Origin of the sequence: Pseudomonas sp. 11/12A (assembly GCF_000800055.1) — a bacterium.
Classification (GTDB): domain Bacteria; phylum Pseudomonadota; class Gammaproteobacteria; order Pseudomonadales; family Pseudomonadaceae; genus Aquipseudomonas; species Aquipseudomonas mohnii.
The window spans coordinates 2563973-2617844 of record NZ_JUGV01000001.1 but is presented as its reverse complement, the minus strand read 5'-3'; the positions used below and the strand labels follow the sequence as shown (position 1 = coordinate 2617844).

Here is a 53872-nt window from a genome sequence, read left to right as displayed (position 1 = left end):
CACGAACACTGGCCAGATTCGCAGGGCGCCGCCCAGGATGTACAGCACTGCCCCGAGCCAACGCACACCCTCGCCGCCGAACGTCCAGAAGTCGACCCGGTCGGTGTAAGCCGGTAGAAATCCGCTCAGTAAGCCAATGATGCCAAAGGCCGGCAGCACCCAGCGGTTGGCCCGGTCTTCACGTTCGCCGGAACTGAGGTTGACCTCGGTGAACAGCGAAGCGACGACCATCGCCAGGGTGGCAAGCGCCACCACGACCAGCGCGCCATGGGAGAAAAAGGCGGCGAATCCGCCCAGCCCCCAAATCGCGAGCCAGAGGTAGGCGAAGGTGGACACGAAGGCGACAAAAGCCAGTCTTACGGAAATTTTCATGATGCCTCGATCAGTGGGCACACCCTTGATTATAGGATCCGCCCCAGTCTGCGGTCGTCCCTGGCCCCGCGCCGCGTTATCACTGAAACGCCAGTATCGGGTCAGGGTGAACTACGCTTGAAAAAGGACCGTTCACCGCTGGCTCACAGAACATTCGACGAGTCGGCGGCGTGCACCAGGAGCCGCCATGCTTCACATCAGAACCCCGTTGATCCTGCACCCTGGACTCTCTTCCCCGGCCCGTCGCATCTGGCTCAAACTGGAAAATCTGCAACCCAGTGGCTCATTCAAACTGCGTGGCATGGGGCTTTTGTGCAGTCAGGCCGCAGCCCAGGGCAAAACCAGAGTCGTCTGTCCATCCGGGGGCAACGCCGGGTTCGCCACCGCCGTGGCGGCCGTCAGCCTGGGATTGCAGGCGTGCATCGTCGTGCCGCACACCACCCCTGAAAGCACCCGCGCCAGAATCCGCGAAACCGGCGCCGAGGTGATTGTCCACGGCAAGGTCTGGGACGAAGCCAACCAACGGGCCATGGAGCTGGCGCAGGGTGCGGACACCGAATATGTCCCGGCTTTCGATCACCCGGTGCTGTGGCAAGGGCACAGCACGATGGTCGATGAAATCCTCGAAGACTGCCCGCAAGTCGATGCGTTGGTCACGTCGGTGGGCGGCGGTGGTTTGCTGGCGGGCCTGCTCACCGGGCTGATCCGCCATCGGCGCATGGACTGCCGGATCGTTGCCTGTGAAACCCGAGGCGCGGCGTCGTTTGCGGCGGCCATGGCGGCCGGGCATCCCGTGCGCTTGCCACGGATCGATACGGTCGCGACTTCACTCGGCGCCTCTGAGGTGGCGGCGTGGCCGGTACAGCATATCCTCGATTTTCCCCACGAGTGCGTGGTGCTCGGGGACGAAGAGGCGATCATGGGCGTGGTGCGGTACGCCAATGATTGTCGCCAGTTAGTCGAGCCGGCGTGTGGAGTTTCACTGGCGATTGCGTACCTGGATCATCCGGCGATTGCCCAGGCCCATGACGTGGTGATTGTGGTCTGTGGCGGTGTCAGCATCACCCCGGCCCTGGTGGCCGGGTGGGCGCGACATGCTTGAAGCCACACCCGTCAAGCAAGGCAGGGCTGGAAACGCTGTCCAGGTTTCACCAGCCCCACCGCTGAGGTTGGCCGTCGTTATTGATCGGCTGGAACGCCTTCCTGGACGAGAATGGCGCGAGCCAGGTCTTCGTCGCTTGCGTTGTTGAGGTCGGGGTGCTCCTGCCGGAGCTGTTTGAGAACCGATTCCAGATAAGCGCCGCGAATCGTACCGCCACTGGCCACGAAGCTGGAGGCGTCATCACGGGCGGGAATCATGAGTTTGTGGTCCTTGAATGTTGAGTACAGCGATGCGGAAACCCCGGCTGAGGTGGCGACATCGCCTGCGTCCACCTTGGCCATTGCAGAGCCGAAGGGTAAACACAGCAACAGAGAAGAAACGATAATCAGACGGCGCATGACGGTGTCCTCTGCAAGCGTGAAGCAAAAAAGGAAGTACCTCATCATTTAGGATGCATGGCGGTCACCAGGAGTTCCCTGATGGTGAAGATTGACACGGGTGCAGTCGGATAATCATTTTTCCGGGACCGGGTTCACAAGGTCCGGACTGTTGGCGCTGGCTTGCCAGTGAAGGCGGTTATGGGAGCGGCGCGATATCCAGAGGCGACATGGGCGGCAGGCTCCCGATGCCTATCGTCTTCGTGGTCAGGGCCATGCTGTTGGCGATATTCTCCTGCCTGATCGATTACCGAGAGCGGGAGCTGGTTTGACATGAGGGCAGGGCGGGTGAGCGTCGATATCGACAGCGTGGTGGTTGGGGCCGGAGTGGTCGGGCTGGCGGTGGCCAGGGCGCTGGCCATGAGCGGGCGCGAAGTGATTCTGGTCGAGGCCGGCGAAGGCATAGGCGTGGGCATCAGTTCGCGCAATTCCGAAGTGATCCACGCCGGCATCTATTACCCCGGCGGTAGCCTCAAGGCGCAGTTGTGCGTGGAGGGCAAGCAACGCCTCTACGCCTTCTGCGACGAGCGTGGCGTCAGCCATCAGCGCCTGGGCAAGTTGATCGTGGCCACCGATGATGCCCAGCGCACGGCGTTGCAGGGTTTGCTGGAGCAGGGCCGGCGCAACGGTGTCGATGACCTGCAATGGCTGGAGGCGAGTGAGGCGCGGGAGCTGGAACCGGCGTTGTCCTGCGTCGCCGCGCTGTGGTCACCGTCCACCGGCATCGTCGACTCCCATGGCTTGATGCTGGCGTTGCAGGCCGATGCCGAAGCCGGGGGGGCGTCACTGGCGTTTCATACGCCGCTGTTGTCGGCGCGTTGCCTCGAACAGGGTTTCGAGTTGCACATGGGCGGTGCCGAACCCATGACCTTGAGCTGTCGCGAGCTGATCAACTGTGCAGGGTTGTCTGCGCCCGAGGTGGCAAGCCGCATCGCCGGCCTGCCTGCGCAATACATTCCAGAGGCGCGGTTGTGCAAGGGCAGCTATTTCAGTTTCAGTGGCCGGGCGCCGTTTCGCCATCTGGTGTATCCGGCACCGGAAAGTGCCGGGCTGGGTGTGCACATGACCCTCGACCTGGGCGGCCAAGCGCGATTCGGGCCTGATGTGGAATGGGTCGATCACCTCGACTACCGCGTCAATCCATCGCGGGGCGACGGCTTTTATCAGGCGATCCGGCGTTACTGGCCGGGGTTGCCCGATGGCAGTCTGCAACCGGCCTACAGCGGTATTCGCCCGAAAATCAGCGGCCCGAACGAACCGACCGCCGACTTTCTCATCAGCGGCCCGACTCAGCATGGCGTAGCGGGATTGGTGAACTTGTTCGGCATTGAATCCCCAGGCCTGACCAGTAGCCTGGCGCTGGCCGATCGGGTACTGGATACGCTCGCGCAGTAACCACCGTACCGATGATCAGCCACAGCACCGCGGCGTGGGGATAGCGCTATCCTTGAGAGATGCGCTCTTCGCCATCGGAGAAGTCTGATGATCAACGTACGCACTGCCCGCCTGCTTGCCGATTACAAACAATGGGCCAACCAGCGCCTCTTCGATAACCTGGCGCAGCTGCCGCCGGGCGAAGTCGAAAAACAGCGCGCTTCAGTGTTCAAAAACATGATCGGCACGCTGAACCACATCTATGTGGTGGACTGCATCTGGCAGGCTCACCTCGAAGGCCGAGGGCACGGCTTCAAGACCTCCCACGAATTGGTGCATCCGGCCCTGACCGACTTGCGTCTGGCGCAGCAGGACGTCGATCACTGGTACAGCGACTGGACCGCCCGGCAGGCCGATGCCTCACTGGACAAACCCGTCCGGTTTACCTTTCTCTCCGGTGAAAGCGGCACCATGAGCGCCGGCGCGATACTGATGCACGTGGTCAATCACGCCAGCTATCACCGTGGTTGGGTGATCCAGATGTATTTCGAGATTCCGGCCATGCCACCCATGACGGACCTGCCGATCTACTTGCGCGAGACAGATCCGCAATTCAATTCGCTCAATGTCCCGATGGTGGCGCCGACATGTGCTCCACAATTTTCGAGCGCAACCAACGTTCTGCCGGATCGTTATCGTTGACGCCGTTCCAGACCATGGACAGTTCGGACAGCTTGATCTCGAACGGCGCATCGTCGGCACGCAGTTGGGGACTGCCTTCGATCAGCGCGCTCGCCGCGTAATCCGGCACCGTTGCCAGCATGTCGGTGCCCGCCAGCAAGGCGCGCAGCCCGGCAAATTGCGGCACGGCCAGCACCACCCGGCGCGAGCGGCCGATGCGGGCGAGGTCGGTGTCGATCGCCCCGGTCAGATCCCCGGAAAACGACACCAGCGCATGGGGACGTTCGCAGAATTCATCGAGCGTCAGGGGCCCGGGGCGGTTGTCGCCGCGCAGGATCTTGACGCTCAAGTCCCGCAGTTTCTTGCGCTTGGCATTGGCCGGCAATTCCGTGGTGTAGCTGATCCCGACGGTAATCTCGCCGGTGGCGAGCATCGACGACATCAGCAGGAAATTCACCCGCCGCACGACGACCACAACGTTCTGCGCTTCTTCGCGTATCTGCTTGAGCAACGGTGGAAACAGACCGAATTCGGCGTCGTCGGACAGGCCGATGCGAAACACGTCACGGCTGGTGGAGGGGTCGAAATCTTTGGCCCGGCTGACCGCGCCGGAAATGGTGTCCATCGCCGGCTGCAGTTCCTTGAGAATCACCAGGGCGCGCGGCGTCGGCTCCAGGCTACGGCCGTTTCGCACCAATAGCGGATCGTCAAACAAATCCCGCAACCGCGCCAGCGCCGCGCTGACCGCAGGCTGGCCGAGGAACAGTTTCTCTGCGGCGCGGGTCAGGTTTTTTTCGAACATCAGGGTTTCGAAAATCACCAACAGGTTCATGTCCACGCGGCGCAGGTCGTTGCGGTTCATGGGAGGGGCTCGTGGGTTTGGGGTCTTTTCAGTAAAGCAGCAAACCCTGAGCCTGCTCTGTGGCCGGATGACTTGCGAGCTATTTGATCGAACGGCTGAACTTAATGTCGTCTCGTAACTTCTCTAAAAGATGCTTGTTGTTTAAGAAGCAAATTGGAAGTGTTGAGAGAAAATGTGGCGCCTCTGCTTATTAAGTATTTGCTTTTGGGATTCGCGAATTGCGAGCATCCTTTCATTGTATTGTTCAGCAACCTCCGATGATATTGTTATCGGCTCGCCGTTTTTGGTGTGTGTTACAGGTCTATGCCTCGCTATGAAAAGCCTATTCCCCCACGCCTGGTCGGCTCGCGGCTGATCTCCATGCACATAGTCCAGTAGATTGATCTGGGCGCTTAGTTTTTCTTGGTTGGGGTAATGCAGGGTGGGTGGGAATTCATCTATTGGCAAGCTGCTTAGTGAGACACCAGACAAGGCGAGTTTTTTTCTTGCGATCATTTCCAGGTTTATGGGCTCTGTGCCTAGCATTTGATAGGCTTTTCTTTGTTTGAAATCGTTCTCAACTATGTTTTTGAGTGGTAATTTCATTTGACTTGTTATTTTATTGAATTCTTTTTTTGCGGCTCTGGCTTGACTGAGGCTAACATTTTTTTGACGTGTCAAGACATGTCCTTCAAGTACGTAATTTACTACTCCAGCAGAGGTTTTTTTTAGAAGTATTGGCTGGGCTATATGTCCCGTTGTGTCGACTTTATTTACAGGGTCACCCGAGCAATACGCATACGCATTCAACCCACCCTTACCAAACGGACTCAAACTGTCCGGACTGTTAAACCGCATCAACACCGGATTAAACGCTCGATAGCCATTACCCAGCAAATAGTGCCCGGTCAGTGGGTCAGGCCGTTCTCCATTGAACCCCATCAAACTCATCCATCCATTTGTCGCTTGGCGGTGACCATAGGGCGCATAGGCGATGGGTTGTGCCTGGTGGTTGGCTTTGAGTGTGTTCAGCACCGACCGTTGCTGATCAATCGCCAGCAGCGTGGTGGCGTGTTCGACACCCTGTTGCTGTTGTTGCGCCAGTAGCCAGTCACCGTGCTGGAAGAGGGTTTGGCGCAACGCCCCCTGAATTTCAGTGGCCAGTCGGCTTTTGCAGTAGAAGCGCTGAAGGGGTGGCGCGTCGGTCAGCCCCTGGGCGGTCAAGCGGTCGAGGGCGTCGTAGCGGTATTGGCAGAGCGGTGTTGCGCGTGTTGCTGGCATGTTGGGCGCTCCCGAAAGGCTGGCGTGGTGGCGAACAGTATTGGGGGGTTCGGAACCTGCGGGAACTATCAGAACTGTTAGGTTTGCTGGGGGGGCAGAGTCGATGGTGAATGATCACCTGTGGGAAAGGTTTGTCGGAATGCAGGGTTTGGGGCCGCTGCGTGGCCCAGCGGGAGCGAGCTCCCTCGCCACAGGGTTGCGTGTTTATTCGGGAGGGTCGATGCGGTCCAGTGCGCGGTTCACGGCCAGTTCGCCGAGCATGATCACTTGTGCGATGCCCAGCAGGGTGTTGCGACTCGTTCCTTGCGTACGGTCCGCGAGGTCCAGGGTCATGACGTTGGCCGAGGCCAGGGATTCGCAGGCGTGGGCCAGCAGGGATTCGGTGTCGAGCTCGGGGTCGACGATGAACATGCTGCAGGGTTTGCGCGGGGTGGCGCGGATGTCGGCGGCGGAGGGGATGCGGTCGGTGGGTTCGTGGTGGTTTTCTGGATCGTGGTTTCTGGAATGTAAGGCGGGGTCGGTGTCTGGCGGGGTGGGTGTAGTTTTCAACATGGATGGAGCTCCTTGTGAATCTGAAGGAACCATCACCCTCGCTACCAAACGAAGGGTGGTGGCCATACGGAGGTTGGTAGACCGGCACACAAGAAAAACCGGCGCACCCGTAGGTGCCCTGCGCATGGCCACCATTAATGCAGGTGTGAAAAAACCTGCAAGAGGTGACGCTATGCGCCTTGTGTTAGGGCGGGCTACCAAACCCGATCACTGTTCTTTTCAGCGACCGGCAAACGATAGAACCCGCCCCCAAGGCGCACAAGCCGGCGGATTCTGGCGTACCCGTAGGCAACGACGCAAGGCGCTGTAGCTTTCACGAAGTAACGCTGACAGCCATTAAACAAATGCATACGGCTGACGCTTTCGCGACCCCGCGCTCACTCATATGCGGTGCTGACCCGCTTGCGCGAAGCCGGCGTGATTAAGGGCTGAAGCCTGTGAACAGGTCGAGCCGGGTAAATTGACCCTTGATCCGAGCGAAGCGCAACCAGAGGGTAATTTTCTGACGGGTCGCTACACTCTTTCCGTCCTTGACCGCGTGATTCCCGCAACCTTCTGGCAGGCGCTGCGTGACGCAAAACTCTTATCCGAGCGCGCACCGTTGCCGATCACTGGAGCTTGAGCATGAAAATCGATCTGAGTGGAAAACTGGCGATTGTCAGCGGCAGCACGGCCGGCATTGGCCTGGGCATCAGCCAGGCGTTGGCCGAGTCCGGCGCCACGGTGGTGGTGGTCGGTCGAGATACGGCCAAGGTCGAACAGGCCTTGGCGAGTATTCGCCAACAGGTGCCGGGTGCTCAACTGCGCGGGCTGGCTGCTGATCTCGGGACGGCCGAAGGTGCGGAAAAACTGTTCGCCGCCGAACCACGGGCCGACATCCTGGTGAACAACCTGGGGATCTACGAAGCGGTGGATTTCTTTGATACCCCCGACAGCGAGTGGACGCGCTTCTATGAGGTCAACGTGATCTCCGGTGTGCGCCTGTCCCGGCATTACGTGCCGGACATGGTGAAGCAGGGCTGGGGGCGGGTGATTTTCCTGTCTTCGGAATCCGGGATCGCGATCCCGGCCGACATGCTCAACTATGGCGTGACCAAAAGCGCCAACCTGGCGGTGTCCCATGGACTGGCCAAACGGCTGGCGGGCACCGGGGTGACGGTCAATGCGGTCCTGCCCGGCCCGACCTTGACCGATGGCGTGGAGCACATGCTCAAGGATGCCATTGCCCAATCCGGTCGCAGCCTGCAGGAGGAAGCCGACGATTTCGTGCGCAAGGCTCGGCCCACTTCGATCATCCAGCGCGTGGCCCATGTCGAGGAAGTCGCGAATCTGGTGGCTTACATCGCTTCGCCGTTATCCTCGGCTACCACGGGCGCCGCCCTGCGGGTCGACGGCGGTGTCGTCGACAGCCTGGCCATCTGAACCTTACTGATCAAGAGAGAACACGACATGGCATCTGCATCAGCCTTCATCGACATCCCGGCCTCGGCCGATCAGGTCTGGCAATTGATTGGGGGATTCAACTCGCTGCCGGACTGGCTGCCGCTGATTTCCAAGAGTGAACTCAGCGAAGGCGGGCGGGTGCGCCGCCTGCAAACGGTGGACGGCGCGGTTATTATCGAGCGCCTGCAAGGGTTCGATAACGCGGGCAAGACCTACAGCTACTCGATTGTGCAGGCGCCGTTTCCGGCCACTGAGTACCTGGCGACGATCAAGGTTGAAAGCCAGGGCGAGGGCGCCCGGGTAACCTGGTCTGGCCGGTTTGAACCGGTGGGGGTGAGTGACGAGGAAGTGGTGGCGTTGTTCGCCGGGATTTATCAGGGCGGACTGCAGGCGCTACGGGCCAATTACCCGGCCTAGCCTGGATCTGTGGGAGCCGGCTTGCCGGCGAAGAGTCCTTCCGGCCTTGCAGCGCTGCCACGGCCGCTTTCGCTGGCAAGCCAGCTCCCACAGGTTTTGTGTTTATCCTCAGGTCGGGGTAATCAAGCTCTGGCGGCAATCGATCACCAGCCGCGCGCCCCCGAGCTCACTGCGGTCTACCTCCAGCGTAAAGCCGTGCAGGCTGACAATCGCCGCGACGATCGACAGGCCCAGGCCGAAACCGCTTTTCTGATTGCCTGCCTCGGCGCGATAGAAGCGCTGGAACACCGCCTCGCGTTCGGCCTCCGGGATTCCGGGACCGGAATCGAGCACTTCGATGCGGGTATGCCCGCCCTGATTGACCCCTCGCAAAATCACCGCGCCGCCGGGCGGGGTGAACTTGATCGAGTTGCTCAACAGGTTCGCGATCGCCTCGAACAGCAACGCCCTGTCGCCCTTCAGGGGCGGCAATGACTCAGGCACGTGCAATTGAAAAACCAGGCCATCGTCTTCGGCCAGTGGCAGATAAAACTCATGCAGTTCCTGCAGCAACGACACCGGGTCGAGCTGCACAAAACCGGAACGGCGCTGGCGATCTTCCAGTTCGGAAATCCGCAGCAGGCCACGAAAACGCGCCATCAGGGTGTCGGCTTCGCTCAGTACCGAATCGAGTTGCGCCGCTTCGGCAGAGCCTTCACCGGCCTGCTGTTGCATGCGATAGAGCTGTGCGCGCAAGCGGGTCAGCGGCGTGCGCAGGTCGTGGGCGATGTTGTCGCACACGCCCTTGACCTCGTTCATCAAGCGTTCGATGCGTTCGAGCATGGCGTTGACGATGGCGGCGAGCATGTCCAGTTCATCGCGGCGATTGGACAGCGGCAGGCGCTTGGTCAGGTCACCGGCGACGATGGCCTCGGCACTGGCCTGAATCGCGCGAATTCGCCGCAGCGGACGGCGGCGCAACAAGTGCCAGCCGACGATGCCTGGCAGGATGGTCAGGGTCACGCCCCAGAACAATGCATGGAGAATGATGCGGGTGACGGCAAACAACGAGCCGTTGTCCCGCACCAGGACCAGCCAGCGACCATCTTCGGTTGGGGTCGCCACCGCGTCGCAGCTGTCGGCGGGCAAGGTCGGGTCGTCGGAGTCGGTGCAGTCACTGAGCATGTGGATCTGGCCGTCCAGCGGCAGGCCGTGGGGGATGTGGCGCAGGGCGCCGCTGAGGTAACGGTGCTGATCATCGAACAGGCCATAGGCGTCGATGCCGCGAATGTCGAAGGTCATGCTCACCGCGAGGGCGTCCACCAGTTGTTCGCCCTGAAAGCGCGAAAACAGGTGCTGACGTTGCATCAGCGAATGTTTGGCCAGGTTGTCCAGGTAAGCGGACACCTCGTAGTACATGACCCCCATGAGAATCCCGCTCCAGGTCACGAACAGCGCACTGTAGAGCGCCAGCAGACGACTGCTGGAAGAACGCCAGCCTTTAGACGGGTTCGGCAATGACATAACCCGAGCCTCGCACGGTTCGAATCAGTGGAACATTGCCCGGTGGGTCGATTTTTTTGCGCAGGCGGCCAATGTGTACGTCGATCAGGTTGGTGCCCGGATCGAAGTGATAGCCCCAGACCTCTTCGAAAATCATCATCCGCGACAGGATTTGCCCGGTGTTGCGCATCAGGAATTCCAGCAGCTTGTATTCGGTGGGCAGCAGCGTCAGTAACTCACCATTGCGGCTGGCTTCGTGGCTGATCAGGTTCAGTTCCAGATCCGCCACCCGCAACGTGGTGACGTGGGCGGTCACGGTGTTCTGGCGGCGCAACAGGACTTCGACGCGGGCGGCCATTTCATCGGTGGCGAAGGGTTTGGTCAGGTAATCGTCGCCACCGGCACGCAGGCCGCGCACGCGTTCGTCGACGTCGGAGAGGGCGCTGATCATCAGGATGGGGGTCGCCACGCCCATGGTCCGCAGCGTGGTGACGATGGCCAGGCCGTCCAGCTCGGGCAGCATGCGGTCGAGGGTGATCAGGTCATAGTGGCCGCTGACTGCGCGCTCCAGCCCTTCGCGGCCGTTGTCGACCCAGTCGACTTCGAGGCCGTGGCTGCTCAGTTCGGCGACAATTTCCCGGGCGGTCACGGCGTCGTCTTCGATGGTCAAGATACGGGTCATAGGCGGGCCTGATAAATCGGTTCAAGTCTGAGTTCGAAGCATTTTGCCAAGAATTGCCCGCGATTTAATAAATTAACTTTCATGTGGTCACAGTGCATTTAAGGAACATTGATATCATTGGGCCATAATTTCAACGGGAAGCTGCACCTTGCGTACTTTAAAGCCTGGCTGGATGCCGATGTCCCTGCTGTTGCTGAGTGTTGTCTGCTCATCGACATGGGCCGCCAATACACCGTGTTCTGGAAAGAAGGGCGGTGTCGCCCGTTGTGACGGTGAACTGTTCCTGTGTAGCGACGGCTCTGTCAGCGCTTCGAAAAAAAGTTGTTCATCTATATATGGCGGCCAAAGCCAGGCCCGCCCACAAGCACGTGTGCAGGAGGCCGATGGCTGCGCCTGCGGAACCGGTTCGTTCTGCACAGGGCCCAGAGGCGGCGTTTACTGCCTCACGCCCGCAGGCAATAAAAGCTACAGGCGCCGCTAGTTTTCGCAATGCAGAAAACCCGCCCGGGCTGGCCCTTTATTGCATCTTGCATGACCCCCGAAAGTTCAATCTTTGTAACCCGCTGAAGTTTAAAGACTTATCTGAAATTCGCGACTGGCATGGTCACTGCAATTGTTCATTCGAAGAGTTGTAACACCATCTTTCTGCCTGGAGCGATACAACGATGAATAGATCCTCTGATGGTTTCTATCCCGCCGCGGATGAATCGAGCACGCTCTCGGGTGTGTCCTGGGGGGCGATTTTCGCCGGGGCCGCGGCTGCGGCGGCGTTATCGCTAATCCTCGTGTTACTGGGTTTCGGCCTTGGGTTTTCGGCGGTTTCGCCCTGGGCCAATGAGGGGGTGAGCGCCAAAGGCCTGGGTATTTCAACAATCGTCTGGCTGGCCGCCACCCAGATCATCGCCTCCGGGGCCGGTGGCTATATCGCCGGCCGGCTGCGGGTGAAATGGGCGTATATGCACGGCGATGAAGTCTACTTCCGCGACACCGCCCATGGCTTCCTGGCGTGGTGCGTGGCGACACTCGTGACGGCGACGCTGGTGGCCGGTTCGGTCAGCAGCCTGATCAGCGGCGGGGTGCAGGCGGGGGCGAATGTCGCCGGTGGCGCGGCCAGTGCCATGACGCAAGTGGCCGGTACGGCTGCCGCCAATTCGGGCGGCGATCAATACGGTTACTTCGTCGACAGCCTGTTTCGCGATGATCGTCCGGCCGCCGTCAGCGATGACGCCGCCCGCGGCACCGTCACCCGCATCTTCGTCCGCTCCTTGAGTAACAACGGGCAACTGGCTGCCGAAGATCGTACTTATCTCGCGCAGTTGGTGGCGCAGCGGACCAACCTTACCCAGGCGGACGCTGAACGTCGTGTCGATGAAGTCTATGCCCGCACCCAACAAGCCGTGGCCGACGCCAAGCTGAAGGCACAACAAGCGGCAGACACGGCCGCTAAAGTCGCTGCCTGGACCACGTTATGGATGTTCGTTGCGCTGTTGGCCGGTGCGTTTTTCGCCAGCCTTGCCGCGACTTTCGGCGGTCGTCGCCGGGATGCCGTGGTGTATCTGGAAACCGATAGCTACGTCACCACCACCACAGCCATTCGTTAACTCAGGAGAAACACCATGCGCTCATTACTGTTGTTCTTTCTTGGTGTACCCATCCCGATCATCATTCTGATCGCGCTTTTCATGCACTGATCTTCCGGGGCTTGTGCCTCTGCCGCTTCTGCCTTTGGCAGAAGCGGCATTTTTGTTGGAGGCCAGATCAGGCGCCGCCTGTCTGTCAGTCAATCGGCGTACTGACAAACGCCTCAAGCCCTTCGGCATACTCGGTGAATGCAGCGATTCGTGGCCATTGCGCCCCGGCGACCTGATCCGGCACCACCAGGTTGGTAAAGCTCCAGGCCACGGCGAGGGTGAGTCCATCCTGATCAATCGAACCGTCGGTTTTCAGCGGGTATTTTTCCAGTTCCCGTTCCAGGGCTGAATAAGCCGCCGCCAGTTGTCCTTCGACCCGCTCAACCCAGGGTTCGTATTGAATCTCTGCCGGCCGTAAGTTGCGCTCGTAATAGAGCTGCACCGATTTTTCGCAGGCTGCCAACGCCAGCCCGATCAGGCGCAACGAGCGCGCACGTTGCTCGATACCCTTGGGCATCAGGCTGCGGCCAGGTTCGGCCAGTGCCTCCAGGTAATCGATGATCAGGGTCGAATCCATCAGGACTTCGCCATCATCCAGCACCAGCGTGGGGGCCTTGACCACCGGGTTGATCTGCTGGAACTGCTCGAAGTGCCTGAACACCGAAACCGATTCATGCTCCAGCGCAATGCCCAGGCGTTTGGCAGAAATGGCGACGCGTCGTACGTAGGGCGAATCCAGCATGCCGATCAGCTTCATTTAACCGCTCCTTGAAATAGCCACTTCGGGACGGACAACCTTAGCTGAGATGGCCTGGCGTGAAAATGGGAGCGTGCCGGTAGCCATTTGTCTTCTATATACCTCCGCTGGATTGAATTTCTTGCTATAAACGCACTCCGATGCCCGCCTTAGATCATTTTCGAGGCTTTGCCGGGAAAATTCGCTGTCTTTTCAGTTGCTGAGGCCTCAAGTCGGCCTTAGACTGCCGCCCCTCGTAAATTGAGTGCCGGGTGGCGCTTGGAACAAACGGCGCCTTTCCGATGGCCTGCCCAGGTCCGCCGGAAAGCTCCCTTATTCGCCTTAATGCACGTTTTTTTATAGAGATATCAATGACAAAGGACAAGTTGCTGGCCATGCCGGCGGATGACTACATGAATGCCGAGCAACATGCTTTTTTCGCCGAGCTGTTGCAGAACATGAAAGTCGAAACCCATGAGCGCATCGAACAGAACCGCATTGCCATCGAGAGCCTGGACACCCCGGCCGATCCGGCTGACGCGGCTTCCGTCGAAGAAGAGCGCACCTGGCTGGTGAACGCGATCGATCGCGATCAGCGCATGCTGCCTCAGTTGGAACAAGCCCTGGAGCGCATCAAGGAAGACAGCTTCGGCTGGTGCGATGACAGCGGTGAGCCCATCGGCCTGAAACGCCTGCTGATCAGCCCGACGACCAAGTACTGCATCGAAGCTCAAGAGCGTCACGAGCAGATCGACAAGCACCAGCGTCAAGCGTGATTCTGCAAGGCCACCCGTTTAACTCGGGTAGCCTGTGAAAAGATCGCAGCCTTCGTCAGCGCCTGCCTACCGTCCGGTCGGCGCTGCCGAAGGCTGCGATCTTTGCTTTTCGACGCCTGCGTAAAGCCCCGCACTTCTATTGATCTGCTGCAACGACCACGACTAAAGGCCCATGGATAATGGCTTTCTGCTGGCGTTTAATGCGATGACAACAATTAGAAGATGGCGGGGTGATAACGATGACGAGAGACGGATCTCTGGTTGCGGCAGTGCCTGCACCAGTACTTTTGCCGAAACACCGCTGGCTGACGCCGTCGCTGCAGAGCATCGCCCTGATGCTGTTGCTGTGTGGCATGACGGTGGGGGGCTGGTCGCTTTACCTGAGCCTGCCATTGGCGGTGCTCATTATCTGGCTGCCTCGTCTGCGTTCGCGTGCGGCCCCTGAAGCGGTTCCAGCGGATACGTCCAGCGCCATCTCCGCGTTAACCCGCGATCTTTCCTACACCACCAGTCATAACGCCTTGTCGGCCGCAGGCGTGGCCTTTTCGGTCAAGCAACTGGCGGACAAGCTGCAATCGCAACTCGGTGCGGCGGCGCAGATCGTCAGCAACGCCGAAGTGATGATTGCCACCGAACAAGCCACCTCGACCCTCAGTCGCGAAGCCCTGAGCGCTGCCAGCGAGGCGCATCAGAGTGGCGTGGCCGGGCGAACCGAACTGATCGAGTCGATTGCGCGCATGCATCAGCTCAGTCAGCGCGCCAGTAACAGCCGCGAGCTGATCGAGGCCCTGAGCCTGCGCAGCGATGACATTCAGCGGGTCACCTTGGTGATTCAGTCCATCGCCAGCCAGACCAACTTGCTGGCGTTGAACGCCGCCATCGAAGCGGCGCGCGCCGGGGAGCACGGGCGTGGTTTTGCGGTGGTGGCCGACGAGGTTCGTGGCCTCGCCGCGCGCACCGCCACGGCGACCGGTGAAGTCGGGGAGATGGTGGCCGATATCCAGCAACGCACCGCGCAAGTGGTGGAGCAGATCCGTCAACTGTCCAGCGACCTCGACACCGGCGTCCAGCAGGTCGAGCACACGGGGCAGCACCTGGATAACATCGCGCGGCTGGCGGCCAGTGTCGAACACCAGGTCGGGGAAATTGCCCGAGGCGCAGAGACCAATCGCGAACAGCTCGACAGCCTGTTTCATGCCATCGAACAGATGCGCAGCGACCTGGCCATCAGCGACCAGCAGACTCAGCGTCTGGCTCAGGCCGCGGTGCAGATGGAAGGTCAGGCCGAAACCATCAGTGAGCGCCTGGCGGAAGTCGGGCTGGATGACTATCACCAGCGGATCTACGACCTGGCCCGCGAAGGGGCGAGCCAGATTACCGCGCGATTCGAAGCGGACATCGATGCCGGACGTATCAGTCTCGATGACCTGTTCGACCGAAACTATCAGGCAATCCCCGACACCAGTCCGCCCAAGTACCAGACGCGCTTCGACCGCTACACCGATCAGGTCTTGCCAGCGATTCAGGAGCCGCTGTTGCCGCGCCATGAAGGCCTGGTGTTCGCCATTGCCTGCACCCCACAAGGCTACGTGCCGACCCACAACAAAGTCTTCAGCCAGCCGCTGACCGGCGATGTGCAGGTCGATACCTTGCAAAACCGCACCAAACGCAAATTCGCCGACCGCACCGGCGTCCGTTGCGGCAGCCACCAGCAGGCGGTGCTGCTGCAAACCTACACTCGCGATACCGGAGAACTCATGCACGACCTGTCGGTGCCGATCCTGCTCAAGGGTCGTCATTGGGGCGGTTTGCGCCTGGGCTACAAGCCGGAAAATCCGCGCTAGCGACTTGATGCTGTTCAGATAAGGACGACCACTTCTGCTATGACGAGCAAGCTCGCTCGCCACAGATACAGTGGTCGTCCTGAATGGCGTCTTTCGCAGGAGCCCGTCAAACCGGCTCCAGCAGGTGGGATGGGGTGCTTTATTGTTACGGTTTTGGCAACTCTGCTGTGCGGGGCCGCTGCTTTTTCCGCTCGTATCCGCTGATTAACATGCCGGCATAGTTAGGTTGCTAACTGAGCTCGAGAGGTCAGCATGCACGGTAAGGTTGATGTTGCGGTGATGATTGGCAGCGGTGTGCCCGCCAGTTTGCGGGCGTTGGGGCAGAGTGTCTGCTGGGTGGTGCTGCTCAACGGTGAGCGCCGGGGGACGGCGTTTTCCAGTCGCGATGAAGCGGAGGAGTGCAAGGCTGCCTGGTTGGCGCAATTGAATACTGCAACACCTGGCAGCCTGCGTTACGCCCGGGGTTAGTGAATTTGATGCATACGCAGGTTCAAGTCGTCGACCACCCGTGCCCAGTCGGCATCTTCACGCAATTGTTCTTTCAGGAAGCCTGCCTGTTGCGGCGTCCAGAACTCGGCGTCGATGAGTTTCTTGTCGTCGGGCAACGGTGAATGGCTGGCAATGAAATCGTCGATAGCTTTCTGGGTGGAGTCCAGGCCGAGCTGGTCGAACAAACCTTTCAAGTCGTGTGTCGGTGATTCCATCTTCATCTCCTTGCAGCGGGTCGGTCACGTCGAGTACGAGATCTGAGGCGCGGCTACATTGCATCTGAGGGGGCCGCGCGTCAGGAGTTCGAAAGCGATGTTCAAACGCAGCAGTGAGCATAGACCGCAAACTCGAACATCAGGCTTTCAATGCACCTGCATCGACGGCCGCCTTCAACTCCTTGGCGGATTCCTGGGCCGCGGTGGCGGCGACGTCAGAGGTTTTGAACCAGCGATCTTTTTCGACCTGATGGTAGCTCACGGTATTCAGCGGCGGCTTGGCGCGCATGACAATGACAGCCTGGAATTCGCCGTCGACCTCTCTGGCTTCGCCCCAAATAAAAAATTCGCCGATATCAAATTCCGTCACGTAGCTGCCTTCCCTTGGAAATAACTGTTTTGTTTAACGCCGCCCACCCAGAGAGGGGGGCGTATCGTTGGCCGGGCAGTATGGCAGTTGTTGCAGGCCGGCGGCTGAGTTAAGTCGCCGGCAGGACGAAACGTCTATCCAAAGGCAAGGCGCGATCCGGTCAGGTACGTGATTCAAGTGACCGGGCGAGCGCGCAGGCTTCGTTGTGATCACCGCGGAAACCTCTTACATGTCCTGTGGAAATTTCTTTGATATGGAAGAAGGCATTGCCGGCCAATATCACCTGGAACCTCGGTGGGCCGGGGATGTGGGTGACCCGTTCAGGGTGCTGTAACACCGCCGGATGCGGCGTCTGGGGATGAGCGAAGTGTGTCAGTGTGCACATATGAAGTCCTTTTCATTGTTTTACCGACGTATGTACGACGGTATGGGTAGTCTCGATGAGCGTCGCTGCTCTAGAATCACCCCCACTGGTGGGTGATCGATGTTTATCTAAAGCAATTTCTTTCTGGCGATATGTCAGAAAAGTGCTTTTTTTTGAGAGAATTTTCCTTGAAGTTGATAGTCCGCACTTATCTGGCCGTACGAAGGGCGTTTTCCTTCAACCTTTGACGAACGTCAGGCAAGACGATGTGAGCGACATCCAGTAGTCTGCTCAAGCGTCGTGATGGATGAGCCTCCTGCTCATCTCAGGATTTCAATTCGGGTTATCTGGCTTCACCTTCGGCATTGCCGCTTTTTTTGGCTGTGCGCTGTTTTCGCGTGCAGCGTCATTTTCAGATGTGGGGATGTTTCCTTGGCAGTAAGTAATCTCGATATGCATGCTTTGTTCGTGCTGGGTGATTTGCGCGCAAAGCTTGTTAAACAGTTTCAGTCACGTTTCGTTTACATCACCGAACAGAACGCTGAAGGCATTTACGTTGCCGAAATCGACACCGAGTCAGCGCTGGTGGTGGACGATAAACCCGGGCTCAAACTCAAGGTTGGCGATCATTTCAGTGCCTCGGTTTTGCCCAGTCGCGAAGGCGGCAAACTGGAAATCAAATTCCGCGATATCAAACTGACGGTCTACGGCCTGGGCGATTATGCCTTTGTCACCACCGCCGACGGTCATGCCATCGTGTTCAAGGAGGGTCACAACGTGGTGACGGTGTTCGCCGCCCACGAGCAGTTGCAGGAAGGCCTGACCAAAACCCTCAAGGCCGTGACCGCCAAGGCCGCCAAGTGGCGCAAGGGTGAACTGGTGACGTTCAAGGCCAGCGAGTAATGAGCCTGACCCGCGCCGACTTCCATGAGCAGAACCTCGCCAACGCTCAAGCCGAGGCCCAACGGCTATTCGGGCAGAAGGCTGTGCTGCAGGGAGCCTGGCTGAATTGGGTGGCCTCGCAGATCTACGCGTTGCGCCCGGCAGCGTATGCCAGCATGGTCAGAAGAGAACTGGCGCGCTTGCAGGAAACTTCCTAAAACCAGGGCATGCCCCCTCGAAAGCGGGAACCTCTACTACAGTCAGTTGACTGACTATTCAGAGGCTTCGCGGCCTTTTGCCAGGCCATCCTGCGATTGCTGTGAACAGCACGAGGTGTAAAGCATGAAAGGTTTTCGACGGTTGCTGGCCGCTGCCCTGGCCACTTTCGGGTTGTTGGCGTCATCGGTTCCCGTATCGGCTGCCCAGGCACCGATCCACTTCGCCGACCTGAATTGGGAGAGTGGCAGCCTGATCACCGATATCCTGCGCATCATTGTCGAGAAGGGCTACGGGTTGCCGACCGACACCTTGCCGGGCACCACCATTACCCTGGAAACCGCCCTGGCCAACAATGACATTCAGGTCATTGGCGAGGAATGGGCCGGGCGCAGTCCGGTCTGGGTCAAGGCGGAGGCCGAAGGCAAGGTGGTGAGCCTGGGGGATACGGTCAAGGGCGCCACCGAAGGCTGGTGGGTGCCGGAGTATGTGATCAAGGGTGACCCGGCCAGGGGCATCAAGCCGCTGGCGCCGGATCTGCGCAGTGTCACTGACCTGCCGCGCTACAAAGAGGTGTTCAAGGACCCGGAAGCCCCGACCAAGGGACGGTTCCTCAACAGCCCCATCGGCTGGACGTCGGAAGTGGTCAACAAACAGAAGCTCAGGGCGTATGGGCTGGAAGACAGCTACGTGAACTTCCGCAGTGGTTCCGGCGCGGCACTGGACGCGGAGATCAGTTCCTCTATCCGTCGCGGCAAACCGGTGCTGTTCTATTATTGGTCGCCCACGCCGCTGCTCGGTCGATTCAAATTGATTCAACTGCAAGAGCCTCCGTTCGACGCCGAAGCCTGGAAAACCCTGACCGACGCTGACAATCCCAATCCGAAACCGACCCGTTCGCTGGCTTCGAAACTGTCCATTGGCGTGTCCACGCCGTTCCAGAAACAGTACCCGCAGATTGCCGAGTTCTTCACCAAGGTCGATCTGCCCATCGATCCGTTGAACAAGGCCCTGGCCGAGATGAGCGAGAAACACACCGCGCCGCGCCAGGCCGCCGAGGCGTTCATGAAGGCACACCCGGATGTGTGGAAAGCCTGGCTGCCCAAGGAGGTGGCGGACAAGGTGTCCGCCGGGCTCTGAGGCCGTCGGCGATGGCCGGCGGTGGCGTTGGTCGGGTCGGACCGACAAGTTCGTGCAGTTCAGGAAATGCCAACTAGGATGATTTTGTTCAAATCCCTTTCAAGGATTTCTGACCATGACTCTGGTGTTGGCTCAATGGCTGGTGACGATCTTCGCCGCGATCAGCCTGATGCATGTCTACTGGGCTTTGGGTGGCGAATGGGCCGCCGTGGCGGTGGTGCCGCAAGTGCCGGTGGAAGGCGGGCTGAAATTGCGACCGGCCTTCAGACCGCGGGGCTGGATCACGCTGATGGTGGCCGGTGCGTTGTTGCTGATTTCATTGCTGGTGTGCTTGCGCGTGGGGTGGTGGGTCCCGGCGGTGTCCCATTGGGCGCTGCAATGGCTGATCAGTGCCATCGCGATCATGATGTTCGCCCGGGCCATTGGGGATTCGGACCTGGTGGGCTTTTTCAAAGAGGTCAAGGGCTCGAAGTTTGCCCGGCTGGATACCTGGGTTTACTCGCCGTTGTGTGTGGTGCTGGGGGCGGGGTTGTTGGCGGTGGCCTGGGTCTGAATCCATCGCGAGCCTGCTCGCGATAGGGTCAGCCCGGTCAGCGCAAAACGTTTAATTAGCGACCGCTTTCGCTGTGCCGGCTGGACACCTCCGCCGGCACATCATCCCCCGCCATGCGCTTGCGAAACAGCGCCGCCCTGGCCAACAGCAAGGTGGTCACCGGCACGGTAATCGCCAGCAGAATCGGAATCAGCCAGGCGTGCAGCACCGGCGCGGACTTGAGTGCCGAAAAGTAGATGATCGAGGCCAGTGCCACGCACCAGGCGCCCAGGGTCGAGGCCAGCGCCGGCGGGTGCATGCGCTGGAAGTAATCCTTCATTCGCACCAGGCCGATGGCACCGACCAATGCAAACAGACTGCTGAGTACCAGCAGGATGACCACCGGGATTTCCACCCACACAGACAGTTGCGCGCTCATTCGATCACCTCGCCACGCAGCAGGAATTTCGCCAGGGCAAACGAGCCGACGAAGCCAAACAGCGCAATCAGCAGCGCTGCCTCGAAGTAAGTGTCGCTGGCATAGCGAATGCCCAGTGCCAGCATCATCAGCATCGCGATGATGTACAGGTAGTCCAGTGCCAGTACCCGGTCCTGGGCCGACGGGCCCTTGAACAGGCGGATGAGGGTCAGAATCATCGCCACGGAAAACAGCAACAGGCTCAGCATAATTGCATTCGATAGCAGGGCGCTCATTCGAATATCTCCATCAACGGGCGCTCGTAGGTCGCCTTGAAGTGCTCAATGAACAGTGCTTCGTCTTCCAGATCGAAGACATGCAACAGCAGAATGCTGCGGTCCAGCGCCAGTTCAGACCAGACCGTGCCGGGCACCACGGTGCAGATCATCGACAGCGTCGCCAGGCCGTTGGCGTCGCGCAGGTCCAGCGGTACCTTGATGAACCGCGAGCGCGGTGGCCGGCGCCCGGCGTTGAGCACGCTCCAGGCCACGGCGAGGTTGGACACCACCACATCGCGTCCGACCATCAGGAACAGGCGCAGGATCACCCCCGGCCGGCGGATGCGGATCGGCAGCGGGCGCAACTTGCGCATCATCAACGGTGCGCAGAACCCCAGCATTGCACCCAGCAACAAATTGCCGGGACTCATCGACAGGTTCAGCACCAGCCACAACAGCCACAGCGCCAGCGACAACCACGGTGCAGGAAACAGGCGCTTCATGGTTGCACCTCCAGCAGCGCGGCCTTGGATTCCGGGCTGGGCACTGCCCGGGTGCCGAGCACGGCCATCACATATTGCTGCGGGTTGTTCAAGGTATCGGCGGCCGCCTGGGTGTAGCGCAACAGCGGTTCGGCCTTGAAGGTCAACAGGATGCTCAGACCCAACAGCGCGAAAATCGGCACGCACTCCAGCCGCCGCAGGACCGGCGACGGTCGTTCTTGCGGCGTCCAGAAACGCTGGATGCCCAGGCGCGAAAAAGCCACCAGCGAGGCCAGCCCTGAGAGGATCAGCAACGCCAGCAGCCCCCACGCCGCGTTCGACACCGGCTCGTCGCCGGCACTGCCCAGGCCCAGTGGGTTGAGCAGGGCGCTGAGCAGGCTGAGCTTGCCGATGAAGCCGGAGAGTGGCGGCATGCCGATGATCAACAGCGCGCAGGCAATGAAGCTCAAGCCGAGGAAGGCCATGGTCCAGGGAATCACCTGGCCGACCACGGCTTTGAGATCGTCGTCGAGGTTGATGCCCTTGACCGGTGCCGAAGCTTGCAACGGTCGCGGCAGCATCTCGTTTTCATCTTCCAGCGGGATCTCGACGGCCGAGCGCGAACGTTCGATCAATTCGGCCAGCAGGAACAGCGCGCTCAGTGCGAGGGTCGAGCTGACCAGATAGAACAGCGCCGCGCCGATCAGGTTGGGTTGGGCGAAACCGATGGCCGACAACAGAATGCCCGCCGACACCAGAATGCTCAGGCTGGCCATGCGCTCCAACCGTTGCGCGGCGAGGATCGCTATGGCCGCGCAGACGATGGTTGCCATGCCGCCGTAGATCAGCCAGTCGCCGCCGAAGTACGCCGACGCCCCGGCCTGCCCGGAGAGCAGCAGGGTCCACAGGCGCAGCAGGGTGTATATGCCGACCTTGGTCATGATCGCGAACATCGCTGCCACTGGCGCGCTCGCCGAGGAATAGGCCGGCACCAGCCAGAAGTTCAGCGGCCACATCCCGGCCTTGGCCAGGAACGCCACCGCGAGGATGCCTGCACCGGCATGCAGCAGGCCGCGATCGGCCTCCGGCACCAGCGGAATCTTCAACGCCAGATCGGCCATGTTCAAGGTGCCGGTGACGCCGTAGATTAGCGCCGCGCCAATCAGGAACAGGGTCGAGGCCAGCAGGTTGATCGAGATGTAGTGCAGCCCCGCTGACACCCGCGCGCGACCCGAACCGTGCAGCATCAGGCCATAGGAAGCGGCCAGCAGCACTTCAAAGAACACGAACAGGTTGAACAGGTCCGCCGTCAGGAAGGCGCCATACAGGCCCATCAACTGAATCTGGAACAGCGCATGGAAACTCGAGCCGGCACTGTCCCAGCGCGCCATGGCGAACAGCAACGCGCTGACGCCGATGATGCCGGTCAGTACCAGCATCAACGCGGACAGGCGATCGACCACCAGCACCAGGCCGAACGGCGTCTGCCAGTTGCCCGGCAGGTAGACGCCTATGGAGCCGGGCACGCCGGTGGTTTGTGTCCATTGCAGCAGCAAGACGGAAATGCCCAGGCCCAGCAGGCTGGAGAACAGGTTTATCTTCGCTTTGAGCGGGCGACGTTTCTCGCCGAGCATCAGCATGATGGCGGCGGTCAGCAGCGGCAGCAGAATCGGGGCCGCGATCAGGTGCGTCATTGCATTCATTCTTTAGGCTCCCGGCCATCCACATGGTCGGTGCCGGTCAGGCCCCGAGAGGCCAGCAAAACCACGAGGAACAGCGCGGTCATGGCGAAGCTGATCACGATCGCCGTGAGGACCAGCGCCTGCGGCAACGGGTCGGTGTAATGCAGAAGGTCCTGCGGCACGCCGTCCTTGATGATCGGCTCCTTGCCGATGAACAGGCTGCCCATGCTGAAGATGAACAGGTTGACGCCATAGGACAGCAGGCACAGGCCCATGACCACCTGGAACGTCCGTGGCCGCAGGATCAGCCAGACGCCGGACGCGGCCAGTACGCCGATGGCGATGGCAATGACTTCTTCCATCAGACGGTCTCCTTCATGGCGACGGGTTTTGGCTGCGCAGCCGTTTTGTGACCCCGAACCGATTGGTGGGCAAGGGCGGTGAGGATCAGCAGGGTCGAGCCCACCACCACGGCGTACACGCCAATGTCAAAGAACAGAGCGCTGGCCAGATGAATGTCGCCCAGCACGGGCAGGTCCAGATGCCAGGTGTGAGTGGTGAGGAATGGATACCCGACCGCCATGGCGCCCAGGCCCGTGACGGTGGCGAACAGCAGGCCGGTGCTCATCCAGCGCAGCGGTCGCAGGCTCATTTGCGCTTCGACCCATTGGGTGCCGGCGACCATGTATTGCAGGATGAACGCGACTGACATCACCAGGCCCGCGACGAAACCGCCACCCGGTTGGTTGTGCCCGCGCATGAACAGGTAAAAGGACACCACCAGGGCAATCGGCAGCAGCAGGCGCACCAGCACCGCCGGGACCATCATGAAGCCCAGGGCGGTGTCGCTGGCTTGGCGCGGGTTGACCAGGTCAGTAACCACGTCGGGCGCCAGCAGGCGTTGTTGCGCCGGCAGTTGCAGGCTTTCTTTCGGTGGGCGGAAACGTCGCAGCAAGGCGAACACGGTCAGGGCCACGGCCACCAGCACGGTGATTTCGCCCAGGGTGTCGAAGCCGCGGAAGTCCACCAGCATCACGTTGACTACGTTACTGCCACCGCCTTCAGGCAGAGCGCGGCTGAGGTAGAACGAGGAAATGTCGTTGGGTGTCTGTCGGGTCAGCATCGCATAGGCCAGCAACGACATGCCGCCGCCGACCACGGTCGACAGCAGCAAGTCACGGATACGGCGGATGCGCGCTTTGCGCAGGCTGCTCGGCAAGGGCGAGACTTCTTCGATCCGGCGGGGCAGCCAGCGCAGGCCCAGCAGGATCAGCACCGTGGTCACCACTTCGACCACCAGCTGCGTCAGGGCCAGGTCCGGCGCCGAGAACCAGACAAAGGTCACGCAGGTCATCAGGCCGCAGACGCTGACCATGGTCAGGGCGGCGAGACGGTGGTACTTGGCCTGCCAGGCGGCGCCAAGGGCGCAGGCAATCGCCAGCAGCCACAGGATGACGAACACGATCGAGCCGGGAATCTTCGGCCGGTCGCCCCAGTGCAGGCTGCTGTGCAACATCGGAATCAAGCCGGCCAGCACGGCGGCGAGCACCATCAGGAACAGCTGGGTCTGCAGGCGTTTGGTACTGATCCGTCGTTCCAGGCGCCGGGCGAGGCGCATTTTGATCACCAGGATTCGTTCGAACAGGCGCTTGCCGTTGAACCGTCCAATCAGCGGCGGGTAGCGGAAGCGCCCGCGCTTGAGCTGATTACGCAGCAGCAGGTACACCACGATGCCGCCGGACATGGCGATCAGGCTCATGATCATCGGCGCGTTCCAGCCGTGCCAGATCGCCAGGCTGTACTCCGGCAAGGTGCCGCCTACCACCGGCAGCGCGGCCGCGGCGAGCAGCGGGCCCACCACCTGGGCAGGGAAAATGCCCACCACCAGGCAGGTGAACACCAGCAACTCGACCGGCGCGCGCATCCAGCGTGGCGGTTCGTGCGGGATGTGGGGCAGGTCGGTGGCGGTCGGGCCGAAGAACACGTCCACGGTGAACCGCAGGGAGTAGGCGACGCTGAAGGTGCCGGCGATGGTCGCGACGATCGGCAGGGTCATCTCGACCCAGGCTGTGGCGTTGATGAACACGGTTTCGGCGAAGAACATCTCTTTTGAGAGGAAGCCGTTGAGCAATGGCACGCCGGCCATGGAGGCACTGGCGACCATGGCCAGGGTCGCGGTGAACGGAATCAGCTTGAACAGGCCGTTGAGCCGCCGAATGTCGCGGGTGCCGCTTTCGTGGTCGATGATCCCGGCGGCCATGAACAGCGAGGCCTTGAAGGTGGCATGGTTGAGGATGTGAAACACTGCTGCCACGGCCGCCAGCGGACTGTTCAGGCCCAGCAGCAGGGTGATCAGGCCCAGGTGGCTGATCGTCGAGTAGGCCAGCAGGCCCTTGAGGTCGTTCTGGAACATCGCGCAATAGGCGCCGAGCAACAGGGTGCAGGCCCCGGCCCCGCTGACGATGTAGAACCATTCTTCGCTGCCGGACAGCGACGGCCACAACCGTGCCAGCAGAAACACCCCGGCCTTGACCATGGTCGCCGAGTGCAGATAGGCCGACACCGGTGTCGGCGCCGCCATGGCGTGGGGCAGCCAGAAGTGGAAGGGGAATTGCGCGCTTTTGCTCAGCGCGCCGATCAGGATCAGGGGGAGCAGAATGGGGTAGAGGGCATGTGCGCGAATCAGATCGCCGGCGGCCAGGACCTTGTCCAGGTCATAGCTGCCGACCACATGGCCAAGCAGCATGACCCCCGCCAGCAGGCACAGACCGCCAGCGCCGGTGACCATCAGCGCCATATAGGCTCCGCGGCGGGCATCGGCCCGGTGGTGCCAGTAGCCGATCAGCAGGAATGAAAAGAGGCTGGTCAGCTCCCAGAAAAACACGATCTGAATCAGGTTGCCGGAGATCACCAGCCCGAGCATGGCGCCCATGAATGCCAGGAAAAACGCAAAGAAGCGAGGCACCGGATCGTCCGGCGACATGTAGTAACGCGCGTACAGGGACACCAGCGTGCCGATGCCCAGTACCAGCATCGAGAACAGCCAGGCGAAACCGTCCATGCGCAAGACAAAGTTCAGGCCCAGGCTGGGCAGCCAGAAGAACTCTTCACGGATCACGCCGCCATGGGCGATTTGCGGGTACAGGAGCGCGACCTGAAGGGTGCCGATCAAGGCCACCAGGCCAGCCAACAGGGATTCGGTATTACGCGCGTTGTGTGGCAGCACCGCTGCCAGACAGCTGCCTATGAAAGGCAGAAGCAGTAGAACTATCAGGGACATAGGCTTCTAATCTGCGGAAGTTTGTGAAGCATCATACGTGCCAGCTCCCGGATCGCCAAACGCCAAGCTGTCGCAGAATCCTACAAGGTAGATGGAAAAGGCCCGTTTTTCATTGTTTCAGAGAAACGTGTTTAACCGGACTGACGCCATGGCGATTTATCGATCGCCGCAGATTTCATCGCTTAACCTTGAGTCTCGCGCTCCAGGGCCTCTTCAGGCGTAGCAACCTTACCCTTGGTCTTCAGCTCACTGACAATCACCGCCGCGACGATCAACCCCGCCCCCAGTAGCGCAATCGCCGGCAAGCGTTCCCCGGCAATCCGCCCGACAATCCCGGCCCACACCGGCTCACCGGCATAAATCAGGGTGGCGCGGGTGGGCGAAACACTCTTCTGCGCCCAGTTCATTGCCACTTGAATCGCGGCGCTCGCCATGCCCAGGCCCAGGGCACTGCACAGCAGCAGCCAGGAGAAATCCGGAATCCGTTCCTGGGTCGGGACCACCATCAGGAACGACAGCAGGGATGTGACAGCCAGTTGCACCACGGTCACCCGCTTCACATCGACCTGGCCGGCATAGGTGCTGATCAGAATGATTTCCGCCGCAATGGCGATGGCGCTGATCAAGGTCGCGATTTCGCCGGGGCTGAAGTGGAACGAAGCCCCGGCCGGGCCCGACAGCAGCATCAGGCCAGTGAAAGCCAGCATGATGCCGATGCTCGGCATCAGCCCCGGACGACGGCCCAGTACCAGCCATTGCAGCAAGGGCACGAAGGGCACGTAAAGCGCGGTGATGAACGCCGACTGGCTGCTGGGAATACTTTGCAACCCGACGGTCTGCAGGCCGTAACCGAGCATGATCGCCACGCCGATAAAGGCGCCGGCCTTGAATTCGAAAAAGGTCAGGTCGCGCAGGGTGCGCCAGGAGAAGAGGGCCACGATGCTTGCGGCGGCGGCAAAGCGCAGGCCGACGAAAAACATCGGCCCGCTGACGGTCATCGCATGCTGAACCAGCAAAAAGGTCCCGCCCCAGACCATGGTGATCAGCACCAGCACGCACTCGGCCTTGCTGAGCCGCAGGAAACGGGAGGAAGCTTGAGGAGCGTTCGGCGACGTCATGATCTTGCGCACTACCTGAGGGGGACGCACAATGCGCCGGAAGTTGGGCAGTATACTGCGCAGCACCACCAAGTGAGCAATATAGTGCACAAAGATTCCACGCCCCGGGCTTCGGTCCTGCAGCACGTCAGCCAGAATATCCGACGCCTGCGCCATGCCGCCGACATGAGCCAGACCGCCCTGGCGGAAAAGTCCGGTGTCAGCCGCCGCATGCTGGTGGCCATCGAAGCCGGCGAAAAGAACGTCAGCCTGACCACCCTCGATCGCGTGGCCGAAGCCCTGGACGTGGCGTTCAGTGACCTGATCCAGGCCCCCGACGCCCGCGATCACAGCCGCATCAATGAGCTGGCCTGGGCAGGGACGATCCCCGGTAGCAAGGCGGTATTGCTGGCCAAGGCCAACGCGACCCGCGAAGTCGAACTCTGGGAATGGCGCCTCGAACCGGGCGAGCATTATCCGTCGGAACCGGATGCCGATGGCTGGAGCGAACAGTTCTACGTCTTCGAAGGCTGCCTGACCCTGATGGTCGGTGATGTGCCGCATCGTATCAGCGCCGGCGAGTTCTTCATGTTCGCCAGCAACCAGCCGCATTCCTATCGCAACGATGGGCCGGTGGCGGTGCGTTTTGTGCGCAACGTGGTGATCTGAACTGTTTGCCCATCAACACTGGATAAACATTTTGCTGTTCTCAAGTTGTGAGGCTTTCTCGGTTAATTGGTTAACTCATTGAAAAATAAGTAATTAAATTTCAGGCACGACTCCTGCAAAAGCTCTGGTGCACTCACCCAGAACCTGGAGTCGGCCCATGACAGCCTCAGCCCAACCCACTCATACCGCCCACGTGATCCGCTCGGACGCCGAGGCGATTGCCGTCGCTCACAAGCTCGCCGCGCGTTTCGCCGTCGAGGCCAGCGTACGGGATCGCGAGCGACGCCTGCCCGTCGCCGAACTCGACGAGTTCTCAGCCAGCGGCCTCTGGGGCATCACCGTGCCAAAAGCCTATGGTGGTGCCGGCGTCTCCTATGTGACCGTGGCCGAAGTGATCAAGATCATTTCCGCCGCCGATTCGTCCCTCGGCCAGATCCCGCAAAACCACCTCGGCGTGCTCGACATCCTGCTGCAAACCGCCAGCGAAGAGCAGAAGCGCTACTACTTCGGCAAAGTGCTGAAGGGCTACCGTTTCGGCAATGCCTTCTCCGAATCCAAAAGCAAAAACGCCGGCGCCTTCGAAACCCGGATTCGTTTCAACGATGACAGCGCGCAAATCGATGGCGAGAAGTTCTACTGCACCGGTGCGCTGTTCGCGCACATCGTGCCGGCAGTGGCGGTCAACGAGCAGAACCAGGCGTTCATCGCCTTCATCGAGCGTGATAACCCGGGCTTGAACGTGATCGACAGCTGGGACGGTTTCGGCCAGCGCACCACCGCCAGCGGCGGAGTGACCCTGAACGCGGTGAAGGTTCCGCTCAGCGCGGTGATCCCGGCCCATAAAGCCTTCGATGAACCCACCGCCGACGGCCCGATCTCGCAAATCATCCAGGCCGCCGTCGACACCGGCATCGCCGTCGGCGCCCTGGAAGAAACCAAGCGCTACGCTCGTGAGGCGCGACCCTGGATCGACAGCGGTCAGGATCACGGCTGGCAGGACCCGTTCAGCATCGCCGCCATCGGCGACCTCGAATGGCGCGTGCATGGCACGGAAGCGATCCTGAAAAAAGCCGGCCAGGCCATCGATGCCGCGCTGCTCGACGCCAATGAAGACACCGTGGCCCACGCATCGGTGGTGGTGGCCCAGGCCAAAGTGTTGTCTGCCGAAATCGCCTTGCTCGCCAGCAGCAAGCTGTTCGAGCTGGCGGGAACCCGCTCGGTGCTCGGCAAATACAACCTCGATCGCCACTGGCGCAACGCCCGGACCCACACCCTGCACGACCCGGCGCGCTGGAAATACCACCTGATCGGCAACTACCTGCTCAACGGCGTGAAACCTGCGCGCCACGCCTGGAACTGAGGAGCTCAGCATGAACGCCTTGACCCAACCGATTGCTACCGAACAACCCTTGTCCAAAAGTCAGCACGACCTGCACAACGCCCGCAGCCTGCTGGAGGCCACCCTGCGTTTCGTCCGCACGCAGGCCCAACCCTGGGCCGGCAGCGGCTTGACCAACGCCAGTGAAGATCCTTACGTGATCAGCCGTTTCGGCGACGTGCAGATCCGCATCGAAGTCGCTGCCGCACTGCTCGAACGCGCCGAAGACTTTGTGAACAGCCATGAAGACGCCACCGAAACAAGCATCGCCATTGCCGAAGCGCACCTGGCCAGCGCCGAAGCCCTGAGCACCGCGAGCAACGCTGAATTCGAACTCACCGGTCAACGCACCGTGCTGCCCGGTTCGCTGCACGACCCGTTGCGCTGGAAGCTCCAGGTCATCGGCAACTTCCGCCTCAATGGCATTCATCCCCCAAGTTCTCCAATCTCCACAAAGGAAGCCGTTTGATGGCCCGTGAAATTCGTCTCAACGCCTTTGACATGAACTGCGTCGGCCACCAGTCGCCGGGATTGTGGGCACACCCACGGGACCGCTCATGGCAGTACAAGGACCTGGAATACTGGACCGACCTGGCGAAAATCCTCGAGCGCGGCAAGTTCGACGGTTTGTTCATCGCCGACGTACTGGGTATCTATGACGTTTACAACGGCAATGGTGACGCGGCGATCCGCCAGGCCGCGCAAGTGCCGGTCAACGATCCGTTGCAACTGATCCCGCCTATGGCGCTGGTGACCGAACATTTGGGCTTTGGCCTGACCGCGTCGCTGTCGTTCGAGCATCCGTATCCGTTCGCCCGCCGTCTGTCGACCCTCGATCACCTGACCAAGGGGCGCGCGGGCTGGAACATCGTCACTTCGTACCTGGAGAGCGGCGCGAAGAACCTCGGGCAGAAATCCCAGACCGAACACGACGCCCGTTACGACTACGCCGAGGAATACCTGGAGGTTTGCTACAAACTGTGGGAAGGCAGCTGGGAAGAGGGCGCCATCCTGCGCGATCGTGCGCGGCGGGTGTTCAGCGATCCGAGCAAGATTCACGAAATCCAGCACGTCGGCAAACACTTCCAGGTGCCGGGTATTCATCTCTGCGAGCCCTCGCCGCAAAGGACCCCGGTGCTGTATCAGGCCGGCGCCTCGAGCCGCGGCAAACAATTCGCCGCTGAACATGCCGAGTGCGTGTTCGTCGCCGCACCGTCGAAAGTGCTGCTGAAGAAAACCGTTGCCGATATCCGCCGGCGTGCGGCGGAGGCGGGGCGCGATCCGAGGAAGATCCTCATCTTCAACCTGCAAACGGTGATCCTCGGCGAGACCGACGCCAAGGCCAAGGCCAAGTTCGAAGAGTACAAGACCTGGGTCAGTTACGAAGGCGCCATGGCCTTGATTTCCGGCTGGACCGGCATCGATTTCAGCCAGTTCAAACCTGATGAACCGCTCAAGCATGTGCACACCAACGCCATTCAATCCGCAGTGGAGGCGTTCTCCAGTGCCGATCCGAACAAAGTCTGGACCCCCAACGAACTGGCCGACTGGGTAGGCATTGGCGGCTTTGGGCCGTTGTTCGTCGGCAGCCCGGAAACCGTGGCCGACCTGTTGCAGGAATGGGTTGAAGAGACAGACGTGGACGGGTTCAACCTGGCGTATGCGCTGACCCACGAAACCTTCATCGATGCCGTGGAATTGCTGGTGCCCGAGTTGCAGAAACGCGGGGTCTACAAGACCGAATACGCCCCCGGCACCTTGCGCGAGAAGCTGTTTGGTGAAGGGCCGCGATTGCCCGAGATCCATCCAGGCAGTGGCTATCGCGATCTGGCGGCGTTGCGTCAGCAGGAGAAGAAAGTCGTGTCTGCCTAGCGCCCGAGCACGCCACCGACAACATCGATGTCACCTGGCAGGACGCCATCGCCGGCAAGCCAGCTGCCACAAGGACAGTGTTGTTTTAGAGATTGCGTTAATTCTTCAGCCCAGCGGACCACCGCACGCTTTTGCCCATGACAGAGAGGTCAACCCATGAGCGTGCACGAACTCAAACGTCCGCCGATTGCGGACACCACGGAGTGGCGGGTCAATGTGCCCCAGGCCCTGGAGCATCTGCGCCATTGGGCGCAGGTCAACCCCTTGCAGCCGGCCTTGCGGCACAAACGGCACGGACAGTGGTTCATCTGGCGCTGGATCGACGTCTTGCGGGATGTCGAACGTCTGGCCGATGGCCTGCGTCGGCAAGGAATCGATGAGGACTCGCGGCTGGCCGTCAGCGGGGCCTTCGAACCGAACCTGTTGCTGCTGGCCCTGGCCACCCGACAGGTGGGCGGTGAGGTGCTGGTCGTTGCGGACAACCTCGATGCACAGGCGCTGCATAACGTTCTGTGGCGCGCGCGTCCCACTCACGCCTTTGTGTCGGGCCGGCAGGCGCAGCAACTCTGGCTCAACCAGGGCCAGTCACTGCTCGACTTCGACCAGTTGCTTGGCCCGGTGGAAACCCCGCAACGCCTTCGCCTGGGGGTATTCGGCGCGCAATGGTGGAGCGAAGAGGGCACCGAGTGGCAGGCCGGCCTGACGGTGCTGTTCGAGCAATGGTTAAGCCGTGGCCACACCCTGGCCTTCCCGGAAAGCCCCGGCAGTGCCAGCCGCGACCGTCGCGAAGTGGCGCCGTCGGGCTTGCTGCTGTCCGCCGGGCGTTTGCACGTGCTGGCCGCTGAGATCGACAGCCGTCTCGCCCCGCCGGGCACTTGGCGCCGACGTCTGTGCGAATGGGCCATTGCCCATCCGGAAAGCGGTCCGCAACGCCTGATCAAGCACCGCGTTCGCCGTTTGCTGGGCTTTCACAAGCTGCACTTCATCTGGCAAGCCACACGCAGCGCCGAGTCTCCAACCGAGCCGACCTGGCTCGCTGAATTCAAACGGGACATCGCATGAGCTCGACCGATTCCATTCTGCAAGTCAGCGGCATTTCCCTGTCCTTCAAAGGCGTCAAGGCGATCAACGAGCTCTCGTTCGACGTTCGCCGTGGCGAGATCTGCGCCTTGATCGGCCCCAACGGCGCGGGCAAGAGTTCATTGCTCAATGTGCTCAATGGCGTGTATCGCTTCGATGCCGGTTCGATCGTGTTCGAACAGCAACCGTTCAAACGCATCGACCCTTTGAGCGCCGCACGCCGGGGCATTGGCCGCACGTTTCAGAACAACGCGCTGTTCAAGAAAATGAGCGTGATCGACAACCTGCTCACCGGTCTGTCGCGGCATCTGCGCAGCAGCTTCATCGAGCAGGCATTGGGCCTGCCGCGAGCCCGCCGTGAAGCGCAACAGTTCCGCCAGCAGGCACAGGGCGTTCTCGAGTTCCTCGAACTGCAGGCCCAGCGCGATGTGCCGGTGGGCAATCTGTCCTACGGCCTGCAAAAACGCGTGGAGCTGGGCCGTGCCTTGATTGCCGGCCCAAGCCTGTTGCTGCTCGACGAACCGCTGGCCGGGATGAACGCCGAAGAAAAACAGGAAATGGCCCGGTTCATCGCTGATATCAACCGTGAGCTTGGCACCACCGTGGTGTTGATCGAGCACGACATGAGCGTGGTGATGGGCCTGTCCGACCATGTGGTGGTGCTCGATTACGGGCGCAAGGTCGGCGACGGCACGCCCGCCGAAGTGCAGGCCAACCCCGAGGTGATCGCTGCGTATCTGGGAGTGGTGCACTGATGACGTTTTTCTTCGAAACCCTGCTCGGCGGCTTGCTCGCCGGGACCATGTATTCGCTGGTCGCCATTGGCTTCGTGCTGATCTACAAGGCCAGCGGTGTGTTCAATTTCGCCCAGGGCGCCATGCTGCTGTTTGCCGCGCTGACCTTCGTCAGCCTGCACGATCAAGGTGTGCCGTTCGCCCTGGCGCTGGCGCTGACGGTGGTGGTGATGGTCATCGGCGCGCTGCTGATCGAACGCCTGGTGCTGCGGCCGCTGGTCAATCGCTCGCAGATCACCCTGTTCATGGCCACGCTGGGGCTGTCCTTCATCATCGAAGGCCTGGCGCAGGGCCTGATGGGCTCGCAGGTGCGGGCGCTGGATCTGGGCATCGATGATGTGCCGCTGTTTATCGGCGGGATGATGGTCAGCCAGTTCGACCTGATCGCCGCCGCTGCCGCCATTGTGCTGGTGACGGTGCTGGCGCTGTTGTTCAACAAGACCCGTATCGGCATCTCGCTGCGTGCGGTGGCGGATGACACCACCGCCGCGCTGTCGATCGGCATCACCCTCAACCGCATCTGGCAGATCGTCTGGGCGGTGGCCGGGGTCGTCGGGCTGGTGGCCGGGTTGCTCTGGGGCGCACGGCAAGGGGTGCAGTTTTCCCTGTCGCTGGTGGTGCTCAAGGCCTTGCCGGTGTTGATCATCGGCGGCTTCACCTCGATTGGCGGGGCGATTGTCGGTGGGCTGATTGTCGGTGCGGCGGAAAACCTCGCCGAGGTCTACATCGGCCCGCTGATCGGCGGCGGCATCACCCCGTGGTTCGCTTACTTCCTGGCCCTGGCCTTCCTCTACCTCCGTCCCGCCGGCCTGTTCGGCGAGCGCGCCATCGAGCGAGTCTGAACCCATGTCGATTTCCCTTACCCGCGAAACCGCACCGGCGGTACTGGTCCAGCGGCGCCTGCCGTTCGCACTGATGGGCCTGCTGTTGATCGCGTTTGTCGTCGTGCCGCTGACCGGCAACGATTATTGGCTGAACGCCATTTTGATTCCGTTTCTGGTGTTGTCCCTGGCCGGGCTCGGCTTGAACCTGCTCACCGGCTACACCGGGCAGACTTCGGTGGGCGCCGCCGGGTTCATGGCGGTCGGTGCCTTTGCCACTTACGGGTTTCTCCTGCGTTTGCCTGAGGTCGGGCTGCCAGTGGCCTTGCTCGGTGGCGGCTTGATCAGTGCCTTGGTGGGCTTCGTCTTTGGCCTGCCGAGTTCGCGAATCAAGGGTTTCTACCTGATGGTCAGCACGCTGGCAGCGCAGTTTTTCCTGGAGTGGCTGTTCGTCAAATTCCCCTGGTTCTACAACTACGGCTCCTCGGGAACGATCACCGCGCCGAGACTGGCGTTGTTCGGCCATGACCTGAACACACCGCTGGGGCGCTACCTGCTGACCCTGAGCACGGTGCTGCTGTTGACCTGGGTTGCGCTGAACCTGGTGAAAAGCCAGATCGGCCGCAACTGGATGGCCATCCGCGACATGGACACCGCCGCTGCCGTGATCGGCATTCCCGTGGCGCGCTACAAACACCTGGCGTTCGCCGTCAGCTCGTTCTACCTCGGCATTGCCGGCGCGTTGTGGGCCTTCGCCTACCTGGGCACGGCCAGTGCCAGCAGCTTCGATATCAATCGGTCGTTCCAGATCCTGTTCATCATCATTATCGGCGGCATGGGCAGCATTGCCGGCAACTTCGTCGGCGCGGCGTTCATCAGCCTGTTGCCGATCCTGCTCAGCCACGCCGGGCAAGCCTTGCTCGGGGGCGCGGTGGATGCCGGGCAGTTGCAGAACCTGCAAAAAATCATCTTCGGCGTGCTGATCATCCTGTTTCTGATCAAGGAACCGGAAGGCCTGATCCGCCTGCTAAGCAACCTTCGTGAACGGCTGAGCCATTGGCCGCTGCGCTTCTGAATCCACCCCTTAATTAGAGAGACAACATGCGTGCATCCTTGAAACGTTCCCTGATCGGCGCCGCGCTGACGCTGGCGATTTTCGGCAGTGCTGTACCGCCGGCCATGGCCTCGCCAGACCAGCAGTTCTTCCCGCTGGCCACTTACCGGGTCGGCGCCTACGCCTCCAGCGGCGTGCAGGTGTGGGCCGGGATGATTGATTACCTGAACTACATCAACGAGGTGGAAGGCGGCATCAACGGGGTGAAACTGGTCTGGCAGGAATGCGAAACCGAGTGGACGGCAGAGAAGGGCATCGAGTGCTACGAGCGCTTCAAGAAAGGCCTGGATGGCGCGCCCGTGGCGGTCTATCAGCCAAACGGCGCCCCGGCGGCCTACGCCCTGAGCGAGCGTGCGGAAGTCGACAAGATCCCGTTGATCACCTTGGGCTACGGCCGCACCGAAGCCACCGACGGCACGGTGTTTCCCTATAACTTCCCGGTGATGCTGACCTTCTACAGCGAGGCGTCGAGCCTGATCAATTACATCGCCCAGCGCGAAGGCGGGTTCGACAAGCTCAAGGGCAAGAAGATCGCCACGGTCTACCACGACTCGGCCTACGGTCGCGAAACCCTTGGCCCGTTGAAGTTGCTGGCCGAGAAGTACGGCTTCGAAAACATCCAGATTCCGGTGGCCGATCCGGGCAACGAGCAATCGGCGCAATGGCGGCAGATCCGTCAACTCAACCCGGACTGGGTGTTCCTGCGCACCTGGGGTGTGTCGACGCCCGTCGCGGTCAAGACCGCCGCGCGTTTCGGCTTCCCGGTGGACCACATCGTCGGCGACATCTGGGCCAGTTCCAGCGAAGACGTGCTGCCCGCCGGCGCTGCCGCCAAGGGGTATCTGGCGCTGACGCCATACCCGGCCGGCACGGATTTCGAGATTCATAAACGTCTCAAGCAATACATCCTCGACAAGGGCAAGAGCGACCTCAAGGATCTGAAGAATTTCGGCAGCGTCTACTACAACTCCGGGCTGGTGAACGCGGCGGTGGCGGTGGAAGCGATTCGTACCGCCCAGGCCAAATTCGGCAAGCGCCCGCTCAACGGCGAAGAAGGGCGCTGGGGCCTGGAACACTTGAACATCGACGATGCGCGGCTCAAGGACATGGGCTACTTCGGCCTGATGCAGAACCTCAAGCTGTCCTGCAAGGATCACGAGGGCGGTGGTTCGGCGCGGGTTCAGCAGTGGGACGGCGCCAACTGGACGCTTATCAGCGACTGGATCGCCGCCGACCGCGCGCTGCTGCGGCCGTTGATCGACGAAAAATCCGCCGCGTTCGCCAAGGAAAAAGGCCTGACGCCACGCACCTGCACCGGAGATGAATAAGCCATGAACCAGGCCACCAGCGACATTGCCGCCCCTGACCTGTTACGGGTCAACGACATCGAAGTGATCTACGACGGCGCTATCCTGGCCGTGGCCGGGGTGTCGCTGACCGTGCCCAAGGGCGGCATCGTCGCCTTGCTCGGGGCCAACGGCGCGGGCAAAAGCACCACGCTCAAGGCGATTTCCGGGTTGGTGCGCGCGGAGCGGGCGCAAGTCAGCCGCGGCAGCATCGAGTTTCTGGGCCGAGATACCGCAGGCGTCGACCCGAGCCTGCGGGTGCGCCAAGGCATGGTGCATGTGCTGGAGGGGCGCCATGTGTTCGCGCAGTTGACGGTCGAGGACAATCTGCGCAGCGGCGGCTTTGTCCGTGGTCTCGGCCGCCAGGACATGGCTCGGGATCTGGAGCGCATCTACACCTGGTTTCCCCGCCTGAAAACCAAGCGCAAGACCCAGGCCGGGCTGACGTCCGGCGGCGAGCAGCAGATGGTCGCCATCGGCCGGGCCTTGATGACGCGTCCTACTTTGGTACTGCTCGATGAACCGTCCATGGGTTTGGCGCCTATTATCGTCCAGGAGATTTTCGAGATCGTCGCCCAGCTCAATCGCGAGGCGCAGGTGAGCTTCCTGATTGCCGAGCAAAATATTAATGTCGCGCTCAAGTACGCCTCACAGGCCTGTGTTCTCGACACTGGCCGGGTGGTGTTGTCCGGCAGCGCCGAAAGCCTGCGCACGCGGGACGATCTGCACGACTTCTATCTAGGCAAACATTGATCAGCGAGAACGGCATGAGTGAAACCCCAAGCGGACAGGCGACCGACGCCATCCGCCACGCAGACATTCTGATCATCGGCGGCGGCCTGAGCGGCACGATGCTGGCGGCGCAACTGTTGCGGCTGCCGGGCAAGCGCCGGGTGCTGGTGATCGAGCCCCGTGCCGAACTCGGCCGCGGCGAGGCCTACAGCGCCGTGGAGCTGGGCCATACCCTCAATGGCAATGCGGCACGTATGAGTGTCGACCCGGACAATGCCGACGACCTGACTCAATGGCTGACCACCCACATCGCTGGCGGTGGCTGGCCGGAATCGGACGAGCAACACGTGCCGATCAGCGAACTGTTCCCGCCTCGGGGCCTGTTCGGTCTGTACGTGCAACAACGTCTGGCCGAGGCGCAGGCGGTGGGCGCGTTGAACGGTTCAACGGTGGAGCATGTGCGGGCCGAGGTGGTGGATCTGCAGACCGATGCGGATTCGGTGCGGTTGACCTTGAGCGATGGCCAGCGCTTGCAGGGCGCTTTCGCGGTGCTGGCCACCGGGATGTTCCCTGCTGCGCGCACGCCGCAGACCGAATCCAGCGGCTTGAATGCGGCGGCGCTCGATCCTTGGGATGTGGTGGCCATGGGGCAGCTCGATCCGTATTCGACTGTGCTGATCATTGGCTCGGGCCTGACCATGGTCGATGCCGTGGTGTCGTTGGAACAGGCGGGGCATCGCGGGCCGATCGAGGTGTTTTCCCGGCACGGTTTGTTGCCCCATGTGCGGCGACAGCCACCGGCCTGGGTCGATTTTCTGGCCGAGGATCACAGCATTCGTACACCGCGACAGTTGGTCCGCGAACTGCGTCGGCATTGCCGCGATGCGATCGCCCAGGGCATCGATTGGCAAGCGCCACTGGACACGGTGCGAGCGCATATCGGCCGCTTGTGGAGTCAGGCCACCGATGTACAGCGCCGGCAATTCGTGCGGCACGTGCGCCCCTGGTGGGAAAGCCATCACCACCGCTCGCCACCCTTGAGTGCTGAACTGGTGGAACGCTTGCACAGGGAAGGGCGGTTGCGCATCCAGGCGGCGTCGTTCAAAGGGCTTGCGCCTTCCCGGGGCGGTGAGGTGGGCATCCACATTCGCCGCCGGGGCGAGGCTGACACGACTGTCGTCAGCGGCGCCGCGCTGATCAACTCCAGCGGCATCGAATATGACTGGCGACGGGTGGCTCGGCCGTTGCCGCAGCAATTGCTGGCACGGGGATTGATCCGGCCGGGGCCTCTGGCGCTGGGTATCGCCGCGCAGGCCGATGGTGCGGTGCTGGATGCCGACGGCCTGCCTGCCAGCCGTCTGTTCGCCATGGGCCCACCATTGCGCGGGATGTGGTGGGAAAGCACCGCCGTGACGGACGTCGCCAGCCAGGCCAAAGCCCTGGCCACACGACTGGCTACACCCTAAACGAAGAAACCCCGCCATGTCGGCTTTTGACGCGGGATAAAACAAGCGGTCAGGGAAACGTTGTTCCGGAAATGGGCTAAGCGGGATGAATTGGAGGGGCGTGGGGTACGGCGAGTCAAGAGGGGAAGGCGGAGCGCAGGGCCACGAAGCGAGGTCTGGTCTGGAAGAGGCGTAGGCCTGCCAGCATTGAGGGCGGTAAAAAGCGACGCAGGCCCCATCCCTTGGGGCCTGCGCCTGCGGCTTGTTACGCCGTGGTATTTATACGTGTGCCGATCGAACCTGAGGTCGCTTTGGTCTGCTCGACTTCGCCCGGTTTGCTCCCGTCATGATCGCCGTCGCTATCTATTTGTACCGTCGGGGGCTTTTGGTGTTTGATGGCTGGGGTTTGTGGCGCGGTGATATGGGTTGAAGAACTTATTGCCGATGTCATGTTAATCCCCTTAAGGAGCAGTAGTTTGAGTGGGTACTATCGGCATCTTATTTTAAATATTCAGGGTATTTGGCACGAGATCCACTCAATTAAATTAAGTGAGATCGGTTCCCAGTCATTAGTTGGCCTGTGTATTTTAGAAAGTTGTAAGGTGTGAAAAAAATGTGATGCCTCTGTGAATAATGGGGGATTTGTTGTAACGGCTTTAATACAAACACTTGAGTGCTCGCCAGGCCGTCACTGTCCAAAGATGCGCTGTCAGTGATCAATGATCGAGGTCCGGGCGCTGCCAGGGATCAACGTGCGTCATCAGGTTCAAAACGCGGTGCCTTCGCATGACGTTCTCCCGGGCTGCAACGGCGATGGCATGACCGTGCTCAACGGTAATCGAGGCATCTACTTCTATGTGAGCGTCCACAATGATCATGTCGCCCATTTTTCGAGTACGTAGATCATGTACCCCTTTAATACCTGATGTTTGTTGGAGCGTATCGCGGATAGCTGCGATCTCTTGCTCATCCGCAGCACGGTCCATCAGGTCGTGCAATGAGTCCCAGGTGAAGGTCCAGCCCATTTTGGCAATCATGCCACCGACGACCAGCGCAGCAATGGGGTCAAGAATCGGATAGCCCGCCAGGTTTCCGGCAATGCCTATCCCAACCACCAAGGAGGAAGCGGCGTCGGAGCGCGCGTGCCAGGCATTGGCAACCAACAAGCTGGATTTAACTTTTTTGGCGACCCTCAGCATAAAGCGAAACAACAACTCCTTGGCCACCAACGCTGCCAGGGCAACCCACAACGCAGTCGCATGCACCGTCGGAATGGATTCGGGGGTTTCAAGCTTTAACACCGCAGAGCCAATCATGCCGACACCCACGATCAACAGCAGCAGTCCCAATACCATAGACGCAGCGGTCTCAAAACGCAGATGCCCATAGGGATGACCTTCGTCGGCATCCTGCTTGCTTTTATGGCTGGCGAACAACACGACAAAGTCAGCGATCAGGTCGGATAAGGAATGAATACCATCCGCGACAAGTCCCTGGGACTTAGATAGCAATCCAACGGCAATCTGGGTAAGCGAAAGTACAATATTAACGATGACACTTACCCATGTGCATCGGGAGGCTGCCGCTGCACGTGCGAGTTGACTGTAACCCTCGTCCTCAGACTCGTTGGAGAACTCTTCGTGAATCATTACTTATGCCTTTAGTTGAGATTGATACTCGTTGTATTACACGAGCAGCAGGGGCGCGGTGATAGCGCTATTTGAATAGCCCAAAAGCATAATGCTTGTAAGAATCTTGGCGCAAGAACATACGGAGTATTAATCAAGCGACGTGCAGGAAATAAGACTGGGTCGTGGAGTATAAAGTTGTAAATGCTAATATTTCACGTACTCAAACTTATTGGGTTTGGGTAAATTTGATGTTCCAAGTGGGGATGAGCTGCAGGCGATTTGGTTGCGTTTGCAAATGACCGCTTTTGGCCGTTCTTTGCCGATTCCTTCTATTCAATCCAAAGCCTCCGTCAAGCCGCGATCGCGAGTTGTCTCGATCTCTCCGCGTTATCCGGTGGCGCCTGATTCATCTGTGCCTGGAAGCAACGAGCCGAAGCAATGGCTTCGGCTCGCGATCCAACAGTCTGTATTAGCTGGCTTATGCAACCACTTGATAACACGGTACATACGCCGCGCCGCCGGGCAGTTTCATCCGGTGCTGGGCAACGAAGGCCTTGAGCAACAGATCCAATGGCTGCATCACCGCCGCATCGCCCCGGATCTGGTAAGGCCCGTTTTCTTCGATCAGGCGGATGCCCTTGTCCTTGACGTTGCCGGCAACGATGCCGGAGAACGCGCGGCGCAGGTTGGCGGCGAGTTCGTGTGGCGGCAGGTCGCGGCTCAGTTTCAGGTTGGCCATGTTTTCGTGGGTCGGGTCGAACGGGCGCTGGAAGCCTTCGTCGATTTTCAGCAGCCAGTTGAAGTGGAACGCGTCATTGCGCTCGCGGCGGAACTGCTTGACCGCTTTGAGGCCCTGGGTCATCTGTCGCGCGACTTCGGCAGGGTCGTCGATGATGATTTCGTAGTGTTGTTTGGCCGTCTCGCCCAGGGTGGCGCCGACGAAGGCATCCAGTTGCTCCAGGTACGGCGCGGCGTGTTTCGGGCCGGTGAGGATGACCGGGAAGGGCAGGCCCTTGTTGTCCGGGTGCATCAGGATGCCGAGCAGGTACAGGAACTCTTCGGCGGTGCCGGCGCCGCCCGGGAAGATGATGATGCCGTGGCCGACGCGGACGAAGGCTTCCAGGCGCTTTTCGATGTCCGGCAGGATCACCAGTTCGTTGACGATCGGGTTCGGCGCCTCGGCGGCAATGATGCCCGGCTCGGTCAAGCCCAGGTAACGACCGCCATGGATGCGTTGCTTGGCGTGGGCGATGGTGGCGCCTTTCATTGGTCCCTTCATCACGCCGGGGCCGCAACCGGTACAGATGTCGAGGCTGCGCAGGCCCAGTTCGTGACCGACTTTCTTGGTGTATTTGTATTCTTCGGTGTTGATCGAGTGGCCGCCCCAGCACACCACGATCTTCGGCTCGACGCCGGGGCGCAGGGTGCGGGCATTACGCAGCAGGTGGAAGACGTAGTCGCTGATGCCCTGGGAGGTGCTCAGGTCGATGCGTTGGCTGTCGAGTTCGTTTTCGGTGTAGACGATGTCGCGCAGGGCGCTGAACAGCATTTCCCGGGTGCTGGCGATCATTTCGCCATCGACGAAGGCGTCGGCCGGGGCGTTCAGCAATTCCAGGCGTACGCCGCGGTCCTGTTGGTGGATGCGGATTTCGAAGTCTTTGTAGGCTTCGAGAATGGTCTTGGCGTTATCGACGTGGGCGCCGGTGTTGAGGATGGCCAGGGCGCATTGGCGGAAGATGTCGTAGGTGCTGCCGGATCCGGCTTCGCTCAGTTGTTGGACTTCCCGTTGGGAGAGGGTTTCCAGGCTGCCTTTAGGGCTGACCGAGGCGTTGATTACTTGTCGTTGGGACATTCAATGATCCTTAAAACGATGTCATTCCCACAGAAACAACGAATGACATCCGAATAGTGTGTATCCAAGAAAGAAGATGGCACTGATTGCACGGTCTCGCCACGTCCCCATTTGACGATAAAAAGATGAAAAGGAGCCCCAGCATAGCTAAATCCCGCGCAGAGGCGATAATGCCCACTATCTTTTTCCCCGCGACTGAAGGAAACCCGACGCAATGTTCGAAATCCAGCCGATGAACGCCGAAGCCTATCGGCAACAAACGCGGCGCAGTACGGTGATGATTGCCTTGATTTTCCTGGCGCTGGCCATGGCGCTGTCGACGTTGGCGGTGGCGGTGTTTGGTGAGCCTGGCGGGGACAATCTTCGATTCAACATTGGCGGCGTGTTCGCCGCAGTGCTGGTGATGGTGGCGCTGATGCGCCAGGTGTTCTGGACCCGGCGATGGATGGCGCCAGCGGTCTACAGTTGGCAACTCAAGCGCAGCCTGATGAGCATCACCAATGTCATGCACCATGTCACGACGGCGGTGGAGGCGGGCGATCCGACAGCGATGAAGCTGCTGCGCTTCTATCATCTGGGGTTGAGCCAGATGCATCAACTGGACGGCAACTCCAGCGATCATGGGCAATTGAACCGGGAAATGGAGCAGCACAAGGCGCGGATGGACGCGTTGGGAATCGATACCGAACAGACGCGGCTGGATCCGGCCTGGATAGAGACCGTGAAGCAGGCTTCGCGTTAGACGCCGGCGTCTTCACACGCATTAAAGGAGCGAGGCATGGGGCATCCCTCCATTTTCGAGCACATTGAAAAAAACCGCTCCGGCGTCGCGAGGCGCAAGATTCGCTCGGCCGTAACGTTGATGGTTGCCGTGTGCCTGTCGATGACGGTGATCGTGATTTGGGAAGCCTGGAGTTCGCGTCAGTACCATCTGCATGACAAGGAAGTGGCCATGTCCAACCTTGCGCAGACCCTGGCCTCGCAAGCGCAGTCGTCAATCAAACAGGCTGATACGCTGCTGTTCGGGTTGGTTGATCGCCTGGAAAACGAGGGCGTCGGGCCGGGGCAGCTGAATCGCCTGCAACGCTTGCTCAGCGCCCAGCGCGATGAACTGAGTCAGATCCACGGCCTGTTCGTTTATGACGAAAATGGGCGCTGGATCGTCAATTCGAACGGCGCCGAAGTGGGGGGCGCCAACAACTCGGACCGTGAATATTTCATTTACCACCGTGACCATCCCGACCTTGGGCCGCACATTGGACCGTCGATAAAGAGCCGTTCCAGCGGCGAATGGATCATGACGGTCTCGCGCCGGATCAATCATCCTGATGGCCGTTTTGCTGGCGTGGCGCTGGCGACGATCTATCTCAACCACTTCCTGCAGCTTTACGACAGCATCGACATGGGCGATAACGGTGTCATCAACCTGATCGCGGACGATGCCAGCATTATCGTGCGGCGTCCCTTCAATGAAGCGGATATCGGCACCAGCCTGGCCAAAAGCGCACTGTTCACCCGGTTGTTGCCCATCGCCGGATCAGGGACGGCTTCGACCAGTTCCATCATTGACGATGTCGAGCGAGTCATCGGGTATCGGCGGGTCGAGGGTTATCCCTTGATCGTTTTCGCCGCGCTGGACAAAGCAGAAGTTCTGGCGGGCTGGCGCAGGCAGTCCTTGCTCAGCGCGGGGGTCGTCTTGCTGTTGCTGGGGTTTTCCGGCGTACTCGGTTATCGCCTGATCAAGTTGATGAAACAGCAGGATCTTGCCCGGATCGAGCTGCTCGGCACCCAGGACAAGCTCCTTGAACTCAACCGCAACCTTGAGTTGCTGGCGCTGGAGGACGCATTGACGGGGCTGGCCAACCGTCGCCAGTTCGATTTGTTCATCCACTCGGAAATGGGGCGCGCGCGGCGCAACGAGACGGGCCTGGCGCTGCTGATGATCGATGTCGATCATTTCAAGGCATTCAACGATCAGTATGGCCATCTGGCCGGTGATGAGTGCTTGCGCAGTATCAGTGCAATCATCATCGACAATATCAAGCGCCCGGGTGACCTGGCGGCCCGGTTCGGTGGCGAGGAGTTTGCCGTGGTGCTGCCTGGCACCGATTACGTGGGGGCGTTTCTGGTGGCGGAAAATATCCGTCGCGCAGTGGAGGCGGCCGACCTCGAGCACAGTGAAAGCCCCGAAGGCAGGGTGACCGTAAGCGTCGGAGTGTGTGGCTACAATCCGGCCTTGCAAGCGCAGACCGAGGACTTGATCGGTGCCGCCGACAAGGCGCTCTACGTGGCCAAGACCAGCGGGCGCAATATGAGTGTGATTGCCAACTGACACTCAGACAAAGCGATCACTGCCCTGAACCAGTTTGGTGGCCAGGTACGATTGCTTGAGCTTTTCCAGCCACCAGTCCAGGGCGCGACCGTCATGATCGCCGCGCCAACCGGCGTACAGCACGTTGGGCTCACGAGGGTCGGCCATCTGCTTTTCAATCAGCGCACCGCTCTTGAGCAGCGAGCCGACCCGGTGCCTCGGCAGCCAACCCACACCCAATCCGTCGCACTGCGCGAGGATTTTCGCGCGCATGGTCGGCACCGCCAGCATGGGTTGCCCGCCGGACACGCCGTAGGTACTGCCCTCGCTAGACCTGGATGAATCGGCCACGACAATCGCCCGGTGTCGGGCCACCTCGGCGCGAGAAACCGGGTCCCTGGCCTTGGCCAGCGGATGCTTTGGCGACACCGCGAACACCCACTCCATTTCGCCCAACTGCATCCAGCGCAAGGACGGGATCGCCGGTGGTTCGTTGGTGGCGCCGATGATCAGGTCCGCGCGCCCTTCACGCAGGGCTTCCCAGACCCCTCGCAGTACTTCCTGGGTGATGCGCAGCGGGACACCGGAACCCAGCGCGTCGAACTCATGAATCACCGGCATCAATGTCTCGAATTCCAGCAGTTCGTCAGTGACGATCCACAATCGACGCTCCCAGCCGTTGGCCACTTGCTGAACCCGTTGCGTCAGGCGCGAGACATCCTGCATCAGCCGCGCCGCTTCGTTCACCAGTAACTCGCCGGCGGGGGTGAGTTGCAGGCGATAGCGACGGCGGTCGAAGAGCAGCGCATCGAAACGCTCTTCCAGTTGCCGGGCGGCATAGGACACCGTGGACGGCGCTTTGCCGAGGTGGGCGGCGGCCCGTGACAGGCTGCCGGTTTCGCGGATGGCCTCCAGCAAGGCCAGGTCTTCAATCGACAGCATGTATTTTCAATCCTCAATCGAGCACGCCACTATTGGAGGAGCCAGGCTTGCCAGTAACGGCGTCCGCAAGATCGCCTCCCTCGGCCGTCCACACCCGGTGACTCAGGGCGTGCGGCGTAATTGCCACTGGCGGAACAATCGAAGATAGACCAGCCCGTTGATCAGCAGCACTACGCTGCCCAAACCCAGTTGTATGCCCGGTGTCAGACCGGCCGGATAAATGACCGGCCAGACGTAATGTTCGATGAAACCAGCGCCATAGCCGCTTTGCCCGGCGGCATGGCGCAGCCGGTTTTCCCAGTCGGTGAGCGGGCAGGGCAGGTGGAAGAACTCCACCGCCATACCCCATAGCGCGGCGGGCAGGTGCCACCAGACCAGGCAGCGCCATTTGAGCACCAGTAGCCCGCCGAACACGACGAACAGAATGAACGACAGATGAAACAGTACCAGCCCGTCGGCGGCGATTCGGTAGAGCATGTCGACTCCCGGACGCATCAGGCGAATCGTTCCATGGTACTCGGGCGGGTGGCGGGTGCTCTATCGATTGTCGTGCGCCAGCGCGTCGAGCACCTCCTTCAATCGCGTCACCATGGCCTCGCTGCTGCGTTGCATCGGCGCGCGCAGTTCATCCTCGATCAAGCCTTCAAGGGCCAGGGCGGTTTTCACCGGGGCGGGATTGGGCTCGAGGAACAGGCTCTGGATCAGTGGCAGCAACTGGAAGAAGGTCACACGCCCGGCGGCCAATTGGTTGTCGCGTATCTGTTGATACAGCTGGACGAACAGTTCCGGATGAACGTGCGCCGACGCCGCGATGGCCCCTTTGGCACCCAGGCACAGGGCGCTGAAAATCTGGTTGTCTTCGCCGCACAGCACATCAACCAGACCACTGGACAGCAGCGCGAGGGTATGGGTCAGGTTGCCGCCGCAGTCCTTGATCGCGACGATGCGCTCGTGGGCGACGATGTTGAGCAGGGTCGCCTGTTCGAACGTCACGCCGGTGCGGTAAGGGATGTCGTAGAGAATCAGCGGCACGCTGGAAGCGTCGGCGACGGTCTGGAAAAACACTTCGAGCCCCGCCTGGGACGGGCGGATGTAGTACGGCGGCGGCACCAGCAAACCGGCCACCGGACGCTTCAGGATCTCACGCTGCAACTGCAGCAACTCGCTCAGGTTGTTGCCGGCCAGGCCCATGACCACGCGATGGGCCGGTACTTGCTCGAGCACGGCATCGAGCACCGCCAGTTGCTCCTGTTTGCTCATGGCCGCCGGTTCGCCGGTGGTGCCACAGACAATCAGGCCATCGACGCCTTTTTCCAGCAGGTGGCCGACCAGTCGGCGCAAAGCGACGAAATCGATGGCACCGTTTTGGAACGGCGTGACGAGTGGAACCCAGATACCTTGAAACGATGACATGCGATGACTCCTGAAGGTTAGACCGATTTCGTCACCGTCAGAAGCGTAGTAGGAAGCAAGCAAGGGGAGGGTGGTCCGTCGCGCTCAATGTCCTGTCAGCTCATCTGACGGGACAGCGCGCCCCGGTCACATGAGCGACTGTTTCTTCGATTTGAGGGCGTGCGCAACGCAACCTTGCGCCTTGGCATTCAAGCCAATGACGTCAATGTTGAGGTTGAAGGTTGCGGACATGTTTGCTTACACCCTGATTGAGGCGCTCAGTTTTAAAAGGCGGCGCCGGGTTTGTCAATCACGAAAATCTGCGAACGCTGCGCGCATGCGTCCGTTGCGCTTGGCCTGATAGAGCAATTTGTCGACCTGCTCGACGAACACCAGTGCCGTGGTGTGCTGCGTTGCGTGGGTGGTACCGACCCCCAGGCTCAGGCTGAGCTGCGGCGATACCGGGGAAAATTCGTGGGGAATCTGCTGCTGGCGAATCAGGTGCAGGCACTTGTTGGCCACCAATCGGGCGGATTCGGCATCGGTTTCCGGCAGCAGCCAGACGAACTCTTCACCGCCGATCCGGGCGATGAAATCCCGTGGTCGATTCGCCGCCAGCGACAGCGTGCGCGCCACGCGGCGCAGGCATTCGTCACCCTTGATGTGGCCGTAATGGTCGTTGTACTGCTTGAAATAATCGATATCCAGCACGATCACCGACAGCGGCGCGCCGCTTCGCTGGGCACTGCTCCATTCCCGTTCCAGCACGGTGTCGAACATGCGCCGGTTGGCAATGCCCGTCAGGCCATCCTGGAAGGAATACTCTTCGAGCTGTTTTTGCAGGCGTAGCAGGTGCTCTTCGGTTTTCTTGCGTTCACTGATGTCGAACATGAACCCGACCAGCGCCTCGACCTCGCCGTCCTTGCGCACCACGTGCACCACATCGCGAATCCACACGTATTCACCGTTGCGGGTCAGTGCCCGGTAATCCGCTTCATGATCGACGCCGGCACGGGATTGCGAGACGCAGAACTCCACCACATAGGCGCGATCGTCCGGGTGCATGCGTTCGACCCAGTCATTGACGCCGACCCAGCTGTCCTGCTTCCAGCCCAGCAGGCTTTCGATCTGCGGCCCGATGTAGCTGAAGGTCATGGTCTTCCAGTCGATTCGCCAGGGGATTGCCTTGGTCGACTCAAGCAGGGTTTTGTAAACGTCGCTGTCGGTTTCGACTGAATACATGAACGGCCGCACCTCGAGGGGAAAAATGCAGCGCCATCATGTTGCTACTATTGAGCCGACGCAAGCAGGCAGCCGATGAATGGCAATATGCGCAAGATAGTTCAAGCCAACGTCGGCCAGTACTGGCACAGTTTGCCGTCCTTCACTGGTTGTAGAGCGTTATGTCCAATTCACTCATGCCGCGCAGTGCGTTCCTTCGCGGCGCCGCGGCGATCATGCCGCTGTCCCTGGCCACCGCACCCTGGGGGTTGCTGGCCGGCTCCATGGCCATCGAAGCCAACCTCACCCCCCTGCAAGGCCAGGGCTTGTCGAGCATCGTGTTTGCCGGCGCCGCGCAATTGGTGGCCATCGGCATGCTCAAGGGCGGCGCCGGGATTTTTTCGATCCTGCTGACCACGCTCTTGCTGACCTCCCAACACCTGCTTTATGGAATGAGCCTGCGTTCGGTGATTTCGCCGCTGCCGGGTCGCTGGCGGGCAGGATTGGGCTTTCTGCTCACCGATGAGTTGTTCGCCCTGACCAGTCAGCATGACAAGCAACAGTTCAACCGCTGGTACGCCCTCGGGGTCGGCTTGACGTTCTACGTCGCCTGGAACCTCTTTACCCTGGCCGGCATCGTGCTCGGCAGCAGCATTCCGGGCCTTGAGCACCTGGGGCTGGACTTCTCCATCGCCGCCACCTTCATCGCCCTGATCACCCCGGTGGTGCGCAATGTGCCGACGGTGGTGTGCGTCGCGGTGTCGCTGTTCTGTTCGGTGCTGTTCAGCTACTGGCAATGGGGCTCGGCGCTGGTGTTGTCGGGGTTGGCGGGCATGACCGCCGGTTTTATCTGCAATAAATTCTACGGTGGACGCACATGATGGTCTGGGCAGTGATTATTGGAATGGGGATGTTGGTGTTCCTCAACCGCTATGTGTTTCTGGAACCGCGCCTGCCGGTGCGCTTGAGCAGCAATGCCCGACAGTTCCTGGGCTTTGCCGTGCCGGGCATGTTGACCGCGATCTGCGGGCCGATTGTGTTCATGCCTGAAAAGCAGCTGAATCTGCATTGGGACAACCCTTACCTGATCAGCTCGCTGGTGGCCATCGGCCTGGTGCTGTACACCCGCAACACCTTGCTCAGCATGCTATTGAGCATGGGCTTCTTCTTTTTGCTGCGAGGGTGGCTGTGAGCCGGGCACGGGAAATTGTTCTACGCTTAAGATTGATGACCGATCCCTTCAGGAAGAGAGGTGAACATGACCACTGACCCAAAGCGTCCGGACCTTGACGACGACACGGATGAACCAACGGAAGAAGAGCTGGAACAGCAGAAGCACTCGCAGCAGACATGGAAACATGACGACAGCCGGGAGCTGTCGGAGCGCGATATGGAGAGGCCATTGAAGCCCTGACCGGGCCGCGTACAAATAAGCCCCGTCGTCGAACGGGGCTTTTCAATTCTGTCAGACCGCTTCATTCCAGCGAATCTGGGTGATCCCCAACTGCCTTGCCTTGATACGCGCCGCTTCCAGGGATGAATAGGTGGCCATCTGCAAGTCGTGCTGGGGAAATGCATGGGCGGAGGCCGAATGAATGGCGTCGACCTCCGAAAATTTTACCGCCATCTTGAAGAAGTGCTGTCGCACACCGTCGAGCAGGTAATGCACGGCATAAGGGACGAGCTCGCTCATGGGGTCCTCCGAAGCCAATGGTGGCCTGGACGCGATAGTCGAGAAGAGGATTCAGAGAGATCTGCATCCCCATCGGACAGACATGAGGAATGACAGGTTCAAGTGACTTCATCAATCAAGGTGGCTGCCTGGTTTCTGACGTTGCCAACCGCTTTGCTCACCCTGTGCCATTGAAATGCATCGCTGCCTTCACCCTGCAAAAGTACCAGCTGCTCGGCGCGCTCTTTTGGGGTGGCCGGGTCCAGCCATTCCCGCGCCAGTTCGGCCGACAGCACGACGGGGCGGCGGTCGTGAATGTCCAGCAAGCCGCCGGCGCTGTCGGCGGTGATAATGACAAAGCCGTCATCGTCCCGAGGCGCGGCGCCGCCAACGGGGAACTGTCCGATTGCCGCGCAGTAGATCGGTCCCCGGTCGCGCCGTCGGATCAGCCAGGGTTGCCGGGTGCCGTTGCCGGCGTCCACCCATTCGAACCAGTTGTCTATCGGGCAGATTGCCCGGTGCGGCCAGATCGCCCGAAAAAACGGGCCATGGGCGACTTTCTCGACCCGCGCATTGATCGGTGGCGCGCGATCCTTCGCCCAGTGCGGGCGCCAGCCCCAGCGCTGTGAGTCAGCATGCAAGCCGTCGTTCTCCAGATGCAGCAATGCAAGTTGCGTGGTGGGCGCAGCGTTGTAGCGCGCCAAGGGCTCATCGCCAACGTGATTGATCATCGCGTCGGGAATGCTCAGCGCTGCGACGAAATCGTGGATGCCTCGATACTGCGACAGCCTTCCGCACATCGACCGAACCCTCCGGATTGGAGTGTTCAGCATAGTTGCTTCCTGCAGGCGCCAGGCGCCTTCAGGATTTGGCATGCAGGTTCAGATCACATGCGCCCGCTGCAACTCGGTCAACGACAACGCTTTGAGCTGCGCCAGCAGCGGGTCCCGGCGGTCACGGGGATGCGCCAGTTCTACCGCCAGCTCCTGGCGAATGCTGCTGGGGCGATTGTCCATGACCAACACGCGATCACTGAGGTACAGCGCTTCATCGACATCATGGGTCACCAACAGCAAGGCGATGGCGTGGCGCTCGGCCAGTTGTAGCAGCAAGTCCTGCAGTTTCATGCGGGTAAAGGCGTCTACCGCGCTGAAAGGTTCGTCGAGCAGCAACACTTGCGGTCGCGAATAGAGGCCTCGGGCGATGGCCACCCGTTGCGCCATGCCGCCGGAAAGGGCCTTGGGCAGGGTCTGGGCAAAGCCACCGAGGCCGACTTCCTCGATCAACTGCGCGACCCAGGCCTTGTCGTAATGGTTGTCGGCGCTGAAACCGATGTTCTGTTCAACCGTCAGCCAGGGCATCAGCCGTGGTTCCTGGAACACGAACGCGACCTCACCGGCGCGGCTGCGCAGTTCGCCTTGGAAGTCTTTCTCCAGTCCGGCGACGATCCGCAACAAGGTGCTTTTGCCGCAACCGCTGGGACCGAGCAGGCTGACGGTTTCCCGAGGCAGCAACTGCAAGTGGATGTTGTTGAGCACGGTGGTGGCGGCGAAGGTTTTGCGCTCGACGCGAATATCCAGCAAGTGTTCGGTCATGGCTCAATCCTCTGCGCTGTGGCCGTTGAAAGTGTCGCGCCAGGCCAGGAAACGTTTCTCCAGGCTGGCCAGCAGGCCGTCGCTGAGCTTGCCCAGCAGCGCCAGTACAATGATTGCCGCCAGAACGATGTCCGGGCGGGAAGTCTCGCGGCCGTCACTGAGCAAATAACCCAGGCCTTTGGTTGCCGCGATCAACTCGGCGGCCACCAGAAACATCCACGCCAGACTCATGCCGCTGCGCAGCCCGGTGAACAGGCCGGGCAGGGCGGCGGGCAGCAGAATCCGCTGCACCAGTCGGCGGTGGCTGAAACCGTACATCTGCCCGACCTCCACCAGTTTGCGGTCGATATTGCGGATCGCCGCGACGCCATTGAGGTACACCGGAAAGAACGCGCCGATGGCAATCAGGACAATTTTCGAAGTCTCGTCGATCCCCAGCCACAGCAACAACAACGGTACCCAGGCCAGGCTGGGAATCGAACGCAGGCCGGCGAATGTCGGTTCCAGCCAGGCTTCGGCTTCCCGGCTCAGCCCGACCCAGGCAGCGAATACCAGGGCCAGGCTGGCGCCGATGGCGAAACCGAGCAAGACGCGCAACAGGCTGGCGCTGATGTGCTTCCACAAGGCACCCTCGGCCAGATCCCTCAAGGTCAGGGCAATGTCGCTCGGCGCCGGCATCTGGTAGGACGGCAGCCAACCGACACGTACGACGATTTCCAGCACGAGGATGATCAGCGCCGGCAGCGCCAGCGCCTTGAGGCGCAGGCGCCAGGCATTGTTCAGCCGACGCGGAGCAGGCAATGCCAAGTGGGCTGGCAGGTTTTTGGTTTTGCTGGACATGGGATTCTCCGGTGATGACGAATCCGCGGCGGGCGCGGATTCAGTCTTGACCGTTGGCAGGTATTTACTGGCGAGCGACGGTTTCTTTGAAGCCGGTGTCGATCAGTTGGTCGATGACTTGATCGACATTCACCCCGCGCCGCACAAGTTCTTCGGAGACCAGAATCGGCGCGGCGGCCTTGGAGGCGAGCACGTCCTTGGCGGTCAGTTGCGGGTTGCTCAGGTCGGTGCGCGACAGTTGCAGCCTGGCCACTTCCAGCGGCAGCCCGGATTCGGTGGCGAGCAGTTTCGCCAGCTCTTCAGGATTTTTTACCGCCCATTCCCGAGCCTGTTCGTACGCCTTGAGCACGGTGTCGATGGTGTGTGGATGCTCGTTGGCATAACGGTCAGTGACGCTGACCACGCCATAGCTGTTGAAGTCAGTGTTGCGGTACAGCAGGCGCGAGCCGGCCTGGACCTGGCTGGCGGCCATGTGCGGATCGAGCCCGGCCCAGGCGTCGACATCACCTTTTTCCAGTGCGGCGCGACCGTCCGGGTGCTGCAAGTGCACCAGTTCCACATCGTCTTTGTTCAGGCCGGCTTGTTGCAGGCTGCGCAGGGTGAACAGGTAAGGGTCGGTGCCTTTGGTGGCGGCGATTTTCTTGCCTTTGAGGTCGGCCACGGTTGTGTACGGTGAATCCTTGCGCACCACCAGCGCAGTCCACTCGGCGCGGCTATAGACGTAAACCGATTTGATCGGACTGCCATTGGCGCGACTGAGCACGGCGGCGAGGCTGGCAGAGGAGGCGAAGTCGACGCCGCCGCTGTTGAGGTATTCCAGTGAGCGGTTACTGCCCTGGCTCAGCACCCAGCTGACCTTGGTCTGCGGCAGGGCTTTCTCCAGAAAACCGAAATGCTTGAGCACCAGGCTGACGGGTGAGTAATAGGCGTAGTCCAGGTGCACTTCGGCTGGCGGTGCTTCAGCTGCCTGGGCCGTGGGTTGCAGGCTCAGGGCCAGGGCGCAGGCGCTCAGCAGAGACCGGATGGCGGGAAAACGGGCGATCGATTTCATGTAGCGGCTCCTGGCGAGATTCTTATATCCAAAAAAATAATTTATTCGAGTGCATCCTGCATAAAAGGAATATTGCAGGCTCTGTGCCATGTTTTCGAAGTCGCGCTTTATCAGGGCTTTGCCATTGAGGTGGGGGAGTCGGGATGTACGGCAGAAAACACTCTGTTGAGTTGCTGTTGCTGAGCCAACACCACGCAATGCGGGTCATTAGCTTATGCATAAATAGAATTTAAACGCTTCTTGTAAGAGCGTTATGGTCTAGCGCAATCACTTTCAAGGAGCCCCCGATGAACCTCTCCCGATTCGTGCGCGGTCTGTTGACCAGCCGCATTGCCCCAGGGCAGCATCGATGCCTTCCCGGTCTGGGAACCCTACATTTCCCAGCAAATCCTGTTTTCCGGCGCCCGGCCGATCCTCACGGCCAAGAACCTGATGCCGGGTCTGAGCGCCATCGCCGCGTCGACGCCTTCGATCGACAGCAAGCGGGAAGCCATCGCTGACTTTCTGGGGCGCCTGAAAAAGGCCCGAGCCTGGGTCGACAACCACACCGACGAATACGCTGACCTCTGGGCGAAGAAGGCTAACCTCGATCAGGACGTTTCCCGGCATTGGTTGCGCCAGGCGCACATGTCCGTCGGCCCGGTGGATGCCCAGGCTGCCAAGGATTTGCAGAGCACCGCGGACTTCCTGTTCAAGGTCAAGGCGCTGCCGAACGAATTGGCCACCGCACCGATCATCGACGACTCGTTCCAGCAGTCTTTTAACCACTAACCCCTGTTTCCGGCAGCGGCGGAACCAAACGCTGTGTACCCTGATCCAACCTCGGCCCGCAGCGACCTGCGGGCCGGCGAAGGATGAACGGGTGAAGTATTTTTGCCCTATCAAGTGGTGACCGAAACGGTCTGGCCCAAGGCAAAACATGAAACAGTTGGTCAAGTTTTTCTCGGCGATCGCCATGGCAGCCAGTCTGCTGGGTTGCATCGCCGCCCCTATTGAAATGACGCCACAGACTGAACAG

At 60.7% G+C, this 53872-nt stretch carries 61 protein-coding genes and 2 pseudogenes (2 of these 63 cut by a window edge); 33 read left to right on the top strand and 30 right to left on the bottom strand.

What is annotated here, in order from left to right; all coding sequences use genetic code 11:
* Positions 1–372, bottom strand: the 5' portion of a protein-coding gene (locus GQ39_RS12015) for a methyltransferase family protein (protein WP_047530061.1). It extends 288 nt beyond the left edge of the window; only the first 372 of its 660 coding nucleotides appear in the window; it begins with the start codon at positions 370–372; its stop codon lies off the left edge, out of view.
* 187 nt (positions 373–559) lie between these two features.
* On the opposite strand from GQ39_RS12015, the gene GQ39_RS12010 reads away from it, so the two are divergent.
* A complete protein-coding gene (locus GQ39_RS12010) occupies positions 560–1474 on the top strand; it encodes a pyridoxal-phosphate dependent enzyme (protein ID WP_047530058.1) in 915 nt (304 codons plus the stop codon).
* 77 nt (positions 1475–1551) lie between these two features.
* Here the strand turns inward: GQ39_RS12010 and GQ39_RS12005 are convergent, their stop codons facing one another.
* Positions 1552–1872 (bottom strand): DUF2388 domain-containing protein, encoded by a 321-nt coding sequence (locus tag GQ39_RS12005; RefSeq protein WP_047538791.1) that lies wholly within the window; start codon positions 1870–1872, stop codon positions 1552–1554.
* 327 nt (positions 1873–2199) lie between these two features.
* On the opposite strand from GQ39_RS12005, the gene GQ39_RS12000 reads away from it, so the two are divergent.
* Both GQ39_RS12000 and GQ39_RS11995 read left to right on the top strand, forming a co-directional pair.
* Positions 2200–3306 (top strand): NAD(P)/FAD-dependent oxidoreductase, encoded by a 1107-nt coding sequence (locus GQ39_RS12000; RefSeq protein ID WP_047530056.1) that lies wholly within the window; start codon positions 2200–2202, stop codon positions 3304–3306.
* An 87-nt stretch (positions 3307–3393) separates the two neighbouring features.
* Complete coding sequence (locus GQ39_RS11995) at positions 3394–3987, top strand: DinB family protein (protein ID WP_047530054.1); 594 nt, start codon at positions 3394–3396, stop codon at positions 3985–3987.
* Here GQ39_RS11995 and GQ39_RS11990 read toward each other — a convergent pair.
* From GQ39_RS11990 to GQ39_RS11980, 3 genes are all read right to left on the bottom strand, one after another.
* Complete coding sequence (locus GQ39_RS11990; RefSeq protein WP_047530052.1) at positions 3908–4828, bottom strand: LysR substrate-binding domain-containing protein; 921 nt, start codon at positions 4826–4828, stop codon at positions 3908–3910. The two genes, GQ39_RS11995 and GQ39_RS11990, sit on opposite strands and share 80 nt — an antisense overlap.
* Positions 4829–4969: 141 nt before the next feature.
* Positions 4970–6088 carry an RHS repeat-associated core domain-containing protein gene (locus tag GQ39_RS11985; protein WP_081997900.1) on the bottom strand — a complete coding sequence of 373 codons (1119 nt, stop codon included), beginning with the start codon at positions 6086–6088 and terminating at the stop codon, positions 4970–4972.
* A 204-nt stretch (positions 6089–6292) separates the two neighbouring features.
* Complete coding sequence (locus tag GQ39_RS11980; protein WP_047530051.1) at positions 6293–6640, bottom strand: DUF6124 family protein; 348 nt, start codon at positions 6638–6640, stop codon at positions 6293–6295.
* Positions 6641–7003: 363 nt separating this feature from the next.
* On the opposite strand from GQ39_RS11980, the pseudogene GQ39_RS33320 reads away from it, so the two are divergent.
* The 3 genes and pseudogenes from GQ39_RS33320 to GQ39_RS11970 all read left to right on the top strand — a co-directional run.
* Positions 7004–7262: pseudogene (locus GQ39_RS33320) on the top strand (hypothetical protein); the annotation flags it as partial.
* Positions 7263–7264: 2 nt separating this feature from the next.
* Complete coding sequence (locus tag GQ39_RS11975) at positions 7265–8062, top strand: SDR family NAD(P)-dependent oxidoreductase (RefSeq protein WP_047530049.1); 798 nt, start codon at positions 7265–7267, stop codon at positions 8060–8062.
* Between the two features lie 27 nt (positions 8063–8089).
* Entirely contained in the window at positions 8090–8500 is a 411-nt protein-coding gene (locus tag GQ39_RS11970) for an SRPBCC family protein (protein WP_047530047.1), read from the top strand.
* A gap of 108 nt (positions 8501–8608) precedes the next feature.
* Here GQ39_RS11970 and GQ39_RS11965 read toward each other — a convergent pair whose 3' ends face one another.
* Positions 8609–10003 carry a sensor histidine kinase gene (locus GQ39_RS11965; protein ID WP_047530044.1) on the bottom strand — a complete coding sequence of 465 codons (1395 nt, stop codon included), beginning with the start codon at positions 10001–10003 and terminating at the stop codon, positions 8609–8611.
* Positions 9981–10664: a response regulator transcription factor gene (locus tag GQ39_RS11960; protein WP_047530042.1), complete on the bottom strand. Its 684-nt coding sequence runs from the start codon at positions 10662–10664 to the stop codon at positions 9981–9983. Before GQ39_RS11960 ends, GQ39_RS11965 begins: the two co-directional genes overlap by 23 nt.
* A gap of 178 nt (positions 10665–10842) precedes the next feature.
* Between GQ39_RS11960 and GQ39_RS33315 the strand changes: the two genes are divergently transcribed.
* Both GQ39_RS33315 and GQ39_RS11955 read left to right on the top strand, forming a co-directional pair.
* A complete protein-coding gene (locus tag GQ39_RS33315) occupies positions 10843–11145 on the top strand; it encodes a hypothetical protein (protein ID WP_081997899.1) in 303 nt (100 codons plus the stop codon).
* 184 nt (positions 11146–11329) lie between these two features.
* On the top strand, positions 11330–12265 hold the full coding sequence (locus tag GQ39_RS11955) for a hypothetical protein (RefSeq protein WP_047530040.1): 936 nt from the start codon (positions 11330–11332) through the stop codon (positions 12263–12265).
* A gap of 175 nt (positions 12266–12440) precedes the next feature.
* On the opposite strand, the gene GQ39_RS11950 is transcribed toward GQ39_RS11955, so the two are convergent.
* Positions 12441–13052 (bottom strand): glutathione S-transferase, encoded by a 612-nt coding sequence (locus GQ39_RS11950; RefSeq protein WP_047530038.1) that lies wholly within the window; start codon positions 13050–13052, stop codon positions 12441–12443.
* Between the two features lie 350 nt (positions 13053–13402).
* Here GQ39_RS11950 and GQ39_RS11945 point away from each other — a divergent pair, with 350 nt between their 5' ends.
* The 3 genes from GQ39_RS11945 to GQ39_RS11935 all read left to right on the top strand — a co-directional run bounded on the left by GQ39_RS11945 (position 13403) and on the right by GQ39_RS11935 (position 16119).
* A complete protein-coding gene (locus GQ39_RS11945) occupies positions 13403–13807 on the top strand; it encodes a TraR/DksA family transcriptional regulator (RefSeq protein ID WP_047530036.1) in 405 nt (134 codons plus the stop codon).
* Between the two features lie 239 nt (positions 13808–14046).
* The gene (locus tag GQ39_RS11940; protein WP_047530034.1) at positions 14047–15651 is read left to right on the top strand and encodes a methyl-accepting chemotaxis protein; all 1605 of its coding nucleotides are present in this window, start codon (positions 14047–14049) and stop codon (positions 15649–15651) included.
* A 252-nt stretch (positions 15652–15903) separates the two neighbouring features.
* Complete coding sequence (locus tag GQ39_RS11935) at positions 15904–16119, top strand: hypothetical protein (RefSeq protein WP_047530032.1); 216 nt, start codon at positions 15904–15906, stop codon at positions 16117–16119.
* Here the strand turns inward: GQ39_RS11935 and GQ39_RS11930 are convergent.
* From GQ39_RS11930 to GQ39_RS33500, 4 genes are all read right to left on the bottom strand, one after another.
* Positions 16116–16355, bottom strand: coding sequence for a DUF2789 domain-containing protein (locus GQ39_RS11930; protein ID WP_047530030.1), 240 nt, complete (start codon positions 16353–16355; stop codon positions 16116–16118). The genes GQ39_RS11935 and GQ39_RS11930 overlap by 4 nt on opposite strands.
* Positions 16356–16494: 139 nt before the next feature.
* The gene (locus tag GQ39_RS11925; protein ID WP_047530029.1) at positions 16495–16725 is read right to left on the bottom strand and encodes a hypothetical protein; all 231 of its coding nucleotides are present in this window, start codon (positions 16723–16725) and stop codon (positions 16495–16497) included.
* Positions 16726–16885: 160 nt separating this feature from the next.
* The gene (locus GQ39_RS33310; RefSeq protein WP_081997898.1) at positions 16886–17110 is read right to left on the bottom strand and encodes a hypothetical protein; all 225 of its coding nucleotides are present in this window, start codon (positions 17108–17110) and stop codon (positions 16886–16888) included.
* Positions 17111–17422: 312 nt separating this feature from the next.
* Complete coding sequence (locus tag GQ39_RS33500; protein ID WP_256590283.1) at positions 17423–17548, bottom strand: hypothetical protein; 126 nt, start codon at positions 17546–17548, stop codon at positions 17423–17425.
* On the opposite strand from GQ39_RS33500, the gene GQ39_RS11920 reads away from it, so the two are divergent.
* The 4 genes from GQ39_RS11920 (at position 17522) to GQ39_RS11905 (ending at position 19880) form a co-directional block, all read left to right on the top strand.
* The gene (locus GQ39_RS11920; protein WP_047530027.1) at positions 17522–17992 is read left to right on the top strand and encodes a hypothetical protein; all 471 of its coding nucleotides are present in this window, start codon (positions 17522–17524) and stop codon (positions 17990–17992) included. The genes GQ39_RS33500 and GQ39_RS11920 overlap by 27 nt on opposite strands.
* On the top strand, positions 17992–18189 hold the full coding sequence (locus GQ39_RS11915; protein WP_047530026.1) for a hypothetical protein: 198 nt from the start codon (positions 17992–17994) through the stop codon (positions 18187–18189). The genes GQ39_RS11920 and GQ39_RS11915 overlap by 1 nt, the downstream gene beginning before the upstream one ends.
* A gap of 124 nt (positions 18190–18313) precedes the next feature.
* The gene (locus GQ39_RS11910) at positions 18314–19327 is read left to right on the top strand and encodes an ABC transporter substrate-binding protein (protein ID WP_047530023.1); all 1014 of its coding nucleotides are present in this window, start codon (positions 18314–18316) and stop codon (positions 19325–19327) included.
* Positions 19328–19442: 115 nt separating this feature from the next.
* Positions 19443–19880, top strand: a complete 438-nt coding sequence (locus tag GQ39_RS11905; RefSeq protein WP_047530021.1) for a DUF3995 domain-containing protein — start codon at positions 19443–19445, stop codon at positions 19878–19880.
* A 55-nt stretch (positions 19881–19935) separates the two neighbouring features.
* On the opposite strand, the gene GQ39_RS11900 is transcribed toward GQ39_RS11905, so the two are convergent.
* From GQ39_RS11900 to GQ39_RS11870, 7 genes are all read right to left on the bottom strand, one after another.
* On the bottom strand, positions 19936–20298 hold the full coding sequence (locus GQ39_RS11900; protein ID WP_047530019.1) for a Na+/H+ antiporter subunit G: 363 nt from the start codon (positions 20296–20298) through the stop codon (positions 19936–19938).
* Positions 20295–20573 carry a K+/H+ antiporter subunit F gene (locus GQ39_RS11895; protein ID WP_047530017.1) on the bottom strand — a complete coding sequence of 93 codons (279 nt, stop codon included), beginning with the start codon at positions 20571–20573 and terminating at the stop codon, positions 20295–20297. The genes GQ39_RS11900 and GQ39_RS11895 overlap by 4 nt, the downstream gene beginning before the upstream one ends.
* Positions 20570–21058: a Na+/H+ antiporter subunit E gene (locus GQ39_RS11890; RefSeq protein WP_047530014.1), complete on the bottom strand. Its 489-nt coding sequence runs from the start codon at positions 21056–21058 to the stop codon at positions 20570–20572. The genes GQ39_RS11895 and GQ39_RS11890 overlap by 4 nt, the downstream gene beginning before the upstream one ends.
* Positions 21055–22740, bottom strand: coding sequence for a monovalent cation/H+ antiporter subunit D (locus GQ39_RS11885; RefSeq protein ID WP_047530012.1), 1686 nt, complete (start codon positions 22738–22740; stop codon positions 21055–21057). The genes GQ39_RS11890 and GQ39_RS11885 overlap by 4 nt, the downstream gene beginning before the upstream one ends.
* The gene (locus GQ39_RS11880) at positions 22737–23081 is read right to left on the bottom strand and encodes a Na+/H+ antiporter subunit C (protein WP_007986256.1); all 345 of its coding nucleotides are present in this window, start codon (positions 23079–23081) and stop codon (positions 22737–22739) included. The genes GQ39_RS11885 and GQ39_RS11880 overlap by 4 nt, the downstream gene beginning before the upstream one ends.
* Complete coding sequence (locus GQ39_RS11875; protein WP_047530007.1) at positions 23081–25999, bottom strand: monovalent cation/H+ antiporter subunit A; 2919 nt, start codon at positions 25997–25999, stop codon at positions 23081–23083. Before GQ39_RS11875 ends, GQ39_RS11880 begins: the two co-directional genes overlap by 1 nt.
* Positions 26000–26181: 182 nt before the next feature.
* On the bottom strand, positions 26182–27207 hold the full coding sequence (locus tag GQ39_RS11870) for a DMT family transporter (RefSeq protein ID WP_047530005.1): 1026 nt from the start codon (positions 27205–27207) through the stop codon (positions 26182–26184).
* Here GQ39_RS11870 and GQ39_RS11865 point away from each other — a divergent pair.
* The 11 genes from GQ39_RS11865 to GQ39_RS11815 all read left to right on the top strand — a co-directional run bounded on the left by GQ39_RS11865 (position 27202) and on the right by GQ39_RS11815 (position 38368).
* Complete coding sequence (locus GQ39_RS11865) at positions 27202–27765, top strand: helix-turn-helix domain-containing protein (protein WP_047530003.1); 564 nt, start codon at positions 27202–27204, stop codon at positions 27763–27765. The two genes, GQ39_RS11870 and GQ39_RS11865, sit on opposite strands and share 6 nt — an antisense overlap.
* Before the next feature lie 157 nt (positions 27766–27922).
* Positions 27923–29125 carry an SfnB family sulfur acquisition oxidoreductase gene (locus GQ39_RS11860; protein WP_047530000.1) on the top strand — a complete coding sequence of 401 codons (1203 nt, stop codon included), beginning with the start codon at positions 27923–27925 and terminating at the stop codon, positions 29123–29125.
* A 10-nt stretch (positions 29126–29135) separates the two neighbouring features.
* Entirely contained in the window at positions 29136–29612 is a 477-nt protein-coding gene (locus GQ39_RS11855; protein WP_047529998.1) for an acyl-CoA dehydrogenase, read from the top strand.
* Positions 29612–31015 (top strand): LLM class flavin-dependent oxidoreductase, encoded by a 1404-nt coding sequence (locus tag GQ39_RS11850; RefSeq protein WP_047529996.1) that lies wholly within the window; start codon positions 29612–29614, stop codon positions 31013–31015. The genes GQ39_RS11855 and GQ39_RS11850 overlap by 1 nt, the downstream gene beginning before the upstream one ends.
* Before the next feature lie 156 nt (positions 31016–31171).
* Complete coding sequence (locus tag GQ39_RS11845) at positions 31172–32077, top strand: AMP-binding protein (RefSeq protein WP_047529993.1); 906 nt, start codon at positions 31172–31174, stop codon at positions 32075–32077.
* Positions 32074–32850 (top strand): ABC transporter ATP-binding protein, encoded by a 777-nt coding sequence (locus GQ39_RS11840; RefSeq protein ID WP_047529991.1) that lies wholly within the window; start codon positions 32074–32076, stop codon positions 32848–32850. The genes GQ39_RS11845 and GQ39_RS11840 overlap by 4 nt, the downstream gene beginning before the upstream one ends.
* Positions 32850–33731 carry a branched-chain amino acid ABC transporter permease gene (locus GQ39_RS11835; RefSeq protein WP_047529990.1) on the top strand — a complete coding sequence of 294 codons (882 nt, stop codon included), beginning with the start codon at positions 32850–32852 and terminating at the stop codon, positions 33729–33731. The genes GQ39_RS11840 and GQ39_RS11835 overlap by 1 nt, the downstream gene beginning before the upstream one ends.
* Positions 33732–33735: 4 nt before the next feature.
* A complete protein-coding gene (locus GQ39_RS11830) occupies positions 33736–34785 on the top strand; it encodes a branched-chain amino acid ABC transporter permease (RefSeq protein ID WP_047529988.1) in 1050 nt (349 codons plus the stop codon).
* A 26-nt stretch (positions 34786–34811) separates the two neighbouring features.
* Positions 34812–36152 (top strand): ABC transporter substrate-binding protein, encoded by a 1341-nt coding sequence (locus GQ39_RS11825; protein ID WP_047529986.1) that lies wholly within the window; start codon positions 34812–34814, stop codon positions 36150–36152.
* 3 nt (positions 36153–36155) lie between these two features.
* Positions 36156–36923, top strand: a complete 768-nt coding sequence (locus GQ39_RS11820; protein ID WP_047529984.1) for an ABC transporter ATP-binding protein — start codon at positions 36156–36158, stop codon at positions 36921–36923.
* Between the two features lie 14 nt (positions 36924–36937).
* Positions 36938–38368 carry an FAD/NAD(P)-binding protein gene (locus tag GQ39_RS11815; protein ID WP_047538786.1) on the top strand — a complete coding sequence of 477 codons (1431 nt, stop codon included), beginning with the start codon at positions 36938–36940 and terminating at the stop codon, positions 38366–38368.
* Between the two features lie 695 nt (positions 38369–39063).
* Here the strand turns inward: GQ39_RS11815 and GQ39_RS11810 are convergent.
* Both GQ39_RS11810 and ppnN read right to left on the bottom strand, forming a co-directional pair.
* Complete coding sequence (locus GQ39_RS11810) at positions 39064–39996, bottom strand: cation diffusion facilitator family transporter (protein WP_047529982.1); 933 nt, start codon at positions 39994–39996, stop codon at positions 39064–39066.
* Positions 39997–40456: 460 nt separating this feature from the next.
* A complete protein-coding gene (ppnN, locus tag GQ39_RS11805) occupies positions 40457–41830 on the bottom strand; it encodes a nucleotide 5'-monophosphate nucleosidase PpnN (RefSeq protein WP_047529980.1) in 1374 nt (457 codons plus the stop codon).
* A gap of 214 nt (positions 41831–42044) precedes the next feature.
* Here ppnN and GQ39_RS11800 point away from each other — a divergent pair, with 214 nt between their 5' ends.
* Complete coding sequence (locus GQ39_RS11800) at positions 42045–42572, top strand: DUF3087 domain-containing protein (protein WP_047529978.1); 528 nt, start codon at positions 42045–42047, stop codon at positions 42570–42572.
* Positions 42573–42608: 36 nt separating this feature from the next.
* Positions 42609–44162: a sensor domain-containing diguanylate cyclase gene (locus GQ39_RS11795; RefSeq protein ID WP_047529976.1), complete on the top strand. Its 1554-nt coding sequence runs from the start codon at positions 42609–42611 to the stop codon at positions 44160–44162.
* A gap of 3 nt (positions 44163–44165) precedes the next feature.
* Here GQ39_RS11795 and GQ39_RS11790 read toward each other — a convergent pair whose 3' ends face one another.
* The 4 genes from GQ39_RS11790 to GQ39_RS11775 all read right to left on the bottom strand — a co-directional run bounded on the left by GQ39_RS11790 (position 44166) and on the right by GQ39_RS11775 (position 47717).
* Positions 44166–45083, bottom strand: a complete 918-nt coding sequence (locus tag GQ39_RS11790; RefSeq protein ID WP_047529974.1) for a LysR family transcriptional regulator — start codon at positions 45081–45083, stop codon at positions 44166–44168.
* A gap of 102 nt (positions 45084–45185) precedes the next feature.
* Complete coding sequence (locus GQ39_RS11785; RefSeq protein ID WP_047538783.1) at positions 45186–45560, bottom strand: DUF2784 domain-containing protein; 375 nt, start codon at positions 45558–45560, stop codon at positions 45186–45188.
* A 60-nt stretch (positions 45561–45620) separates the two neighbouring features.
* Positions 45621–46496 carry a 4-hydroxy-tetrahydrodipicolinate synthase gene (dapA, locus tag GQ39_RS11780; protein ID WP_047529971.1) on the bottom strand — a complete coding sequence of 292 codons (876 nt, stop codon included), beginning with the start codon at positions 46494–46496 and terminating at the stop codon, positions 45621–45623.
* 285 nt (positions 46497–46781) lie between these two features.
* Positions 46782–47717, bottom strand: a complete 936-nt coding sequence (locus GQ39_RS11775; protein WP_047529969.1) for a sensor domain-containing diguanylate cyclase — start codon at positions 47715–47717, stop codon at positions 46782–46784.
* 161 nt (positions 47718–47878) lie between these two features.
* On the opposite strand from GQ39_RS11775, the gene GQ39_RS11770 reads away from it, so the two are divergent.
* From GQ39_RS11770 to GQ39_RS33015, 3 genes are all read left to right on the top strand, one after another.
* Positions 47879–48577, top strand: coding sequence for an AzlC family ABC transporter permease (locus GQ39_RS11770; protein ID WP_047529967.1), 699 nt, complete (start codon positions 47879–47881; stop codon positions 48575–48577).
* On the top strand, positions 48577–48888 hold the full coding sequence (locus tag GQ39_RS11765; protein ID WP_167361827.1) for an AzlD domain-containing protein: 312 nt from the start codon (positions 48577–48579) through the stop codon (positions 48886–48888). The genes GQ39_RS11770 and GQ39_RS11765 overlap by 1 nt, the downstream gene beginning before the upstream one ends.
* Positions 48889–48954: 66 nt before the next feature.
* Positions 48955–49110, top strand: a complete 156-nt coding sequence (locus GQ39_RS33015; RefSeq protein ID WP_177329325.1) for a hypothetical protein — start codon at positions 48955–48957, stop codon at positions 49108–49110.
* Positions 49111–49161: 51 nt separating this feature from the next.
* Here the strand turns inward: GQ39_RS33015 and GQ39_RS11760 are convergent, their stop codons facing one another.
* The 5 genes from GQ39_RS11760 to GQ39_RS11740 all read right to left on the bottom strand — a co-directional run bounded on the left by GQ39_RS11760 (position 49162) and on the right by GQ39_RS11740 (position 52854).
* The gene (locus GQ39_RS11760) at positions 49162–49389 is read right to left on the bottom strand and encodes a DUF6555 family protein (protein WP_047529964.1); all 228 of its coding nucleotides are present in this window, start codon (positions 49387–49389) and stop codon (positions 49162–49164) included.
* Positions 49390–49487: 98 nt separating this feature from the next.
* Complete coding sequence (locus GQ39_RS11755; RefSeq protein ID WP_047529962.1) at positions 49488–50168, bottom strand: SOS response-associated peptidase family protein; 681 nt, start codon at positions 50166–50168, stop codon at positions 49488–49490.
* A gap of 81 nt (positions 50169–50249) precedes the next feature.
* Positions 50250–50963 (bottom strand): ABC transporter ATP-binding protein, encoded by a 714-nt coding sequence (locus tag GQ39_RS11750; RefSeq protein WP_047529960.1) that lies wholly within the window; start codon positions 50961–50963, stop codon positions 50250–50252.
* A gap of 3 nt (positions 50964–50966) precedes the next feature.
* A complete protein-coding gene (locus tag GQ39_RS11745; RefSeq protein WP_047529958.1) occupies positions 50967–51803 on the bottom strand; it encodes an ABC transporter permease in 837 nt (278 codons plus the stop codon).
* Positions 51804–51867: 64 nt separating this feature from the next.
* Positions 51868–52854, bottom strand: coding sequence for an aliphatic sulfonate ABC transporter substrate-binding protein (locus tag GQ39_RS11740; RefSeq protein ID WP_047529956.1), 987 nt, complete (start codon positions 52852–52854; stop codon positions 51868–51870).
* 324 nt (positions 52855–53178) lie between these two features.
* Between GQ39_RS11740 and GQ39_RS11735 the strand changes: the two are divergent.
* Positions 53179–53625: pseudogene (locus GQ39_RS11735) on the top strand (ABC transporter substrate-binding protein); the annotation flags it as partial.
* 148 nt (positions 53626–53773) lie between these two features.
* A protein-coding gene (locus tag GQ39_RS11730) for a polysaccharide deacetylase family protein (protein WP_047529954.1) crosses the window boundary here: on the top strand, positions 53774–53872 show its 5' portion. 801 nt of this gene lie beyond the right edge of the window; only the first 99 of its 900 coding nucleotides appear in the window; the start codon lies at positions 53774–53776; the stop codon falls past the right edge of the window.

Excerpts from the sequence above, each read along its gene's own strand:
- GQ39_RS12010 (WP_047530058.1), top strand. The coding sequence starts at position 560 with ATGCTTCACATCAGAACCCCGTTGATCCTGCACCCTGGACTCTCTTCC.
- GQ39_RS12005 (WP_047538791.1), bottom strand. The coding sequence starts at position 1,872 with ATGCGCCGTCTGATTATCGTTTCTTCTCTGTTGCTGTGTTTACCCTTC.
- GQ39_RS11995 (WP_047530054.1), top strand. The coding sequence starts at position 3,394 with ATGATCAACGTACGCACTGCCCGCCTGCTTGCCGATTACAAACAATGG.
- GQ39_RS11990 (WP_047530052.1), bottom strand. The coding sequence starts at position 4,828 with ATGAACCGCAACGACCTGCGCCGCGTGGACATGAACCTGTTGGTGATT.
- GQ39_RS11985 (WP_081997900.1), bottom strand. The coding sequence starts at position 6,088 with ATGCCAGCAACACGCGCAACACCGCTCTGCCAATACCGCTACGACGCC.
- GQ39_RS11980 (WP_047530051.1), bottom strand. The coding sequence starts at position 6,640 with ATGTTGAAAACTACACCCACCCCGCCAGACACCGACCCCGCCTTACAT.
- GQ39_RS11975 (WP_047530049.1), top strand. The coding sequence starts at position 7,265 with ATGAAAATCGATCTGAGTGGAAAACTGGCGATTGTCAGCGGCAGCACG.
- GQ39_RS11970 (WP_047530047.1), top strand. The coding sequence starts at position 8,090 with ATGGCATCTGCATCAGCCTTCATCGACATCCCGGCCTCGGCCGATCAG.
- GQ39_RS11965 (WP_047530044.1), bottom strand. The coding sequence starts at position 10,003 with ATGTCATTGCCGAACCCGTCTAAAGGCTGGCGTTCTTCCAGCAGTCGT.
- GQ39_RS11960 (WP_047530042.1), bottom strand. The coding sequence starts at position 10,664 with ATGACCCGTATCTTGACCATCGAAGACGACGCCGTGACCGCCCGGGAA.
- GQ39_RS33315 (WP_081997899.1), top strand. The coding sequence starts at position 10,843 with ATGTCCCTGCTGTTGCTGAGTGTTGTCTGCTCATCGACATGGGCCGCC.
- GQ39_RS11955 (WP_047530040.1), top strand. The coding sequence starts at position 11,330 with ATGAATAGATCCTCTGATGGTTTCTATCCCGCCGCGGATGAATCGAGC.
- GQ39_RS11950 (WP_047530038.1), bottom strand. The coding sequence starts at position 13,052 with ATGAAGCTGATCGGCATGCTGGATTCGCCCTACGTACGACGCGTCGCC.
- GQ39_RS11945 (WP_047530036.1), top strand. The coding sequence starts at position 13,403 with ATGACAAAGGACAAGTTGCTGGCCATGCCGGCGGATGACTACATGAAT.
- GQ39_RS11940 (WP_047530034.1), top strand. The coding sequence starts at position 14,047 with ATGACGAGAGACGGATCTCTGGTTGCGGCAGTGCCTGCACCAGTACTT.
- GQ39_RS11935 (WP_047530032.1), top strand. The coding sequence starts at position 15,904 with ATGCACGGTAAGGTTGATGTTGCGGTGATGATTGGCAGCGGTGTGCCC.
- GQ39_RS11930 (WP_047530030.1), bottom strand. The coding sequence starts at position 16,355 with ATGGAATCACCGACACACGACTTGAAAGGTTTGTTCGACCAGCTCGGC.
- GQ39_RS33310 (WP_081997898.1), bottom strand. The coding sequence starts at position 17,110 with ATGTGCACACTGACACACTTCGCTCATCCCCAGACGCCGCATCCGGCG.
- GQ39_RS33500 (WP_256590283.1), bottom strand. The coding sequence starts at position 17,548 with ATGCATATCGAGATTACTTACTGCCAAGGAAACATCCCCACATCTGAA.
- GQ39_RS11915 (WP_047530026.1), top strand. The coding sequence starts at position 17,992 with ATGAGCCTGACCCGCGCCGACTTCCATGAGCAGAACCTCGCCAACGCT.
- GQ39_RS11910 (WP_047530023.1), top strand. The coding sequence starts at position 18,314 with ATGAAAGGTTTTCGACGGTTGCTGGCCGCTGCCCTGGCCACTTTCGGG.
- GQ39_RS11905 (WP_047530021.1), top strand. The coding sequence starts at position 19,443 with ATGACTCTGGTGTTGGCTCAATGGCTGGTGACGATCTTCGCCGCGATC.
- GQ39_RS11900 (WP_047530019.1), bottom strand. The coding sequence starts at position 20,298 with ATGAGCGCGCAACTGTCTGTGTGGGTGGAAATCCCGGTGGTCATCCTG.
- GQ39_RS11895 (WP_047530017.1), bottom strand. The coding sequence starts at position 20,573 with ATGAGCGCCCTGCTATCGAATGCAATTATGCTGAGCCTGTTGCTGTTT.
- GQ39_RS11890 (WP_047530014.1), bottom strand. The coding sequence starts at position 21,058 with ATGAAGCGCCTGTTTCCTGCACCGTGGTTGTCGCTGGCGCTGTGGCTG.
- GQ39_RS11885 (WP_047530012.1), bottom strand. The coding sequence starts at position 22,740 with ATGAATGCAATGACGCACCTGATCGCGGCCCCGATTCTGCTGCCGCTG.
- GQ39_RS11880 (WP_007986256.1), bottom strand. The coding sequence starts at position 23,081 with ATGGAAGAAGTCATTGCCATCGCCATCGGCGTACTGGCCGCGTCCGGC.
- GQ39_RS11875 (WP_047530007.1), bottom strand. The coding sequence starts at position 25,999 with ATGTCCCTGATAGTTCTACTGCTTCTGCCTTTCATAGGCAGCTGTCTG.
- GQ39_RS11860 (WP_047530000.1), top strand. The coding sequence starts at position 27,923 with ATGACAGCCTCAGCCCAACCCACTCATACCGCCCACGTGATCCGCTCG.
- GQ39_RS11855 (WP_047529998.1), top strand. The coding sequence starts at position 29,136 with ATGAACGCCTTGACCCAACCGATTGCTACCGAACAACCCTTGTCCAAA.
- GQ39_RS11850 (WP_047529996.1), top strand. The coding sequence starts at position 29,612 with ATGGCCCGTGAAATTCGTCTCAACGCCTTTGACATGAACTGCGTCGGC.
- GQ39_RS11845 (WP_047529993.1), top strand. The coding sequence starts at position 31,172 with ATGAGCGTGCACGAACTCAAACGTCCGCCGATTGCGGACACCACGGAG.
- GQ39_RS11840 (WP_047529991.1), top strand. The coding sequence starts at position 32,074 with ATGAGCTCGACCGATTCCATTCTGCAAGTCAGCGGCATTTCCCTGTCC.
- GQ39_RS11835 (WP_047529990.1), top strand. The coding sequence starts at position 32,850 with ATGACGTTTTTCTTCGAAACCCTGCTCGGCGGCTTGCTCGCCGGGACC.
- GQ39_RS11830 (WP_047529988.1), top strand. The coding sequence starts at position 33,736 with ATGTCGATTTCCCTTACCCGCGAAACCGCACCGGCGGTACTGGTCCAG.
- GQ39_RS11825 (WP_047529986.1), top strand. The coding sequence starts at position 34,812 with ATGCGTGCATCCTTGAAACGTTCCCTGATCGGCGCCGCGCTGACGCTG.
- GQ39_RS11820 (WP_047529984.1), top strand. The coding sequence starts at position 36,156 with ATGAACCAGGCCACCAGCGACATTGCCGCCCCTGACCTGTTACGGGTC.
- GQ39_RS11815 (WP_047538786.1), top strand. The coding sequence starts at position 36,938 with ATGAGTGAAACCCCAAGCGGACAGGCGACCGACGCCATCCGCCACGCA.
- GQ39_RS11810 (WP_047529982.1), bottom strand. The coding sequence starts at position 39,996 with ATGATTCACGAAGAGTTCTCCAACGAGTCTGAGGACGAGGGTTACAGT.
- ppnN (WP_047529980.1), bottom strand. The coding sequence starts at position 41,830 with ATGTCCCAACGACAAGTAATCAACGCCTCGGTCAGCCCTAAAGGCAGC.
- GQ39_RS11800 (WP_047529978.1), top strand. The coding sequence starts at position 42,045 with ATGTTCGAAATCCAGCCGATGAACGCCGAAGCCTATCGGCAACAAACG.
- GQ39_RS11795 (WP_047529976.1), top strand. The coding sequence starts at position 42,609 with ATGGGGCATCCCTCCATTTTCGAGCACATTGAAAAAAACCGCTCCGGC.
- GQ39_RS11790 (WP_047529974.1), bottom strand. The coding sequence starts at position 45,083 with ATGCTGTCGATTGAAGACCTGGCCTTGCTGGAGGCCATCCGCGAAACC.
- GQ39_RS11785 (WP_047538783.1), bottom strand. The coding sequence starts at position 45,560 with ATGCTCTACCGAATCGCCGCCGACGGGCTGGTACTGTTTCATCTGTCG.
- dapA (WP_047529971.1), bottom strand. The coding sequence starts at position 46,496 with ATGTCATCGTTTCAAGGTATCTGGGTTCCACTCGTCACGCCGTTCCAA.
- GQ39_RS11775 (WP_047529969.1), bottom strand. The coding sequence starts at position 47,717 with ATGTATTCAGTCGAAACCGACAGCGACGTTTACAAAACCCTGCTTGAG.
- GQ39_RS11770 (WP_047529967.1), top strand. The coding sequence starts at position 47,879 with ATGTCCAATTCACTCATGCCGCGCAGTGCGTTCCTTCGCGGCGCCGCG.
- GQ39_RS11765 (WP_167361827.1), top strand. The coding sequence starts at position 48,577 with ATGGTCTGGGCAGTGATTATTGGAATGGGGATGTTGGTGTTCCTCAAC.
- GQ39_RS33015 (WP_177329325.1), top strand. The coding sequence starts at position 48,955 with ATGACCACTGACCCAAAGCGTCCGGACCTTGACGACGACACGGATGAA.
- GQ39_RS11760 (WP_047529964.1), bottom strand. The coding sequence starts at position 49,389 with ATGAGCGAGCTCGTCCCTTATGCCGTGCATTACCTGCTCGACGGTGTG.
- GQ39_RS11755 (WP_047529962.1), bottom strand. The coding sequence starts at position 50,168 with ATGTGCGGAAGGCTGTCGCAGTATCGAGGCATCCACGATTTCGTCGCA.
- GQ39_RS11750 (WP_047529960.1), bottom strand. The coding sequence starts at position 50,963 with ATGACCGAACACTTGCTGGATATTCGCGTCGAGCGCAAAACCTTCGCC.
- GQ39_RS11745 (WP_047529958.1), bottom strand. The coding sequence starts at position 51,803 with ATGTCCAGCAAAACCAAAAACCTGCCAGCCCACTTGGCATTGCCTGCT.
- GQ39_RS11740 (WP_047529956.1), bottom strand. The coding sequence starts at position 52,854 with ATGAAATCGATCGCCCGTTTTCCCGCCATCCGGTCTCTGCTGAGCGCC.